The organism is Saccharothrix sp. CB00851, from assembly GCF_001905065.1.
Classification (GTDB): domain Bacteria; phylum Actinomycetota; class Actinomycetes; order Mycobacteriales; family Pseudonocardiaceae; genus Actinosynnema.
This window is the reverse complement of the sequence record NZ_LWLC01000008.1, coordinates 1-56,345: the sequence shown is the minus strand read 5'-3', so window position 1 is coordinate 56,345 and position 56,345 is coordinate 1. Positions and strand designations below refer to the sequence as shown.

The following is a 56,345-nucleotide window of genomic DNA, read 5'->3' as shown; positions in this document are numbered from 1 at the left end:
CCGGCGGATGATGCTTCTCCACTCGCGCGGGTTAATACGTGAGCTAAACCTCACTTACGGTGATTGATCTCGGCGAATCTCGGAACGGAAACAGACCGATAACGGTGCTCTGAGCTGGCTAAACGGGGTAGTCGGAGAGTCACTCTGTCGCGTTACAGTGACGTGCGTCACATGCCAGATCATTTGGCGCGCGGCTCCCGGTTACGTACCGTCGCTTCTCGGTTGGCCCCGACCGACCGCAGCTAGACCGGGACACCGCGCACCGAACCTGTCCAACGGCGTCCCGGAACACCCCCGAGCGAGAGACAACCACCGGACAGGGAGCAAGCCGAGCGGCGTACCGGGCCCGAACCCGAGCCGGTCGAGCAGGTGCGGGTGGACGAGAGGGAAATGGCTTCTTACCGAGGCAAGCACCGTCCGACCACCAGTTCCACCGCCCGGAGCATCGCGAAGGTCGCCGTCGCCGGCGTCATCGTCGGTGCGCCGATGGCCATGGCCGCCGGCACCGCCAACGCGCAGTCGGTCAACTGGGACGCGGTCGCCGCGTGTGAGAGTGGCGGCAACTGGAGCATCAACACCGGCAACGGCTACTACGGCGGTCTGCAGTTCCTGCCGTCCACGTGGACCTCGCACGGCGGTTCCGGCATGCCCCACCAGGCTTCCCGCGAGGAGCAGATCCGTGTGGCCGAGAACGTGCTGAAGACCCAGGGCATCGGTGCCTGGCCCGTGTGCGGGCCCAAGGGCCTCGGCGGCGCCCCCGCGCCGGCGAAGGCCAAGCCGGCCCCCGTGCAGCAGGCTCCCAAGCAGGCCGCTCCGGCCCCGAAGCAGTCGGCCCCGGTCCAGCAGGCGCCCGCCCCCGTCACCGTGGCGCTGCCGACCTCCAACCCGAACGGCGACTACGAGATCAAGCCGGGCGACAGCCTGTCGAAGATCGCGGAGGAGCTGAAGGTCGAGGGTGGCTGGGCGAAGCTGCACGAGCTGAACAAGCAGTTCATCCCGAACGCCGACCTCATCCTGCCGGGTCACAAGATCGCCACCAAGTGACTTGTGGCCGGCGCGAGTCGGTGCACGACGGAACCGGGACCTCGGACCGCCCCCCTCGGCGGTCCGGGGTCCCCAACCCGTTCCCGGGGTGTTTCGCCCTGGTCAGGGCATGTTGACCCACTCGTCGGTGCCGTCGGTGAAGACCTGCCGCTTCCACACGGGCAGCCGCCGCTTCACCTCGTCGACGAGTTCCGAGCACACCGCGAACGCCTCACCCCGGTGCTCGGCGGACACCGCGCACGCCAGCGCCACGTCCCCGATCGCCAGCTGACCCACCCGGTGCGACACGGCGACGGCGCGCACGCCCTCGAACCGGCCCACCACGTCCGCCACCACCTCGGCCACCACCTCGGCGGCCGTCGGGTGCCCGACGTACTCCAGTTCGCGCACCGATCGCCCGTGGTCGTGGTCGCGCACCACCCCGGCGAACGTCACCACCGCGCCCGCCGCCGCGTGCTCCACCAGCTTGGCGTGCTCGTCCACGGACAGCGGCTGATCGCTGACGGTCGCCCGCAGCACCTCGGTCATGCGTGGTCACCTCCGGACACCTGGTCGACGGCGTGCTCCAGCACGGTCGCGAGCACGTCCAGCCCGTCGCGCACCCCGCCGGTCGAGCCGGGCAGGTTCACCACGAGCGTGCGGCCCGCGACCCCCGCCACCCCGCGCGACAGCACGGCCGCGGGCACACGTGGCCAGCCTGACATGCGGATGGCGTCCGCCACGCCCGGCACCTCGAAGTCCAGCACCGACCTGGTCGCCTCCGGCGTGCGGTCGGTGGGGCTGATGCCCGTGCCGCCGGTCGTGATGACGACCGCGACACCGTCCGCCACGGCCGCCCGCAGCGCCTCGGCCACCGGCTCCCCGTCCGGCACCACCACCGGGTCGGGCACGTCGTAGCCGCGTTCGCGCAGCCAGTCCACGATGATCGGCCCGCCGCGGTCGGCGTAGACGCCCGCCGAGGCCCGGTTCGACGCCGTGACGACCCGGGCGGTCCTCACGGGCGCTCCCACAGGCCGGTCTTGCCGCCTTCCTTGCGCTCGACCCGCACCCCGTCCAGCGACGCCGCCGGGTCGACCGCCTTCACCATGTCGTGCAGCGTGAGCCCGGCCACCGACACGGCCGTCAACGCCTCCATCTCCACGCCCGTGCGGTCGGTGGTGCGGACGGTCGCGGTGATGCGCACCTCGGCGTCACCGAGCGTCAGGTCGACCTTGACGCTGGACAACGCGATCGGGTGACACAAGGGCACCAGCTCCCACGTCCGCTTGGCCGCCATGATCCCCGCGATGCGGGCCGTGGCCAGCGCGTCGCCCTTCGGCAGCCCGTCGCTGCCCAGCAACGCCACCACTTCGTGCGTCGTGCGCAGGACGCCCGACGCCACCGCCGTGCGCGTGGTCGGCTCCTTCTCGGACACGTCGACCATGCGCGCCGCACCAGCGGCGTCCAAGTGGGTGAACTGGTTGCTCATACCGGCGATGCTAGGCGGTGTTGAATTGCCGCTGCTCCGCAGACGGCGGGCGAGGTCGCGTCGTGGTCGAGTCAGGCGGTCTCGACGGCTGCCTTGCGGACCGCTTCGGCGACCGCTGGGGCGACTGTGTTGTCGAACACGCTCGGCACGATGAACGACGCGTTCAACCGCTCGCCGTCGACCACGTCCGCGATGGCGTTGGCGGCGGCGATGAGCATGGCGTCGGTGATCGTGTTGGCGTGCGCGTCCAGCAGGCCCCGGAACACGCCGGGGAACGCCAGCACGTTGTTGATCTGGTTCGGGAAGTCGCTGCGGCCGGTGGCCACGACGGCGGCGTGCTTCTGCGCCTCCATAGGGTCGATCTCCGGGTCCGGGTTGGCCAGCGCGAACACGATCGCGTCGGAGTTCATGGTGGCGACCTGCTCGGCGCCGAACAGGTTCGGCGCGGACACGCCGATGAACACGTCCGCGCCGACCAGCGCGTCGTGCAGCCGTCCGCTGACGTTGTCCTTGTTGGTCGCCGCCGCGATGGACTTCAGGTTGTCGTCCAGGCCGGGCCGGTCGCGGTGCACGATGCCGTCCACGTCGACCGCGACCACGTCACCGGGCTCCTGCTTGAGCAGCAGCCGGATGATCGCGCTGCCCGCCGCGCCCACCCCGCACACCACGACCTTGCAGTCGGAGATCTTCTTGCCGACCACGCGCAGGGCGTTGCGCAGCGCGCCGACGACGACGATCGCGGTGCCGTGCTGGTCGTCGTGGAAGACTGGGATGTCCAGCTTCTCCCGCAGCCGCGCCTCGATCTCGAAGCAGCGGGGCGCGGCGATGTCCTCCAGGTTGATGCCGCCGTAGACGGGGGCGATCAGCTCGACCGCGCGGATGATCTCCTCGGTGTCCTGGGTGTCCAGGCAGACCGGCCAGGCGTCGACGCCCGCGAACTTCTTGAACAGCGCGGCCTTGCCCTCCATGACCGGCAGCGCGGCGGCGGGGCCGATGTTGCCCAGGCCGAGCACGGCGGAGCCGTCGGTGACCACGGCGACCGTGTTGCGCTTGATGGTGAGCCGGCGGGCGTCGTCCGGGTTCTCCGCGATCGCCATGCAGACCCGGGCGACGCCGGGCGTGTAGGCGCGGGAGAGGTCGTCGCGGTTGCGCAGCGGCACCTTGGACGAGATCTCGATCTTGCCGCCGAGGTGGACCAGGAACGTCCGGTCGGACACCTTGCGCACCACGATCCCGGGCAGCAGCTCCAGGGTGTCGGTGATGTCCTTGGCGTGGTTGGCCGACAGCGCGTTGCAGGTGAGGTCGATGATCACCCGGTCGGTGTGCGACTCGACGACGTCGAACGCGGTGATCACGCCGCCCGCCCGGCCGACGGCCGAGGTCAGGTCGCCGGCGGCCGACGCCGACGGCGGCGCCTCCAGCCGGACGGTGATCGAGTAACCAGGGCCGGGGACCGGCATCGAACCTCCCAGAACAGCACAGCTCAAGAGGTTTCGAGCGTAGTCCGCGCAGATATACGGAACGCGCGCGGCTCGACGGCCGCGCGCGTCCGGGCCTAGCGGTTGATCTCGGTCACGGGGTGGTGGTAGCCGAGCTCCTCGACCGGCAGCGGGAAGGTGACCTTGCCGAACGGGGACAACGCGCCCTGCATGTCGCTGGTGAGCTCGGTGACCGGGTGCTTGTCGCCTGCCGGCGCCTCGGGCCAGTGCGGGTCGATGCGCTCGGGGCGGGCCTTGGCCACGGTTCCTCCTCGGTGGTGCCTTCGTCGGGGACAAGTGTGCCTCATCCGCGCTGGTGGCGGCCCGGGGTGGTCGGCGGGGAAATGCGAGAGCCACGTCACGGCCCGATCCGTAGCCTCGTGCGGGTGGAGCTGCTGAACGTGGTCGACGTCGAGGCGACGTGCTGGGAGGGCCAACCGCCGCCCGGTCAGGTGAACGAGATCATCGAGGTCGGCCTGACCACGGTTTCGCTGACGACCGGCGAACGGGTCGCCAAACACCGGATCCTGGTCCGGCCGCGACGTTCCGCGGTCAGCCCGTTCTGCACGGAGCTGACCGGGTTGACGCAGGCGGAGGTGGACGGCGGCGTGGACTTCGCCGAGGCGTGCCGGCTGCTGGCGGTCGAGCACGAGGCGGGCTCGCGCCCGTGGTCGAGCTGGGGCGACTACGACCGCAAGCAGTTCCGGCGGCAGTGCCAGGCGACGGGCGTGCGTTATCCGTTCGGGCGGCGGCACTGGAACGCCAAGCTGGTCTTCACGCAGGCTCATGAGCTGCGGAAACGGCCGGGGATGGCGCAGGCGCTGGAGATCGCGGGGCTGCCGCTGGAGGGCAGGCACCACTCCGGCGCGGACGACTCGTGGAACATCGCCGCTCTTGTCCTGCAGTTGGCCGAGCGCGACGCCTGGCCCGCCGACCCGACCACCGACGCCTGAACCGACCGCGCCTGAACGGCGCTGCGTCTGACCGGCGCAGACCGCAGCTGCGCGGAGGTCCCCGCCCAGGGGAACCCTGTTTCACATTCTACCGGCGACGTCCGACAATTCCGGCCGATCGGCGGGCGGCAGCGGGGTTTCGGGGGCTGGTCAGCGCCACCCGGGCAGTCGGCATATACCGTGGTGAGGATGGCCGGCACGACCCTCGCCGAGTGGCTGCGGGCGCAGGACGACTCCGCGCTCGTGGCTCTGCTGCGCGCTCGGCCGGACCTGGCCACGCCCCCGCCGGCGGACACGACCGTGCTCGCCACCCGCATCGGGTCGCGGGCGTCCGTGGCGCGGGCCTGTGAAGACCTCGACACGCTGACCCTCACGGTCCTCGAAGCGCTGCTCGTGCTGGACGCCGACCTCGCGCCGGTCGGCCGGTCGGCCGTGCAGCGGCTGTTCGGCGAGACCGACATCGGCCCGGCCCTCGACACGCTGCGCGTCCGTGCCCTGCTGTGGGGCGGCGACCACGCGCTCTCCACCCCGCCGGCCACCCGTGACGCGGTCAACCCGTTCCCCTGCGGCCTCGGCCGGTCCGTGTCGCGCCTGGCCGACGTCGACCTCACCTCGCTCGACCCGGACGAGCACCGCGTCCTGCAGACCCTCGCCGCGGGCCCGCCGGTCGGGCAGACGAAGGACGCGGCGCACGTCGTCTCCCTCGCCAACGCCAAGACCCCGATCCAGAAGCTCCTCGCCCGCGGCCTGCTGGTCCGGCGGGACGCGCAGACCGTCGAACTGCCCCGCGAGATCGGCCTGAAGGTCCGGGGCGACCGGCCGCTCGGCGCGATCCAGACCACCGAACCGCCGCTGACCACGTTCCGCCGCGACCCGTCCGACGTCGACCACACCGGCGGTGGCGAGGCGTTGGAGCTGTCCCGGCACGTCGAGACGCTGCTCAAGAGCTGGTCGGAGGACCCGCCGGCGGTGCTGCGGTCGGGTGGTGTCGGGGTGCGGGAGCTGCGCAAGCTCGCCAAGGACCTCGACGTGGACGAGCGCCGGGCCGCGCTGCTGGTCGAGCTGGTCGTCAACGCGGGCCTGGTCGCCGACACCGAGGGCCTCGAACCCGAGTGGGTGCCGACCACGCAGACCGACGCGTGGCTGGTCGCCGCGCCCGAGCACCGGTGGGCGACGCTGGCCCAGGCGTGGCTCGACCTGCCCCGCCTGCCGGGCCTGATCGGGCAGCGCGATGACCGCGACCGGCTGCTCAACCCGCTGGCGCCGGAGCTGAACCGGCCCGGCGCGCCCCGGGACCGCAGGCGCATCCTCGAAGCGCTGGTCGCGTTGGCGCCGGGCACCGCCGTCACCGACCCGGACGAACTCGCCGCCGTGCTGGCGTGGCGGGCGCCCCGGCGGGGCGGGCGGCTGCGGGACGAGCTGGTGCGCTGGACCGTCGAGGAGGGCACGCGGGTCGGTGTCCTCGCGCACAACGCGATCACCTCCCAGGGCCGCACGCTGCTCACCGAAGGACCGGGTGCGGCGGCGAAGCGGCTCGGTGACGCGTTGCCCGCGCCGGTCGACCACGTGCTGGTGCAGGCGGACCTGACGGTGGTGGCGCCCGGCAGGCTGGACCCGGAGCTGGCCGACGAGATCGCGCTGGTCGCGGACGTCGAGTCGGCGGGCAGCGCCACGGTCTACCGGGTGCGGGAGGGGTCGGTGCGGCGGGCGTTCGACGCCGGGCGCAGTGCCGCCGACCTGCACGAGCTGTTCAAGTCGCGGTCGCGCACGCCGGTGCCGCAGTCGTTGACGTACCTGATCGACGACGCGGCACGCAAGCACGGCAGGCTGCGGGGCGGTGCGGCCGGGTCGTTCCTGCGCTGCGACGACCCCGTGCTGATCACCGAGGTGATGGCGCACGCGGCGGCGGAACGGCTCGCGTTGCGCAAGATCGCGCCGACCGTGCTGGTGAGCCCGTTGCCGCTGGCGGAGGTGCTGGACGGGTTGCGGGCGGCCGGTTTCGCGCCCGCCGCCGAGGGACCGGACGGTCACGTGCTGGACCTGCGGGCGAGCGGGCGTCGGATCGCGGGCAAGGGCAGGCGCAGGCCGGCGCCGCCGGGTGCGCCGTCGGACGAGCAGCTGGGCGAACTGGTGCGGCTGGTGCGGGCGGGCGACCGGGCGGCGACGACTACCGGCGGTGCCCGGGTGTCGGTGCCGGGTCACCTGGGCGCGGGACCGTCGGCGACGCTGGCGTTGCTGCAACGTGCCGCGCGGGAGGGCCGCAGCGTGCTGGTCGACTTCGTGGACGGCCACGGCACCGCCGCCCGCCGCGTGATCACGCCGCAGGTCGTGGGCGGTGGTGTGCTGGAAGGCGTGGACGTCAGCTACGGCGAGGTGCGCAGGTTCCCGCTGCACCGCATCACGTCCGCCGCCCTGGTCGAGGGCGACGGCGCGTAACCCCCGTTCGGCCTCGAAGACCACCCGATTGGTGACGACGGCACCGCCTAGCGTCGAATCGCGGCCTCCACGCCGCAGCACACGTGCGTCGACCGGCCGGGCGAACCCCGACCTCTCGGGCACGCGGAAGGGCGGCCTCCTACGAGGAGACCGCCCTTCGGTACGTCACACCGCCGGATCAGCGCGGCGACCCGAAGGTCAGCCGGTGTACCGGACAGCAGCGCACCTTGGCGCATCGATGCCCATAAGGGTATCGTTATGGTCAGGGCGTGACCGACTGGGACGTAGTACTGCACGAAGACGTCGACACCTGGTTCGCGCGACTCTGCGTAGAAGATTCGAAGAGCGCGAACCTGGTCGAGGAGGCGATTGACCAGCTCGCCCGCGAAGGACCTCGGCTCAGCCGTCCCTTGGTCGATCGGATCAAGGGGTCACGGCACCACAACATGAAGGAACTCAGGCCCGCCTCGTCGGGCGGGAGCGAGGTACGGATCCTCTTCGCGTTCGACCCGCACCGACAGGCGATCCTGCTGGTCGCCGGTGACAAGTCAGGCGACTGGCGAGGTTGGTACGACCGGAACGTCCCACTGGCCGACCGGCGGTTCGACGAGCACTTGGCCGAGTTGGACACGCACATCGGAAAGGACTGACCCATGGCTCGTTCGTGGAAGGACGTCAAGGCCGACAAGGCTCGGCGCGACCAGGCCGCCGGGCGGGACATGGAACTGGCGCGGGAAGAGGCACGCAACCGCACCCAGGCCTACGTGCTCGGCTTCCGCTTGGCCCAATTGCGCGAGCAGCAGGGGCTGTCCCAGAGCGAGGTCGCGGCGCGCATGGGCATCAGCCAGCCTCGGGTCAGCCAGCTCGAACGCGGCGATGTCGACCAGATGGTCGTCGACACGCTCGAGCGCTACATCACCGCACTAGGCGGCCGACTGCGCGTCGTCGCCGACTTCGACGACCATGACGTGGTGGTGTCGACCAGCGAGATCGACCGAACCACCGTCACAGCCTGACCCCGACCTCTCGGGCACGCGGAAGGGCGGCCTCCTACGAGGAGACCGCCCTTCGGTACGTCACACCGCCGGATCAGCGCGGCGACCCTCAGGTCAGCCCGCGCGCACCGACATCCACTGGCGCATGGCGTGCTCGACCAACGTGATCAACGTCTGCTTGGTCGACTGCCGGTTGCGCGCGTCGCAAGTCACTATCGGCACCGACTGGTCGATCGTCAACGCATCCCGCACGTCCTCGATCCGGTGGTGCAGCAGACCGTCGAAGCAGTTCACCCCGACGACGTACGGCAGCTGCCGATCGTCGAAGAAGTCGATCGACGCGAACGCGTCCGCCAACCGCCGCGTGTCCACCAACACGATCGCACCGATCGCACCACGCACCAGGTCGTCCCACATGAACCAGAACCGGTGCTGGCCCGGTGTGCCGAACAAGTACAGGATCAGGTCCTGGTCCAGCGACACCCGACCGAAGTCCATGGCCACCGTCGTGGTGACCTTGTTCGGCGTCGCCGAGAGGTCGTCCACCCCGGCACTCGCCTCGGTCATCACCGCTTCGGTGGTCAGCGGAACGATCTCCGACACGGAACCGACGAACGTCGTCTTGCCCACGCCGAAGCCACCGGCCACCACGATCTTCGCGGAGGTCGTCGGCTTCTTGGCGCCTTCGGCCGCGTTGGGGCTAGAGCCTGCGAAGCCCACTGAGCACCCTCTCAAGGAATTCAATGGACGGCCGGTCCCCCACGACCAAGCCACCCTGGTGAATCAAAACCAAACCCATGCTCGCCATGTCGCCGATCAGCACCCGCACCACACCCAGCGGCAGCCGGAGGTGAGCGGCGACTTCGGCCACCGACCTGGTGTCGGTGCACAGCCCGCAGATCGACCGGTGCTCGGGGAGCACCGCCGCGTCGCGTTCGAGCCCGCGCTCGCTGGTCGACACCAGCGCCTCGATCGCGAGGTCGTAATCGGGCCGGGTGCGGCCACCGGTCCGGGTGTACGGGCGGACCAGGGACCCGGACTCGGCCGCGGGGTTCTCCTCGCGCCGCACGACCGGCTGCGGACCGGTCGTGTAGGGCACCTGTTCCGGCACGCTGTCGGGCAGGCCGTGGGCACCGAAGAGATCGGCGCCCGGACCTCCGAACAGGCCGCTGCCGTACCCGTCGATGTCGAACCGGTTGGGAACGTCGTCGTAGTCGTACGACGAGTCGTCAACCTCACGCTGAGACATATCGCCTTGCCCCTGCCCTGTGCCTTCGACCCGTGGCCCCGGCGCCTGTTCCGCCCGGCGGCGCGGCCACGAGTTGGGTGCGTCCTCGGCTTCCTCGTCCTGTGCGGGGTCGGCATCCGGCTCAGCGAATTGGAAGCCCCCGACCGCCCACTCCTGGTAGTTGAAGTTCCTACCGAAGCGTCGGCCGCCGGCGCCAGATCGTTCAGCCATTTACCTTCACCCCCACGATCTCATGAGGATCTACCGCCGAACCACGCCCTGGAGCTGCGCGCGCAGCTCCGGGGTGAGCTGTTGGCCCACGCGCTCGACCAGCAACGTCATCTCGTACGCGACGAGGCCGATGTCGCAGTTCGGGGCCGCGAGGACGGCGAGGCACGACCCGTCGCTGATCGACATCAGGAACAGGTAGCCCCGTTCCATCTCGACCACGGTCTGGTTGACCGTGCCCGCCTCGAAGCACCGTGCCGCGCCCGCCGTGAGGCTGACGAGCCCGGATGCCACGGCGGACAGCTGTTCGGCGCGGTCGCGGGGCAGGCCCTGCGAGCCGGCGAGCAGTAGCCCGTCCGCCGACACGACCACGGAATGTGCCACACCGGGAACCCGGCGCACGAAGTCGGTGATAAGCCAACCAAAGCTGCCTGGCTGAGCTGCGGTCGTCACTCCTGCTCCTCGTCTTGCCGGCTCGACATGTCACCAGCGTAAGCGTCGATCAAAGCGTGTCGCCCTCGACGGACGCCCTGCTGAAGACTCGACATGCGTCCACGGATCGCGTCAGCCGATCGTGGTGGCAGCGGGGGCCGCTGCGGTTGCCGCTCCGAGGCCGTCGGCTTCGGTGCGGCTGATCCCGGCACAAGCTGAGCCTTGGGCACCCGCTTGGGCAACCCCGCCTGTGTCGTGGTCTCGGGTGCCTTGTTCAGCAAGGCCTGTGCCGCCTGCCAGCCCTCGTCGGCGGGGGACTCCCACACCGACTCGGCGGCGAGCGCGGCCGGCTCGGGTTCGGCGACCGGTTCGGGCTCGGTCACGCGGGACACCTCCGCGGCGCGCTTGGGCAGGTTGTTGGGCGAACCGGGCTGCCGCTTGGGCAGCCCGCCCGCGGTCAGACTAGTGCCCTCGGCGCGGTTGGTCGTCGCTTCGCCCCGTTGGGGCAGCGAACCGGCGTCCGCTTCGCGCAAGGGCCGGGGGTTCTGGCCAGAGTCGAGCAGGCCCCGCTGCGGCAGCGGGTCGTCGGACGTGGTGGGCGCGACCGGCGGGATCGGGCGCGGCCGACGGGTCGGCAGGCCCGACTCGGCGGGCGTGGCGCGCTCCGGCTCGGGCGCCGGCGGCACGGCCTGGGCGGTCGCGGCGGACGTCTCGCTGCCCACGGCCTGGAACCACTGCGAGAGGACCGCCTCGTAGATCGGCAGCCGCTCGGTCGGGGCGTCCAAGTCGTGCTCGACCTCCCTGGCCGCGGGCGCGGCCTGCGGTGCCGTCCCGTTGCGGTGCGCGTGCTCGGGTTCCGGCTCGGGCTCGGGTTCGATCAGGAAGCCGCTGTCCACCGCCGCGAACTGGGTCGTCTCGAACCCGTGCTCGTAGTCCGTGTCGTGCTCGGCGCGGTCCTCGTAGGCGGTGAACAGAGTCGGCTCGCCGAACGAGCCCTCCGGTTCGCGGTGGTCCACGTCGCGCTCGTCGCCGCGCAGCCACGGCTGCGACACCTCGGCGGGCGTCTCCACGGGCGCCTCGCCGAACGCGGGTGCCTCGCCGAACGCGGGCACCCGGGCCGGGTCCTGCTCGCCCTGGCCCTGCACGAAGCTCACCGGGAACGCCGGCTCGTCCTCGACGCGGGGCATGCTCGGGAAGCTGGTGTCCTCGTCCAGGCGGGAGATCGTGCCGGTGCCGAACGCGCCGGCGATACCGGACGCGCGCTGCGCCGTGGACCCGAACGCGGAGTCGCCGAAGCCCGAGTCGGTCGCGCCGCCGAAGCCGCCGGAGTCGCCGAACGCCGAGACGGGCTCGCCGCCCATCGGGGAACCGGGTGCGCCGGGCGAGGCGACCAGCGTGTCGGGCACGAGCACGAGCGCGGTGGTGCCGCCCTCGATGTCCTCGTTGGACCGCAGCCGCACCTTGATGTCGTGCCGCTTGGCCAGCCGCGCGACCACGTACAGGCCCATCCGGCGGGACACCGCGACGTCCACGTCCGGCGGGTCGGCCAGGCGCTGGTTGGCGTCGGCGAGCTCCTGCTCGCCCATGCCCACGCCGCGGTCCTGGATCTCGATCGCCAGCTCGCCCTTGCGGGTGCGGGCGGTGCGCACGGTGACCTTGGTCACCGGGTCGGAGAACGCGGTCGCGTTGTCCAGCAGCTCGGCGATCAGGTGCACGAGGTCGTTGACCGCGCGGCCCTGGACGGTGAGCTCCGGGGTCTGGCCGACCTGCACGCGGGCGTACTGCTCGACCTCGGACACCGCGGCGCCGAGCACCTCGGCCGCCGGGACCGGGCGGGTCAGCCGGCGGGACAGGTCCGTGCCGGACAGGACCAGCAGGTTCTCGCTGTTGCGCCGCATGCGGGTGGCGAGGTGGTCCAGCTCGAACAGGCTGGCCAGCTGGTCGGGGTCCTGCTCGTCCTGCTCCAGCCGGTCGATCAGGTTCAGCTGGCGCTCGACCAGTGCCTGCGAGCGGCGGGACAGGTTGACGAACATCGAGTTGACGTTGTCGCGCAGCAGGGCCTGCTCGGCGGCCAGCCGCACCGCTTCGCCGTGCACCGCGTCGAACGCCCGGGCCACCTGGCCGACCTCTTCGCGGGTGGTGATCGGCACCGGCGCGATGGCCGTCTTCGCCGCTTCCTGCGGGTTCGGGTCGGCGAGGATCCGGCCGACCGCCTCGGGCAGGCCGTGGTCGGCGACCTCCAGCGCGGTGCGGCGCAGCGTGCGCAGCGGGTTGAGAATCGAGCGGGCCACGAACAGCGCCATGACCAGGGCCAGCAGCAACGCGCCCAGCACGATGCCGGAGTCGCGGAACGCCGCGTTGCGGGCCGCGCCGGTCAGCTCGTCGGTCCGGTTCTGCAGCTGCTCCAGCAGCAGGTTCTCCACGTCCCGGGTGAGGTTCACGGTCAGCGTGGACGCGATGTCCCACTTCTCCGGGCGCAGCGACGTCATGGGCGCGTCGGCGGCGGCCAGGTTCAGCGCCGTCTCCTGCATGTCGTTCGCGGTGTCGACGATCAGGCCGGTGACGGTGTCGTCGTAGATCTTGGCCTGGTCGGGGGTCGCGGACTTGCGGAAGTCGTTGCGGGCCGCGTCCAGCTCGGCGTTCGCGGCCAGCAGCAGGCGCTCCTGGCCGGGGCCGAATCCGCCGCGCTGGAAGACGTCGAGCATGATGCCGCGCTTGCGCGACTCCTGCTCCTTGATGCGGGCGATCGCGTTGGTGGCCAGGTGCAGCCGCACGAGCTCGGGCTGGTTGATGCCCGCGATGGCCTGCTCGCCGAGGTCGAGGAGGCTCTCCACCGACTCCGAGTAGGTGCGCAGCACCGCGTCGGACGGGTAGTTGGTCTCGCGGACCGCGTTGCGCAGGCTGTTGAGCCGGTCGAGCTGGCTGGACGCGCGGCGGAACCGGGTGACCACCTCGTCGTCGAGGTCGGCGCTGAGGTCGGCGATCTTGGCGTTGAGCGCCTGCACGGTGTCCTCGACGCGGCGCAGCTGGCGGTCCAGCACCACGCGGTCGAGCTCGCGGCCGGATGCGACGTGGCTCGCACTGAGGTCCCGCTCACGTTGCAGCTGCTGCACCAGGTCGGCGACCGCCGATTCGAGCTGGATCTGGTTCGCCAGCCGGTTGAGGTCGGCCGCGTCGGCGAGGTCGGAGTTGACCCGCAGGCCGCCGAGCGCCACCGCGGCGACGGTGGGGATGAGCAGGACGGCGGTCAGCTTGGTGGGCAGTCGCCAGTTGCGCAGCCGCCAGGCTGCCGGGCGGGGCGTCTGCGCCCGGCCGGCATTGGTCGGCCCGGTACCCGTTTGTTCGGTCACAGTTCCATCACTCAGCGCAGCCAGTCCGTCACCCGTTCCGGGCCTTTCGGAGCGCGGTGGAATCCCCACGCCTGACTGGCTGGGACCTCTCTCTCGACGGGCCACCCTGGGCTTCCTCTTCCGGCAGCAGTGTTCCCCGGCCTCTCCCCCGCGGACCGAAGCATGGACTCGAAATCGGGCCGAATTGCAGCACAGGAGCAGTGGTGCCGGCTAGTCACCCCGCTCCGCGCTCGGGACACGACGGTCTGCGACGACCTGTGCCACCAGGCGGGGAGCGTAGTGCTCGACCCCAGCCCCGGGGAAGACTCCGGAAGCACTCACCGTATCGGAGCAGGGCTGTCGTTTCATACCTCTGGGTGGTTACCATCCCCCGCATCGACAAGTGCGTCGAGAAATTCGTTGATCAAAAAGACCCGCCCTCTGTGGTCATCCCGGCGAGAGGTGCCATGCCTACCCCAGCGCGTGTTCTGCGACGTGCGGCAGCGTTGTTCGCGTGTGCCGCCACCTTGACGGCGTGTGGACTGATCCCCGGCACCGACGGGAACAGCCGCCCCGACGTGGAACGCAGCACACTGCGCATCGGTGTGCTGCCCGTGGTGGACGTGGCACCGCTGCGCCTGGCGTTCAACAACAAGCTGTTCGAGAAGGCCGGCCTGCAGGTGCAGCTGGTGCCGCTCAACAGCGAGGACGAGGGCATCAAGCAGCTCGACACCACGCTGGACCTGACCTGGGCGACGCACGTCACGCTGTTCCGCAGCTTCGCCGAGAACCCCCAGCTGCAGCTGCAGGGCGAGGCGTACCAGGCCGGCTCGAACACGATGGCGCTGGTCACGCTCGACCAGGACTACGCCGGCCCTGGCCAGCTGAAGAGCCCGCGCATCGCCGTGCCGTCCACCGGTGACGTCGGCGCGCTGACCACGAAGGCCGTGCTCAAGACGGCGGGCGTGGAGAAGCAGCAGATCAGGATGACCGAGATGCCGTTCGAGCAGATGGTCAGCGCGATGGAGGCCAAGCAGGTCGACGCGGCGTGGATGACCGAGCCGTACATCACGCAGGCGCAGGCAGGCGCCGGTGCGCGCATCCTCACCGACACCGCCGTCGGCCCGACCAAGGACTTCCCCATGTCCGGGTACGCGTCGAGCAAGAAGTTCGCCGACGGCAACCCGCGCACGCTGGCCCTGTTCCGGCAGGTCCTGCGGGACGCGCAGGAGGCGGCGTCGAACGACAGGCTGTCCGTGCAGAACGCGCTGACCGGCTACATGGACGTCGACCAGCGGACCGCGGCGCTGGTATCGGTGGGCACGTTCCCGCTGTCGCTCAACCCGGTCCGGTTGCAGCGGGTCGCCGACATGATGGACACCGAAGAGGTGCTGCCGGAGCGCTTGGACGTCGGCGGGTTGTTGCCGCCCGGAACCGTGAACTGACTCAGCGTCAGCGAGAAGCCGTGCGATAGGGGGCCTTCCCAATGCGGAAGGCCCCCTATTTTTTCGATTTCCGCCTCGGTTGGAACTCGATCCGGCGTCGACCGAGTCTCGACGCAGTCGCGGATCAGGCTTCGGTCAAGCAGATCGTCGTAGCGGGCTGTGAGTAAACGGCTACGGTGTTGCCACTCTCGCACTCGTTCTCGTCCGCGCGACCCGTGACGACCTTGCCGACCTTGTAGGTGGCACCGCCCGAATCGCAGGCCACCTTGGTGGTTTTGGCCGCGACAATCGAGCCTTCCTGCTTGAAGCAGTCGCCCTCGGCGGCGTTGAGCACCAGGCACAGCTTGAAGCCGTTGCTGCGCCGGCCGCCACGGTCGGAGTACTCGGCGTAGTCGCCGTCCGGGCAGGAGTCGGCGCTGCTGTCGAGGTAGGCGGCGACCTTGAAGGCGGCCTCGGGCGACGAGCAGTCGATCTTCTCCACGTCGGCGTCGGTGGCGCTGGCCGAGATGACCTCGATGCAGTCGCCTGCCTCGGCCCCGGACGGGCCGGTGAGGTTGGCGATGATGCCCGCCACGACGACGCCCACGATGCCCAGCACGACCACGGCCACCAGCGCTTTCGCGCCGCGGGACGTGCCCTTGGGCGGTGTTCCTCTCGACATCGGCGAGCGGAACGTACCCCCGGGCGCCCGGCGGGCGCAGCGATTTCAGCCCAGGTCGGACACGCGGACCAGGCAGAACGTGACGGCGGGCTCGACGTACGTCACACGCTGGCCGTTCGGGCACTCCACCGGCTCGCGGGCGATGCGCACCACCCGGACCGCCTTGGCGGCCGTGCAGTCGGTCTTGCGCACCCCCGACGCCCGGTCGTTCTCGTAGCAGGCGCCCTCGATGAAGTTGGGCATCAGGCACAACGTGTCCGTGCCGCTGAAGACCGTGTACGGCGCGCCGCCCTTGGGGCACTGCGAAGCCTCGTCCACCACCTTGGCCACGCGCACGTTGGCCCGCGGTGACCGGCAGTCCAACGCCCGGTAGGCGGCACCCTTCTCGGCCCGTTCGAGGTGCGCGCAGACGCCCGGCGCGGCGGTCCTGGGCTCGCCGCCGAGCAGCGTGACCGCGAACGCGCCCGCCACCACGACCGCGACCGCGCCGACACCCCACCCGATCTTCCGCATGGAACAGGGGATCGGCACGCCCGCGCGCCGGGTTGAGCGAATTCACCCGCGAGTGTCCCGCAGGCGGGTCGGTCACATCTCGGGGAGCCCCAGGCAGTACGTGACCGGCGGCTCCGGGTAGGCCATGCCCGCGCCGTCCGGGCAGGCTTCCAGGTCGTTGACGTCCTTGATGACCCTGATCACCTTGAACGTGTCGTTGCCCGTGCACCCGGTCTTGACGAACCCGCTGCCTTCGTCGGCCTTGTAGCAGGCGCCCTCGACCATGTTGGGCAGCAGGCACAGCCGGTACCCGTCGCCGACGCCGCCCGCCGGGACGATCTCGGTGTAGATGCCGTCCTCCGAGCAGGTGCTGTCGGTCGACTCCAGGACCTTGCCCACCTTGTACGACGCCTTGTCGGCGGAGCAGTCGAGGGTCTCGACGTCGGCGCGGTTGTCGTTCTCGGCGGTCACGCTGACGCAGTCGCCGACCTCGGCGTTCGCGGAGCCCCTGGTGAGGAAGTACACGCCGAACGCGACGATGGCGATCAGCAGCAGCACCAGCAGGGCGATCAGGACCTTCCGGCCGTTGCCGCCGGAGCCGCGGGTCTCGTTCGCGGCGGGTGCCTGGGAGGCCGGTTCGGCGGAGGCCACGGGGTCGGCGGAGGGCGCCGGGCGGGCACCGGTCACGGCGGTCGGGCCGGCGGGCGTGACGGGCTCGTTGCCCTCCACCGCGCGTTCGCGCGCGCCCTCGCCGGGCTCGGGGGTGGCGTCGTCGGGTCCGGTGGAGCCGGAGCCGAGCCCCGTCGAGGCGGGGGTCGAGAGCCGCTGCTCCCCGGCCGACTCGGCGGCGTCCCGCGAGGCCGCGATGCGGTCGGCGTCGGCGGGCGGCACGTCCGGACGGGCGGCGGGATCACCGGCGGCGGCCCCGGTCGGCACGTCGTCGTCGGGTCGACTCGGCTCGTTGCTCATGATCATCCTCGCTGGCCGGGGTGCGCGTGACGTCCCAGAAGGTAACGCCACGCGCACCCGCGAGGTGGATCAGGCTTCCTCGGCCGGCGCGAAGCAGAAGGTCGTCTTCGGCTCGGGGTAGGTCAGCGGCGTGGCGTCGCCGCAGGCGGCCTCGTCCACGCTGTCCTTGACCAGCTTGGTCAGCTTGAGCACGCCGGACTTGCCGCAGTCGACGGCCGGGTAGCCCATCTGGGTCCCACCGTCCAGGTCGTAGCACTTGCCCTCGGCCAGGTTCGGCACCAGGCAAAGCTTCGAGTCGGGGCCGCGACGGGCGGTCTCGGTGTACTCGTCGTAGTACTCACCGGGGCAGGACTCGGCGGTCGAGCCGAGTACCTTGCCGATGGTGTAGTTCGCCTCGGCCGACCCGCAGTCGACGTTCTTGAACTCCGGCTTGCTGCTGGTGCCGGTCACGCTCGCGCAGTCGCCGGCCTTGGACTGGGCCGCGTCGCTGGTGAAGTAGTTGATGCCGTAGACCACCACACCGGCCACGGCGATGCCGATGATCGCCGTGAGGATCCGGGCGACGACGCCCTTCTTCTTCGGCGCCGGCGGAATCTGCTGCGGCTGCGGGGCGTTCTGATACTGCGGGGCGCCCTGCTGCGGGCCACCCTGGTACTGCGGTGCCGACGCGGGCATGTCCGTGCTCATGAAGAACCTTCGTTCGATCGGGGAGGGCCCCGTATTCCACGCCGAGGGGGCGCGGTGGGGCGGAGGGACGCTATCGACTGCGTCACACGGGCGTACACGGCTTTACCGAACCGAGTCCGTAAGCGGTGAGTGCGCGTTCGCGTACCGTCCGCATCCGACTTGCACCCGGTATGCACACTTGAAGGACACCAAGCGACAGGAGCGCGCACTCGTGACCGACGGCCCTTTGATCGTCCAGTCGGACAAGACCCTGCTGCTGGAGGTCGAGCACCCGCTGTCGGACGACGCGCGCACCGCCATCGCGCCGTTCGCCGAGCTCGAACGCGCACCCGAGCACGTCCACACCTACCGCATCACGCCGCTGGCGCTGTGGAACGCGCGTGCCGCGGGTCACGACGCCGAGCAGGTGGTCGACGCGCTGGTCCGCTACTCCCGCTACCCCGTGCCGCAGCCGCTGCTGGTGGACGTGGTCGACACGATGGGCCGGTTCGGCAGGCTGCAGCTGGCCAACCACCCCGCGCACGGCCTCGTGCTGAACTCGCTGGACCGCGCCGTGCTGGAGGAGGTGCTCCGGCACAAGAAGGTCAAGCCGATGCTCGGCGCGCGGGTCGACGACGACACGGTGGTCGTGCACCCGAGCGAACGCGGCCGGCTCAAGCAGCTGCTGCTCAAGATCGGCTGGCCGGCCGAGGACCTGGCCGGGTACGTCGACGGCGAGGCGCACCCGATCGACCTGGTCGAGGACGGCTGGGAGCTGCGCGACTACCAGCGCCGCGCCGCGCAGGCGTTCTGGGCGGGCGGCTCGGGCGTGGTCGTGCTGCCGTGCGGCGCGGGCAAGACGCTGGTCGGCGCGGCGGCGATGGCCGAGGCGGGCGCGACCACGTTGATCCTGGTCACGAACACCGTGGCGGGCAGGCAGTGGAAGCGCGAGCTGGTCGCGCGGACGTCGTTGACCGAGGACGAGATCGGCGAGTACTCCGGCGAGCGCAAGGAGATCCGGCCGGTCACCATCGCGACCTACCAGGTGATCACCCGCAAGTCGAAGGGCGAGTACAAGCACCTGGAGCTGTTCGACTCGCGGGACTGGGGCCTGATCGTCTACGACGAGGTGCACCTGCTGCCCGCGCCGGTGTTCCGGATGACCGCCGACCTCCAGTCACGGCGTCGGCTCGGCCTGACCGCGACGCTGGTGCGCGAGGACGGCCAGGAGGGCGACGTGTTCTCGCTCATCGGTCCCAAGCGGTACGACGTGCCGTGGCGGGACATCGAGGCGCAGGGCTGGATCGCGCCCGCCGAGTGCACCGAGGTGCGGGTGACGCTGACCGACAACGAACGGCTGGAGTACGCGACGGCCGAGCCGGAGGAGCGCTACAAGCTGTGCTCCACGGCCCGGACGAAGCTGCCGGTGGTGCGGGCCATCCTGGACCAGCACCCCGGTGAGCCGACGTTGGTGATCGGGGCCTACCTGGACCAGTTGGAGTCGCTGGGCGAGGCGCTGGACGCGCCGATCATCCAGGGTTCGACGAAGAACAAGGAGCGCGAGGCCCTGTTCGACCGGTTCCGGCGCGGTGAGCTGCGGACGCTGGTGGTGTCGAAGGTGGCGAACTTCTCCATCGACCTGCCCGAGGCGTCGGTGGCCGTGCAGGTGTCCGGGACGTTCGGGTCGCGGCAGGAGGAGGCGCAGCGGCTCGGCCGGTTGTTGCGGCCCAAGGGTGACGGGCGGCAGGCGCACTTCTACTCCGTCGTGTCGCGGGACACCTTGGACACCGACTACGCCGCGCACCGGCAGCGGTTCCTGGCGGAGCAGGGGTACGCCTACCGGATCGTGGACGCCGACGACCTACTCGGCCCCAAGCTCCCCGACCTCGGCTGACCCCCGCCGGCGGGGCCGCGCGGACGACCCGGAAGACTTCTTCGGTGACTCGAGTGGTGCCGTTACCCCGGTGGTGGATGTGGCGGCCGGGTGTCGATGTGGGTGCTGTTCGCCGTGCCGCGAAGCGAAAGCGGGTCTGGGCGCGGTTGACCGAGTGGGACGTGGTCCTGGCGGCCGACGCGCGGGACGTCGTGCACTGCGATCAGTTCACCGATCCCGTCCAACGCCGTCGCGCGGGCCGCTTGTGCGCGCACTTCGACGCCGTGCGCGGCCTGGATCCGCAGCGCGTTGCGCAGGTCGAACGGCTGCTGTGGCGGGCGTTGGTGGCGTTGCGGGATAGCCAACCGCTGCGGGAGGCGTTGGCGCGCACCGAGAACCGGCCAGGACTGGCCGCCGCGATCGCCGAGCCGACGCGTGAGCTGGCCGAACTGGACCGCCGCCTGGACCAGTTCGAGGACGCGTTGCGGATCGTCGTGGAAGAGCTGGACCCGGAACTGACCGGCACCGCACTGCGCCGGGTCGCCGCGCTGGACCCGCTCTAAGCTCGTCCGGTGCTGGTCTACTCGATCCCGATGCGCAACCGGTTCCGCGGTATCACGGTGCGCGAGGGCGTGCTGCTGGAAGGGCCCGCCGGGTGGGGTGAGTTCTGCGCGTTCCTCGACTACTCCGACGACGAGTGCGCGCCCTGGTTGGCGTGCGCGCTGGAGGCGGCCGAGCAGGGTTGGCCCGCGCCGGTCCGCTCCGAGATCCCGGTCAACTGCACGGTTCCCGTCGTCTCACCGGAACGCGCGCACGAGATCGTCGCCCGTTCGGGCTGCACGACCGCGAAGGTGAAGGTGGCCGATCCGGGGATGCCGCTGGCCGACGACCTGGCGCGGGTCGAGGCGGTGCGTGACGCGCTCGGGCCGTCCGGCGCGATCCGGGTCGACGCGAACATGGCTTGGGACGTCGACGCGGCGGTCCACGCGATCCGCGAACTGGACCGTGCGGCCCGGGGCTTGGAGTACGTCGAGCAGCCGTGCCCGTCGATCGGGGAGCTGGCGGCGGTGCGGCGGCGGGTCGACGTGCGGATCGCGGCCGACGAGTCGATCCGGCGGGCCGAGGACCCGTTGAAGGTGGCGGTGGCCGGGGCGGCGGACGTGGCGGTGATCAAGGTCGCGCCGCTGGGCGGTGTGCGCCGGGCGTTGGCCGTGGCGGAGGCGTGCGGCCTGCCGTGCGTGGTGTCGTCGGCGGTGGAGACCTCGGTCGGCATGGCCGCCGGTCTGGCACTGGCGGGCGCGTTGCCTGAGCTGGACTTCGCCTGCGGCCTGGGCACCCTGCCCCTGCTGACCGGCGACGTGACCACCGACTCGCTCGTCCCGGTGAACGGCCACCTCCCCGTACCCACCCACGCCCCGACCCCCGACCGCTTCCCCGACTTCGCCGCCGACCCCGCCACCACCACCCGCTGGCTCACCCGCCTCGACCGGGTCCGGGGCGCGCTCTAAGGCCACCATCTCGTCCCGGCGAAGGCGAGCCATCCTCATCCGCGACGCGCTGGGCATCGTCGGGGAAGGGGCGATCGGCCACGAGGGTCGGGTCGGGGAAGACCGTGAGGCGGGCGATGCCGGTCGTGGTGGTGGTGAGGACGGCCATGCCCCACGGTTTGCCCTGGTGGTAGGTGTAGGTGGCCGGGTGGTTGTTGGCGGTGGTGGGGTGCATCCGCCAGTCGCCCGCGGTGCCGACGACCGTGGCCAGGAACGTCAGGCAGGTGTCACGGCCGTGGAACCAGGTCGGTGAGCCCGCGACCTCCAGGGCCGCGTCGGTGCGGAGCGCGCGTTCCAGGGCCGACAGGTCCGAGTTCTCGAAGCCCGCGATGTACTCCGACAGCAGGGCCCGCGCCCGCGGTGACGTCGGTTCGACCAGGTCGTCCGCCGTCGGCGCGACGTCGGCCAGGGTGGCGCGGGCCCGTTGGAGGGCGCTCTTCACCGCCGCCACGGTCGTGTCCAGCATCCGCGCGACCTCGGTGGCCGGGATCGCCAGCACGTCACGCAGGATCAGCACGGCCCGCTGACGCGGCGGCAGGTGTTGCAGGCCCGCGATCAACGCCAGGCGCAGGTCGTGGCGGGAGGTCACCACGGCGGCCGGGTCGTCGGACTCCGGGGTGACCAGCGCGTCCGGCATGGGCTCCAGCCACTGCACGTCGGCCGCGGTCGCGTCCACGGTCGACGGCAGGTCGCGGCGTCGGCGGCCCCGCAACGCGTTCAGGCAGGCGTTCGTGGCGATCCGGTAGAGCCAGACCCGCACCGACGACCGCCCCTCGAAGCCGTCGAACGACCGCCACGCCCGCAGGTACGTCTCCTGCACCACGTCCTCGGCCTCGTGCCGCGACCCGAGCATCCGGTAGCAGTGGGCCAGCAGCTCCCGCCGGAACGGCTCGGCGGCCTCCTCGAACGACGTCACGCCAACCCCAGCTTCGGCCGCACCCACGACGCGAACCGGGCGATCGCGTCATCGGCCTCCGGCGCGCGCCCGGCGGCCATCTGGAAGGTGTGCACCTGCTCCTCGAACACGTCCAACCGCACCTCGACCCCCGCGTTCTTCGCCCGGTCGACCAGCATCTCGCTGTCGTCCAACAGTGTCTCGTGCGACCCGACCTGCACGAACAGCGGCGCGAGGCCGGTCAGGTCGGCGCGCAGCGGGTTGGCCAGCGGGTCGCGCCGGGAGCCGTCCGGGCCGAGGTAGAGCTCCGCCAGGCCGTCGACGAAGTCGCGGTAGAAGTAGCCGTCGGTCCGCGCGTTGGTCGACCAGGTCCGCCCGGTCAGCTCCAGGTCGACCCACGGCGAGATCGCCATCACGGCCGCGGGCAGGGGCAGGCCGGCGGCCCGGGCGTTGAGCTGGGTGGTGATGGTCAGGCCACCGCCCGCCGAGTCTCCCGCGAACGCGATGTGGCGTGCCTCGAACGACCCCAGCAGCCACCGGTAGACGTCGGTGACCGCGTCGACCTGCGCCGGGTGGACGTGCTCGGGCGCGAACGGGTACCGGAACAGCAGCGCCCGCGCGCCAACGGCCTTGGCCAGGTGCCCGTACAGCTTGCGGTGCGTGTACATCGAGCCGGCCACGTAACCGCCGCCGTGCACGCACATCAGCACGCAGTCGGCCGCGGCGCCGTGCGGCAGCAGCCACATCGCGGGCGTGCCCGGCTCGTCGGTCTCGACGTAGTCCACCCCGCGCGGCTCGGCGGTCAGGTCACCCCAGCTCTCCGGGTCCATCGGCCGCCCGTTGAGCCGGTCGACCGTCCACCGCTCGTACATCGCCCGCACCGCCGCCGACTGCACGCTCGCCATCGCCCTGCCTCCTCGATCCGTGATGTCGGAGGTGCAGACCGGCGGCGGGCCGGAAAGGAATCGGTCGGGTGCTCGTCCTGAGCGGTGAACTCAGGGGTCCTGGAGGTTCGACACGCGGGGCCTGGAGGTTCGACTCGCGGGGTGGGATGCCAGGGACCAGGCGGTGTCGTAGGAGCGTTGCACGAACGAGGCGCCCACCGTCGGGCCGGCGTTGGCCAGGGCCACGAAAGCGGTCGAGGTGCCGGGGCTGAAGGCGGCGAACACCGTGCAGCCGCGGGTGCCACCGGAGTGGAACAGCAGTTCACGGCCCGCTCGGCGGCGCAGGTTCCAGATCAGGCAGACGTCGTGGGCACGGGCCGACGCGCGCGGCCGGGTGACTTCGGCGGTGGCGTCGCCCAGCGGCCCGGTGAACGGCGGCAGGTGGGCGGTCAGGTAGCGCAGCAGGTCGAGCGCCGACGACCGCAGGGCTCCGGCGGCGGGCATGCCGGGTATCTCCCACGGCGGCCGGGGCCGCCCGCGCAGGTACCCCGTGACCTGCGGGGACGTGAAGCAGTCGGTGTCCGTCAGGTTCAGCGGGCGCAGGACGCGTTCGGCCAGCAGCTCGGCGTAGGGCCTGCCGGCCGCACGAGCCAGGGCCTCCCCCAGCAGCGCCACGCCGAAGTTCGAGTAGCGGTACCGGCCGGGCGGTCCGCAACGGGCACGCCGCAGCGCGGCGTCGAAGTCGGCGGCGGCGAAGTCGCGGTAGGGGTTGGTGCGCCAGCGCGGCACCGCCCGGAGCAGCAGGCCGGGCGGGAGGCGCGGCAGGCCGGCGGTGTGGGTGGCCAGTCGCTCCAACGTGACGTCGCGGCCCAGGTGGGGCACCGCGCCCACCGGCAGGTGGCGGCGGACGGGGTCGGCCGGGTCCACCTCGCCCCGGCCGGCCATCTCCGCCAGCAGCAGACCGGTGAACGTCTTGGTCAGCGAGCCCAGCTCGAACCGGGTGTGCCCGGTCACGGGCCGCGGCTCCCGACCACCGGTCGTGCCGCCGACCAGGACCAGCTCCTCGCCGTCCCGGTGCAGACCCACCGCGACCCCGGTGGCGTCGGGCACGGCGGCGGGCAGGTGCGCGACGAGGTCCTTCACCTGCTCCCGCCGAGCAGCCGCGACGTGGTCAGCGTGCCCGCGATGGTCGCCACGACCGCGGTGTGCTGGTGGTCGTGGTACCGCTTGCGCGGGTCGTCGGCCACGGGTCCGGAGTCGCGGGGCAGGAACCCGTCGGCGTGCTGGGCCTCGGCGAACACCTCCCACTCCGCCCGATCGCACCGCGGCTCGGGCAGGCAGGCGCTGACGATCAGCAGCTCGCCGAGCAGGTCCCACTGCCCCGCCTCCGCCCACACGTCGACCCACACCGGGAGCCAGTTCTCCAGGTACTCGACCACGTCCGGCGGCAGGTCACCCGGCATCGCGGCCCAGTCCGTGAGGTGGAAGACGGTGTGCGTCATGTAGTAGGCGGTGTACCAGTCCAGCGCCCAGGGCTGCGGCGTGCGGCCGAGCCACGTCTGCCGGAGCATCGCCGGGAAGTCGTCGTCCCGGTGGATGCCGACGACGCGGTGGGCGTTGGCCACGGCCAGCCGGCGGTTGGGCAGCACCTCGGTCATCGAGTTCTCGGCGGAGCACTGCGCGAGGACCGGCTCCAGCGCCTCGTGCCGCAGTCCGCAGCGGGCGAAGTGGACGTAGGTCTCCAGCGGGTCGGTGAGCAGGGCGTGCCGCAGTTGGCGCTCGTAGAGCATGTCGCCCTCGCGCAGCTGCTTCCACGCGAAGTCCGCCAGTTCGCGCGCGGCCCGCTGCTCGGTCGTGCCGGCCACGCCCTCGCGCATCACCAGCGACGACGCCAGCGCCATCTCGCACAGCGGCTTGTAGAACTCGTCCGGGTCGTCGAGGTCGGCCGTGGCATCGTCCTCGAACCCGCCCAGCTCGCGGTTGGCGTGCAGCCAGCCGAGGGCGCCCGCCGCGACGTCGTGGGCGATGTGGACCACCGTGGTCATGACGCACCCACCAGGTACCGGGCGACGGCCAGGTCGAGCAGCCGGCGGGGTTCCGCGCCGACCCGCAGCGCGACGTGGTCGACCAGCGACACCGGGTCCACCGGCAGCCGGGCGCCCGCGGCGTGCACCAGGGCGACCCACCGGGTCAGCCGGCTCGCGGTGGCGAAGTCGCGGCGCAGCACGGTCCGCAGCACGCCCCGGCACAGGGCCAACGGCTGCGCCGCGACCGCGTCCACCACCGGACCGGTGGCGCCGGGGTGCGCCAGGGACGACAGCTGGGCCACCGCCACCGACCAGCGGGCCCACTCGCCGGCCGGGCCCAGCACGTCGGCCGGGTCGTCGGGCGCCGCCACGGCCGCGGCTCCGGTCAGGCGCGCCAGCAGGCGGGCGGTGGACCAGTCGTGCCAGGCCATCACCCGCTGCTCCGGCCCGGCCGGCTCGGTGACCGGCGGGAAGACCTGGAAGGCCGAGGCGACCACCTCGACGTCCTCGGCGGCCAGGGGCCGGTCCAGCACGACGTGCGGCAGGAAGACGTCCGCACCCACGAGCCGGACCGCCCCGAGCCCGGAGGTCGGGTCGGCGCGCGAGTCGAGGAAGTCGGCCAACCCGACTCCACCGCTTCCCCGCAGCGCGCCGAGCACCCGACCGGCCAGGTCCGCGGCGTCACCCGCGCAGGACGAGGCGTCCATGGTCCTCCCGTCACCGGTCACTTCGTCGGGATCGAGCCGAGGGGTGGCTACTTGCGCGGTTCCTTCGGCGTCGCGGGCGAGATCAACAGCCCCAGGAGCAGGCCCAGGACCACGGCGGCACCGGCGTTCGGCTCGGGCATCGGCGGGTCGGCCAGAGCGGTTTCCGGCTCCGCGACCAGGGCGCAGAGCCGCTCAACGTCCGCCGGTGCGGCGACCGGCCGGGTCAAGGTGTGGACAGACATGTGGAGCCTCCCTCCGCCGCGGGCGTCACGACGTTCGTCGCAGTGGCTGCCCGTTGGTGTTGTCCCTCGAGTGCAGCACAGCCGGGTCCGTCCGTCCGGTCCCCCGCGGCGTTCCCGACCGGTAATAACCGTGTGGGTGACAAGTGGGTTTTTCTTCTGCCCCAATGGTTTCCGAGCGTGACGACGGGGTAGGGCGGTCCGGTGGGAGGCCGCTTGACCGGGTCAGGGGTGGGTGATGGCGGCGCCGAGGCTGCGGACGATGCCGTCCGTGCGGTTGAGGGCTTCGGTGCGGCGGGGGTTGGCCGGGACGCGGGTCAGGTCGACGACGCGGATCGGTGGGCCGAACTCGACCAGGGTCGGCACGTAGGACGCCTCCGCCACGGTCCAGCCGGACGGGCCCTTCACGAACTTGAAGCGGGTGACGATGCCCTCCTCGGTGATGCCGCGCGGCTCGGAGTGGCGGGCCACCTCGTTGCCCATGCCGTAGACGACCCACTTGCCGTTGACCTGCTCGATCGGCTGCACGGCGTGCACGTGGGTGCCGATGATCAGGTCGACCGCCGGGTCGGCGAGCAGCGCCCGCGCCATCTCCTTCTGCTGCGGCGTCGCCTCGTGCTGGTACTCGTTGCCCCAGTGCAGGCTGGCGACCACGACCTCGGCGCCCGCCTCACGAGCCGCACGGGCGGCCTTCAGCACGCCCTCGGTGGACAGCTGGTTCGCCATCCACGGCTGCGGCAGGGGGATGCCGTTGAACCCGTACGTGAACGCGATGTGCCCGACCTTCACCCCGCGCACATCCAGCAGCAGCGGTGTCGCGGACTCCTCGGGCGTGCGGAACGAGCCGGTGTGCTTGAGGCCGGCCGCGTCCATCACGTCGAGCGTCGTCTTGATCGCCGGCGTGCCCCGGTCGAGGGTGTGGTTGGACGAGGTGGAGCAGCTGTCGTAGCCGATCTCCTTCAACGCCGACGCGACCTCCGGCGGCGCGCTGAACGCCGGGTAGCCGTAGGTCGGCGCGCCGGGCGCGGACAGCGGCGTCTCCAGGTGGCAGATCGACACGTCGGCGTCGATCGCCTCGCGCAGGCCTTCCAGCAGCGGCACGAAGTTGCGCGCGCCGTCGGCGTCGGCCTGCTCGGTCAGCGCCGGGTGGATCAGGATGTCGCCGCCCGCGGCCAGCGTGAACGACGGCGGCTCGGGGGCGACCGACGAGGTGGTCGACGCCGGCGTCCGCGGGGTCGTGATCACCACCGGCGACCCGGTGCACCCCACCAGCACGCAGAGGCAGGCGACCAGCCCGAGGACCGGTCGCCTGCCGCGCGCGTTCAGCGGTGCCGCCCGCGGAGCCTGCGCACCAGCAGCGCCACCACCAGCAGCCCGGCCACCAGCGGCAGCACCCGCTTGAGCACGGGTGCGCCCGCCGTGTCGAGCAGGTCGAGCGGCTCGTCGGGCACGGCGCGCAGGTGCGGCCTGGCGGTGGTCTCCGTGGAAGTCACCTCCTCAGCTTCCGCCGGCGCGAGCCGCGTCGCCAGGCATTCCGCGAACTCGTCGATGATCCGGCCGCTGACCTCGCCGATCAGACCCCGGCCGAGCTGGGCGGGACGGCCGGTGATGTTCAGGTCGGTGACCACCGACACCTCGGTGCCGTCGGCGGCCGCGGTCAGCGCCACCGACACGGTCGCGGACGCGGTGCCGTTGCCGCGGGTGTCCTTGCCGGACGCCTTCAGCACGGCGGCGTGCACCCGTTCGTCGACGGACGTGAACTCGCCGGTCCCCTTGTAGAGCAGGGTCACCGGCCCGAGCTTGACCTTGACCGTGCCGGTGAACTTCCGGCCCTCGACCCCGGTGAGGGTGGCGCCCGGCATGCACGGCGCCACCTTCTCCGGGTCGAGCAGCGCGGCCCACACGTCCGGCACGGGCGCGGGGACGGCGAACCGGTGTTCGAGCTTCATGCGCTCACCGCGGCCGTCACCGCCCGTTCGGTGAGCACGCGGGCCAGGTGCGACCGGTACTCGGCGTCGGCGTTGCCGTCGTTGGGCGGGTCGGCCCCCTCGGCGGCACGGGTGGCCGCCGACGTGATCGCCTCGGCCGTCGCGGGCTGCCCGACCAGCGCTTCCTCCACGCCACGGGCCCGCACGGGGGTCGGGCCCATGTTGGTCAGGCCGACCCGGGCGTCGGTGATCTTCCCGTCGAACACGCGCACCGCGGCGGCCACCGCGACGATCGACCACGCCTGCGCGACCCGGTTGAACTTCTCGTAGTGCGCGCCCCAGCCGGTCAACTTGGGCACCTTGACGTGGGTGAGCAGCTCGTCGGGCGCCAACGCGGTGGTGAAGTAGTCGACGAAGAACTCCCCCGCCGGCACTTCCCGCGTGCCGCCCGGCCCGGCGCACACCATCACCGCGTCCAGCGCCAACGCCGGTGCGAGCAGGTCCCCCGCCGGGTCGGCGTGGGCGAGGGAGCCGCCGAACGTGCCGCGGTGGCGCACCTGCGGGTCGGCGACGGTGTCCGTGGCCAGGCACAGCAGCCGGGCGTGCTCGCGCACCAACGGGTCGCGCTGCACCTCGTAGTGCGTGGTCATGGCCCCGATGCGGAGCGAGTCGCCGTCGTCGTGCACGCCGGTCAACTCGGTCAGCCCGGACAGGTCGACCACCAGGGTCGGCACGGCCAGCCGCATCCGCAGCACCGGGATGAGGCTCTGCCCGCCGGCCATCACCTTGGCGTCCTCGCCGCCCGCGGCCAGGGCGCGCACCGCCTCGTCCACGGTGGTGGGCGCGACGTAGTCGAACGCGGCCGGGATCATTCCGCACCCCCTCGGGCGTCGATGCTGCCCAGGCCACCGCCCGCTCCCGGTGTGGTCGGCACGCCGTCACCGCGGCCGTGGATCGCCTTCCACACCCTCATCGGCGTGCACGGCATCTCGATCTCGGAGACGCCCATGTGCCGGACGGCGTCGATGATCGAGTTGACCACGGCGGGCGTGGACGCGATCGTGCCCGCCTCGCCGACGCCCTTCACGCCCAGCGGGTTGCTGGTCGCGGGCGTCTCGGTGCGGTCGGTGGTGAAGTGCGGCAGGTCGACCGCGGACGGCAGCAGGTAGTCGGCGAAGGTGGCCGTGGTGAGCGTGCCGTACTCGTCGTGCACCGCCTCCTCGTACAGGGCCTGCGCGATGCCCTGCGCCAGGCCGCCGTGCACCTGGCCCTCCACGATCAGCGGGTTGACCACCTTGCCGACGTCGTCCACGCACACGTAGGAGCGGATCTTCACCGCGCCGGTCCGCGTGTCGACCTCGGTGGCGCACAGGTGCGTGCCGTGCGGGTAGGAGAAGTTCTCCGGGTCGAACGTGGCCGCGGCGTCCAGGCCCGGTTCCACGCCGTCGGGCAGGTTGTGCGCGACGTGCGCGGCCACCACCACGTCGCCCAGCGCCATGGTCGTGGACGTGCCGCGCACGGAGAACGTGCCGGCGGTGAACTCGACGTCGTCCTCGGCGACCTCCATCAGGTGCGCGGCGACCGTGCGGGCCTTGGCCAGCACCTTGTCCGCGGCCAGCACCACCGCCACGCCGCCGACGGCGAGCGACCGGGAGCCGTAGCTGTCCATGCCGCGGTGCGAGACGCGGGTGTCGCCGTGCAGCACCTCGACGTCCTCGAACGCCACGCCGAGCCGGTCGGCCACGATCTGGCTCCACGCCGTCACGTGACCCTGGCCGTGCGGTGACGTGCCGGTGATCAGCTCGACCTTGCCGGTGGGCAGCATCCGGATCGCCGCGTGCTCCCAGCCGCCCGCCGCGTACCGGAGGGCGCCGAGCACGCGGGACGGTGCGAGCCCGCACATCTCGGTGTAGGTGGAGATCCCGATGCCGAGCTGCACCGGGTCACCGTTGGCCCGGCGTTCGGCCTGCTCGGCGCGCAGCGCGTCGTAGCCGAACAGCTCCTTGGCGCGGGCGGTGGCGGCCTCGTAGTTGCCGGAGTCGTAGGTGAGGCCGGCGACCGTGGTGAACGGGAACTCCTCGTGCTTGATCCAGTTCTGCTCGCGCAGCTCCAGCGGGTCGACGCCCAGCTCGGCGGCCAGCTCGTCCATGATCCGCTCGACCGCGAACGTGGCCTCCGGCCGTCCCGCGCCGCGGTACGCGTCCGTCGGCACCTTGTTGGTGAACACGTTCGTGCAGGTGAAGCGGTAGGCCGGGAACTTGTAGATGGCGTTGAACATGAACGCGCCCAGGATCGGCACGCCCGGTGACACCAGCCGCAGGTAGGCGCCCATGTCGGCGAGCAGGTCCACCTTCAGGCCGGTGACCGTGCCGTCGCGGCGGGCCGAGATCGTGATGCGCTGCAGCTGGTCACGGCCGTGGTGGGCGGACAGCATCGACTCGGTGCGCGACTCGGTCCACTTGACCGGCTTGCCGAGCCGGCGCGCCACCAGCAGGGTCAGCACCTCTTCGGGCGTGACCTGGAGCTTGCCGCCGAACCCGCCGCCGACGTCCGGCGCGATCACCCGGATCTGCTGCTCCGGGATGCCGAGCACGGCCGACAGCATCCACCGCAGGATGTGCGGCACCTGCGTGGACGACCACATCGTCACCGAGCCGGGTGACGGGTCGACCACGACCGAACGGGGTTCCATGAACGCCGGGATCAGCCGCTGCTGGCGGAACGTGCGCTCGACGACCACCTCGGCGTCGGTGATCGCCTGGTCGACGTCGGACCCGGTGCCCGCCTCGGCGGAGTCGAACACCCAGGTGGCGCTCTTGTTCGTGCCCAGGTCCGGGTGGACCAGGTCGGCGTCGTCCTCGACCGCGCGGTCGAGGTCGAGCACGACCGGCAGGTCCTCGTAGTCCACGTCGATCGCGGACAGCGCGTCGTGCGCCTCGGCCGCGCTGCGGGCCACCACCAGGGCGACGACCTCGCCGGCGAAGTTCACCTGGTCGACGGCCAGCGACGGCGCGGGCGGTGCGAGCATGTCCTCGGTGATCGGCCACGCGCACGGCAGGCTGCCCTGCTCGGCGGCCAGGTCCTGGCCGGTGAGCGCGACCAGCACGCCGGGCATCTTCACGGCCTCGGTGACGTCGATCGAGGCGATCCGGGCGTGTGCCACCGGGCTGCGCAGCAACGCCATGTGCAGCATGCCGGTGAGCTGCAGGTTGTCGGTCCACCGGGTGGCGCCGGTGATCAGCCGGGCGTCCTCCTTGCGGCGGCGGGCCTTTCCTACCTCGGGTTCGGCGGTGGCGGTCATTCGCCACCCCCGGCGTGCATCGGGGAGCGGTCGACCACGGTCGTCTCGTCCACGCGCTCCGCTTCGGGGCCGGAGCCGGGGCTCATCCGCTGTGCCGCGTCACGGACCGCGCGCACGATGTTCTGGTAGCCGGTGCAGCGGCAGAGGTTGCCCTCCAGGCCGTGCCGCACCTCGTCCTCGTCGGGGTCGGGGTTGTCCGCGAGCAGGTCGATGGCCTGCATGATCATGCCGGGGGTGCAGAAACCGCACTGCAACGCGTGGTTGGCGTGGAACGCCTCCTGGACGGGGTGCAGCTGCCCGTCGCGGGAGAGTCCCTCGATCGTGGTGACCTCGCGGTCGTTCGCCTGCACCGCGAGCACGGCGCACGACTTCACGCTGTGGCCGTCGAGGTGGACCGTGCACGCGCCGCAGTTGCTGGTGTCACAGCCCACGACCGTGCCGGTCTTGCCGAGTCGTTCGCGCAGGTAGTGGACCAGCAGCGTGCGTGGTTCGACGTCGTCGCGGTACTCCACCCCGTCGACGGTGACCGATATCCGCATGAACCCTCCAAGTGTGGTGGTGATGGGGGTCACACCCGAGACTGCTCTTTGTTGCCTCGTCAAACAACCCCCCTCACTTGTGGATGGAGCCGTCCGTACGGGCCAGGCGCTCACCTCCCCCGCCCCAGCGCAGGGCGATGATCTCCGCGGCGATCGACACCGCCGTCTCCTCGGGCGTGCGGGCACCCAGGTCCAGGCCGATCGGGGACGCGAGCCCGGCCAGCTCGCCCTCGGTGAGGCCCGCTTCGCGCAGCCGGCGCAGCCGGTCGTCGTGCGTGCGACGGGAACCCATCGCGCCGACGTAGCCGAGCTTGAGGCGCAGCGCGACCTCCAGCAGCGGCACGTCGAACTTCGGGTCGTGGGTGAGCACGGCGACCACCGTGCGCTCGTCCAGCTTCCCGGCGTCGGCCTGCGCGGCGAGGTAGCGGTGCGGCCAGTCGACCACCACCTCGTCGGCTTCCGGGAACCGGCTCTTCGTGGCGAACACCGGGCGCGCGTCGCACACCGTGACGCGGTAGCCGAGGAACGCGCCGAGCCTGGCCACGGCGGCGGCGAAGTCGATCGCGCCGAACACCAGCATCCGGGGCGGCGGCTCGAACGAGTTGACGAACACGGCCATGCCCTCACCGCGCCGCTGGCCGTCCGGCCCGTAGTGCAGGGTGCCGCTGCGGCCGGTGGCGAGCAGGCCGCGCGCGTCGTCGGTGATCGCGTCGCGCGCCCGGGCGGACGGGATGTCGCCGTTGACGCGGTCCGGCCAGACGATCAGACGCCGGCCGACCCACTCCGGGTGTTCCACGATCGTGGCGATGGCCACGGGCTCCTGGGCTTGGACGGTGTGCAGGACCTCGGGCAGTTCGGGGAAGGTGTCGCGGTGGACCGGCTCGACGTAGACGTCGATGATCCCGCCGCAGGTCAGGCCCACCGCGAACGCGTCGTCGTCGGTGACGCCGTAGCGCTGGAGGACCGGTTGGCCCTGCTGGACCACCTCTTGGGCCAGCTCGTAGACCGCGCCCTCGACGCAGCCGCCGGAGACGCTGCCGACGACGGCGCCGTCCGCGCCGACCAGCATCGCCGCACCGGGTGGTCGGGGCGCGGAGCTGAACGTGGCGACGACCGTGCCGACGCCGACGGTCTCCCCCCGGTCGACGCGGTCGGCCAGTTCGGCGAGGACATCACGCAAGTCGAACCTCCTCCAGCAGGGCGCGCAGGGTGTCGACGCTGTGGCCGGCGAGCAGCCGGTCCACGTGCGGCAGGGCGGCGGCGATACCGGACTGCACCGGCCGGTACCCGGCGTGGCCGGCGTGCGGGTTGACCCAGACGACCTTGTGCGCGAGCCGTTTGAGCCGCTGGGTCTGGTCGGCGAGCAGGGCCGTGTCGCCGCGTTCCCAGCCGTCGGAGCAGATGACGACGACGGCACGCCGGGCGGCGCCGCGTTGTCCCCAGCGGTCGAGGAAGGCCTTGATCGTCTCGCCGAGCCGGGTGCCGCCCTCGAAGTCCGGCACGGCGCGGGCGGCGGCTTGGAGTGCCTGTTCGGGGTCGCGGTGGCGGAGTTGGCGGGTGACGCGGGTCAGGCGGGTGCCGAGCGTGCAGACCTCGACGGGCATGCGGCGGGCGACGACGTGCGCGAAGCGGAGGAGGGCGTCGGCGTAGGGCTTCATCGAGCCGGACACGTCGATCAGCAGCACGACCTTGCGCGGACGGGTGGCGCGGCGGCGGCGCCTCGGCCGGGTCGTCTCGCCGGTGGCGAGCATGTCGCGGAGGGTGCGGCGGGCGTCGATCGCGCCTCGGCGGGCGGGGGTGCGGCGCAGGGCGCGGCGGGTCGGCGGGACCGGGTCGAGGACGGCCAGCAGTTCGTCCAGGTGCCGTTTCTCGGCGGGGCTGAGGGTGGCGATGTCCTTGCGCCGCAGCACTTCCACGTCGCTGGCGGCGACTTTGAGGGTGGGTGACGGCCGGGTGTGCTTCGCCGTGCCGTTGCCGAGGGCGGCCAGGTGGCTGGTCTGGCGGGCGCGGGTGGCGGGTGGCGCGGGTGGTACCCCGCCGAACCAGGCCGCGAACGCCGCGTCGTAGCGGGGCAGGTCGTCGTGCTCGCCGCACAGCGTCACCCGGCCGGCCCAGTAGACGTCCTCGCGCCGGGCGACGTCGAGGTGGTCGACGGCGGCGACGAACGCCTGCACCCGGTCGGGCCCGCACGCGACGCCACCGTGCCGGAGCGCGCGGGCGAACCCCACGAGCCCGGTCGACGCGCCGGCTCCGGTCATCCCACGATTGTGCTCCCGGTCACGCCGCTCAGCACACCGGCTGAAAGGGCGCGCTGAGCGTCCTCCCGGTACTTCAGGACGGCACCGAGCGTGATCGCCGCTGTTTCCGCGTCCAGTTCGGTGCGGCCCAGGGCGAGCAGGGCTTCGGCCCAGTCCAGCGACTCGGCCACGCCCGGCGGCTTGAGCAGGTCGAGGTCGCGCAACCGCCGCACGGCTGACGCGACCTGGTGCGCGAGGCGTTCGGTGACACCGGGCAGCCGGCGGCGCAGGATGGCGACCTCGCGGGACAGGTCGGGGTGCTCCAGCCAGTGGTAGAGGCAGCGGCGCTTGAGGGCGTCGTGCACCTCGCGGGTGCGGTTGGAGGTCAGCACGACCAGGGGTGGGGTGGCGGCGGTGACGCGGCCGAGTTCGGGGATGGTCACCGAGTTCTCGCCGAGCACTTCGAGCAGGAACGCCTCGAACTCGTCGTCGGCGCGGTCGACCTCGTCCACGAGGAGGACGCACGGTGCCTCTTCGAGGGCTCGCAGGAGTGGGCGGGCGAGGAGGAAGCGGCGGGTGTAGAGGGAGGCTTCGGCCTGCTCGGCGTCGACGGGACCGGCGGCTTCCAGGGCGCGCAGGTGCAGGAGTTGGCGGGGGAAGTCCCAGTCGTAGAGGGCTTGGGTGGCGTCGATGCCCTCGTGGCACTGCAGGCGGATGAGGGGCAGGTCGAGGGCTTGGGCGAGGGCGACGGCGAGGGAGGTCTTGCCGGTGCCCGGCTCGCCTTCGCAGAACAGGGGGCGGTGCATGCGCAGCGCCAGGAAGGCGGCGGTCGCGATGCCCTGGTCGGGCAGGTAGCCGACGCGGTCCAGTTCGGCGGCGAGCTCATCGGGCGTCACGCTCCCGAGCCTAAGCTCCCGCGTGTCCTACGTTCAGAACCCGCGTGTCCTACGTTCAGAACCCGCGTGTCCTACGTTCAGAACGCGTGAGTCGAACGCTCAGGACCCGTGAGTTCAACGCTCAGGCGGCGAGAGTCGTACGTTCAGGGCGCGAGAGTTCAACGTTCGGAGCGTGTGAGTTCGACGTTCGGGCCGGCTGTTGGCGGCGGGCACTCCAGGCAGGCCAAAGCCGGCAGGCCCGGCGGGGAAAAGCGTCCCGCCAGGCCTGCCGGCTTCGACCAGCCTAAAGCACCCGAACCCATGTCAAATCGAGCCTTGCGGTGGCGCTGCGGGTCCGTTGTGGGTGCGGGGGTTCGGGGGGCGGGCGGCGGGTCCGTGTGGGCATGTCGGATTGCGGGCTGGTGGCCTCGGGGGGGGAGGTCCTGGTGACACCCTGAGCGGCCGGTCCGGGGGATGTCAGGGTGCGTCCCCGATGTTTCCGCGCTCGCGGTGGCGCAGTCTTGAGCCATGACGAACGACGTGCTGAACGAAGCCACTGCCAAGATCAAGAAGTTCCGCCGCAGCCGGAACGACAGGATGGTCGCGGGTGTGTGCGGCGGCGCGGCCGAGATGCTCGGCGTGGACGCGGCACTGCTGCGCATCCTGCTCGTCGCCGCCACGCTCTTCGGGGTCGGTGCCGGCGCGATCCTCTACCTGGCCTGCTGGATCCTCGTGCCCGAGCAGGACTGATCAGCGCGGGTAGCCGGGCACACCGGGGAGCGCCTGCCACGGTCGGGGACCGTCGAGGGGTCGGTACTCGACGCCCAGTGCGTCGAGTCGCGGCAGGTGGTGTTCGGCCAGCCGGGTCAGGAACTCCGCCTCGTCACGGTCCGCGGGGCTCCACACGACCTCGGCGAACGCGCACAGCCGGGGGAAGGCGGCGTAGTCCAGCCGGCGCGGCGAGTCGAGGTGTTCGGTCCACAGGTTCGCCTGCGCCCCGAGCACCCGGTCCGGGGGTTCGTAGCGGTAGACGTCCTCCAGGGTGGTGATCGTGCCGACGGGGATCGGCTCGTCGGGGTGGTCGGACTGCCGGTAGTCCAGGTACAGGTGCTCTTCCGGGCACATGACGACGTCGTGGCCGCGGTCCAGGGCGGTTCGGCCCGGTTCCTCGCCGCGCCACGACGCGATGATCGTGCGTATCGGCAGGGGGCCGACGCCGAGGGCTTCGTCCCAGGCGAACGGCCGCCGCCCGCGCTGGTGCAGGTGTTGGGCGATGCGGCGGACGAACCGGCCGTCGCTGTTCGCGGCCTCGTCGCCGCCCAGGCCGATGACCTCGGACGGGAAGACGTCGAGCAGTTCGTCGAACACCTGGCGGTAGAAGTCCACTGTGGACTCGTCGGCCCGCAGCACGTTCGGGTTGATCCCCCAGTCGGTCCAGACGCCGCCGCCGGAGACGCCCAGTTCCGGGTACGCCGCGATGGCCGCCTGGCTGTGCCCCGGCACGTCGACCTCCGGAACGACGGTGATGTGGCGCGCCGCCGCGTACGCGACGACTTCCCGCAGGTCGTCCTGGGTGTAGTAGCCGCCGTGGGGCCGTCCGGCCATCCCGCCGGAACGCCGGTCGCCGAACCGCGAGTCGGGCCGCCAGCCGCCGACCTCGTGCAGTCGGGGGAAGCGGTGCGACTCGAAGCGCCAGCCCTGGTCGTCCGTCAGGTGCAGGTGCAGCACGTTCAGCTTGTGCACGGCCAGCAGGTCGACGTACCGCAGCAGGTCGTGCTTGGGCAGGAAGTGCCGCGCCACGTCCAGCATCACGCCGCGCCACGCGAACCGCGGGTGGTCCTCGACCGCGCACACCGGCAGCGTGACCGGGCCGGGAGGCACCGCGCGGAACGCCGCCGGGCCGCTGAGCTGCCGCAACGTCTGCCGCGCGTAGAACTCCCCCGCGTCGTCGGACGCCTGGACGCGCACACCGTCGGCCGACACCGACAGCCGGTAGCCCTCGGCGGGCCCGGCAACGCGTTCGACCTGGAACGTGCCGTCGAACGGCACCTCGCCGTCACCCCGGGTGAACGACGCGGGACGCGGCAGGATCACGACTTCACCGCCCCGGCCAGGCCCGCGACCAGCCGCCGCTGCACGAGGATGAAGAAGATCAGCACCGGGATCGTCATCAACGTCGATCCTGCCATGATCGCGCCCCAGTCGTTCTGGTCCGGTTTCACGAACACCTGCAGCGCCAGCGGCAGCGTCTGGTTCTCCGCCGCCGAGATGATGAACGTCTTGGCGAACAGGAAGTCGTTCCACGCGTGGATGAACGACAGCACGCTCGTCGCCACCAGACCGGGCGCCACCAGCGGGAACAGCACCTGCCACAGGAACCGGAACCGGGACGCGCCGTCCAGCGTCGCCGCCTCCTCCAGCTCCACCGGCACCGCCGCGACGAACCCGCGCAGCATCCAGATCGCGAACGGCAGGCTGAACGCCAGGTGCACCAGCACCAGCGAACCCAGGTGGTTGAGCCCGAACACGGGCGCCACGTCCCGCACCGACTGCATGACGAAGAACAGCGGGATCGTCAACGCCTCCACCGGCACCATCTGCACGACCAGCAGCATGACCAGCAACGTGGTGCGGCTGCGGAACCGGAACCTGGTCAGCGCGGTGGCCGCCAGGAACGAGATCAGCAGGCTCAGAAGCACCACCGCGACGGCCACCACCACGCTGTTGAGCAGGTAGCGGCCGAAGCTCTGCACGGTCAACGCGCGCACGAAGCTGTCCAGCGTCGGCGCGAGCGTCCACGGCCGCGGGTCGGCCGAGATCACCTCCGCCTCCGGCTTCAGCGCCGTCAGCACCATCCAGTACAGCGGGAACGCCACCACAGCGGCGATGACGACCGTGACGGCCTCCGCGATCCACCGCCGGTTCACAGCGCCTCCCCGCTCCGCCGCAGCGCCCGCAGGTAGCCGAGGGTGACGAGCAGCAGCAACGCCGTCATCACCACGCCGATGCTCGCGCCGAGCCCGTACTCGGAGGCGGCGAACGCCTGCTGGTAGGCGTAGACGTTGAGCACCAGGTTGCGGCCCGCGATGCCACCGCCGTTGGTCATGATGTAGATCTGGGTGAACACCTTGAAGTCCCAGATGATCGACTGGATGGTGACCACGATCAGCAGTGGCCGCAGCAGCGGCAGGATCACGCTGGTCGCCGTCCTGGTCGTGGACGCGCCGTCCAGCGCGGCGGCCTCCAGCACCTCGCCCGGGATCGCCTTGATCCCCGCGTACAGGGTGACCATGACGAACGGGAACGAGCACCAGATCACCTGGGCCGCGACCAGCCCGAACGCCAGCCACTTGTCGTAGGTCCAGGACATCCCGGTGGTGCCGAGCACCTCGTTGACGAACCCGAAGTTGGCGTCGAACAGGAACAGCCAGATGGTGGACCCGGCCACCGCGGGCGTCGCCCACGCGCCCAGCGCGGCCAGGAACAACGTCATCCGCGCCCACGTGCGGACCCTGGTGGCCAGCACCGCCAGCGCGGTGCCGACCAGCAGGGTCCCGAGCACGCAGACCGCGGCGAACCCGACCGTCTGCCCGAGCACGGCCCAGAACCTGTCCTGCGACAGCAGGTTCGCGTAGTTGCCCAGGCCCAGGAAGGTCAGCGGCGCGCCACCGCTGACCTGCTCCTGGCCGTAGTCGAACAGGGAGATCAGCACGAGCTGGTAGATCGGGTAGCCCATCAGCCCGACCAGCACCAGCAGCGCGGGGGCGAGGTAGGCGAACGCGATCCGCCCGTCGCCCTTGGCGGTCCGCATCACGAGCCGAAGGCTGCGTTCATCTCGTCGGCCGCGGTCTTGGCCGCCTTGTCGAGGTCTTCGCCACCGGCGGCGACCTGCTGCAACAGCGTCGGCAGCACGGCCTGGGCGTCGATCTTGGCCCAGTTCGGTGTGACCGGCACGAACCGCGTGCCCGCGTTCAGGGTCTTGGTGAACGGCTCCAGCACGGGGTTGGCCGCGGCCACCTCGGCCTGCACGTCGCCGAACGCCGGCAGGTTGCCCATCGCGTCGAACATCTTGCGCTGGTACTCCTTGCCGCCGAGCAGCCGCAGGAACTCGTTGGCCAGCGTCTTGCGCTCGCTGCCCTTCAGCACGCCGAGGAGGTTGCCGCCCGCGAACGCCGGCGCGATCTCACCGGCCTTCTTGCCGGGCAGCGGCACGACCGCGTACTTGCCCGCGGCGGCGGAGGCGTCGACCGACTTGCGGTTGAAGTCGCCGCCGACGACCATCGCCGCCTTGCCCGCCCGGAACGCCTCGACGCTGGCGTCACCGCCGTTGCCCGCGCACTGGGCCGGCGGGCAGATGTCGTCCGCGATCAGCTCGGTGTACTGGCGCAGGCCCGCCTTCGACTCGGCGCTGTCGATCGCGGCCACGTACTTGTCGCCGTCCTTGCGGGCGATGTCACCGCCGTTGGCCCACACGAACGGCATCGCGCCGTAGGTGTACTTGCCGCCGGCGGAGATGCCGAGCAGGTCCGGCTTGGCGGCGCGGATCCGGCGGGCCAGCGGTGCGATCTCGTCCAGCGTGGCCGGTGGCTGGAGGTTGAGCTCCTGGAAGATGTCGGTGCGGTAGTAGAGCGCGCGCACGCCGACGTACCAGGGCACGCCGTAGACCTTGCCGTCCACCTTGCCGGTGTCGAGCACGGCGGGCAGCAGGTCCTTCGCCTCCGGCCAGCCGTTCAGGTCGAGTTCGGCGAACCCGCCGCCCGCGACGTAGCCCGCCAGGTCGGTGTTGCCGAACTCGGCGACGTCGGGCGCGCTCCGCGGGTCGCTGAACGCGGCCTTGAACCGCTCGGCGCGGGTCTGCACCTGGATGTACTGGACGTCGACCGTGACGCCTTGGTGCGCCTGCTCGAACTCGGTGACCGCCTCCTTGACGACCGCCTCCTTCGGACCCCGGTTGACCTCGTCGAACAGCCAGACCCGCAGCTGCCCCGTCTGCTCGTCACCACCGGTGGGCGCCGAGCCGGACTGGACCGGGGCGCACCCGGCCAGCACGACGGCGCCCACGACGGCTGCTACTGCGAACCGCATCTCGCCCACCTTTCCGGTGTGTCGCACCCAAATATTGCGTAATCTGCAACGGTCATTTCATGGGAAGCAACGGCGATGCTAATGTCGCGACGGCAAGCGGTCTAGACCAGATTCGCCCAGGTCCGGACGGCGTCGGCGGAGAGCGGGGCGTCCCACCCGCCTGGCCGGACCGCGCCACCGACGTGAAACCCAGTAACACCAACGGCTTTCAGCGGCGCGACGTGCTCGGCCTTGAGCCCGCCCCCGACCAGCAACCGCACCTCGTCCTGCCGTGCGGCCAGCCGTTCCAGCACGCCGAGCCCGTCCGCGACCCCGCGCGCGCTGCCCGCCGCGAGCACCGTGTCGCAGCCCAGTGCCGCGACGACGGCCCACGCCGCCTCCGGGTCCGCCGAGTTGTCCAGCGCGCGGTGGAACGTCCACGCGCAGCCGTCCACCTCGGCGACCAGGGCCGCGCACGCCGCCTCGTCCACCCGTCCGCCGGCGTCGAGGAAGCCGAGCACGAACTCCGACGCGCCCGCCTCGCGCAGCGCCGCCGCGTCACGCCGCAGCCCGTCGAGGTCGCCGGGCGCGAATCCGGGCGCGTCGCGCAGCATGACCCGGACCGGCAGGTCGGTCGCGGAGAGCACGTCGCGCAGCACGGTGACCGGCGGCGTCAGCCCGTCCGCGGCCATGTCGACGGTGAGTTCCAGCCGGTCCGCGCCACCGGCCTGCGCGGCCTCGGCGTCGGTGGCGTCCAGTGCGATGACCTCAAGCATGGTCTGGACCATAGCCGGGACGGGCGCGCGGACGTCACGAGTGAACTGTTAATGCGCGGTGGTGTATCCAGCGTAGAACTACTCACTCCTTACCTGATGACCGGACTTCACCCCACTTCAGGAGGCCGCCGTGAGCGCCGATCCGCCACGCGAACCGCGGTTCACCGGTGGGGACGAGCCGGTCGAGGAGTTTCGCTTGACGGATGACGCGCCACCGGTGCCGCCGACCGGCCGCCACCGGGGACGACGCGTCCCGGTGCGCGCCGGCGGCACGCCCGTGGCCGTCAGCTGAGCCGCTGGGGGAGGAACGGTGGTGGTCGGTCGGCTTCGAGGGGTGCCGATCGGCGGCCGCTGCGATGGGGGGAGGCGGTCCGCGGTGCGAGGGGGGCACCGCGGACCGCCGCCGCGCCGGTGACGGCGCAGGTGTGTGACGATCAGCTTCGGCTGGGGGACGCCGAGAAGGAGGTGACGACGTGGGAGAACTGCGCACGGCCGGTGAGCGCCCACCGTGGGAAGGGCTCGACGGCACGGACCGGCACGCCGCTTGCGTCGTTGCCGCGCGCGACGGCGACCGCAGGGCGTTGGACGTGCTGGTCGCCGACCTGACGCCGCTGGTGTGGCACGTCGCCCGAGGACACGGGCTGGACCGCAGCACCGCGGAGGACGTGGTGCAGACGGTCTGGCTCGCGCTGCTGCGGCACCTCGACCGGCTGGTCGAGCCGCGCGCGCTGGCCGGGTGGCTGGTCGTCGCGACCCGCCGCGAGGCACAACGGACCTGGACACCGGCTCGCCGTGAAGCGGCGCTGAGCGACGAGCTGGCGGAACAACTGGAGAGCGAGTACGGCCTGCCCGAGGACGCCGCCCTGGTCGACGACCGGGACCACCGGCTGTGGCGGGCTTTCGGCCGTTTGTCGCAGAAGTGCCAGGAACTTCTGCGGCTCACCGTGCTGGCCGGCCGGGCGGAGTACCGCGCGGTCGCCGAAGCACTGTCCATGCCACGAGGCAGCATCGGCCCCACCCGGGGTCGGTGCCTGACCATGCTGCGCACACATCTCGACGCGGAAGGAGGATCGCGGTGAACGACATCGACCCGCGCGATGACCGCAGAGGCCAAGAGGACACCGCTGTCCTCACAGAACTGAACCGCCTGGTGTACGAGTTGGACGCGCCCCCGGCGGGGCTCGTCGAACGCATCCAGTTCGCGGTGGCATTGGAGAACCTGGACGTCGAGGTGGCCCGGTGGGAACGCGCGGGCTCGTTCGCGGGGGTGCGCGGTGGCAGCCCCGGCACCATCACGTTCACGGTGGACAACCTGACGTTGATGGTGAACTTCACCTCCATCGGCGCGCGGCACCGCATCGACGGCTGGCTCGTGCCCGCCGGCGAGCACACCGTCGAGGTGAGGGTGGCCGAGCACGAGTCGAGCACCACCAAAGCCGACGACGGCGGCCGGTTCGTGCTGTCCGACGTGCCCGCGGGCACCACGCAGATCGTGGTGCACCTGGTGAACTCCCGTGGTGAGCCGGGGCGGACCGTCGTGACGCCGACGATCATGTTGTGAGGTCGCGCCGTTTGCCCGTTCGCCCGTTCGCCCGTTCAGGTGGTTCAGGGCGAGAACTTTCCGCGATCGCACCGGCTCACCACAGGGTGAACCGGTCGGTCAGAAGGCTCCGATCAACGCCCCGGCGGCACTCACCGCAACCGTGTGCGTGGCGAACCCCGACTCGGTCGCCACGTGCAGCAGGAACCCGGTCGGCTCGGCCAGGTACCCGGTCTGCTGGTCCGCGCGGAGGGTCAACGACGTCTGGCGGTAGGTGCTCGGCGCCACGGACACCGCCGTGCCCGCGAACGGCACGCTGATCGGCCGGTGCACGTGCCCGGCCAGGACGCGGGCGACGTTGCCGTGACGCCGGAGCACCTCGCCCAGCGCCGGGCCGTCCGCCAACCGCATGCCGTCGAGGTACGGGATGCCGACCGCCACCGGCGGGTGGTGCAGGCACACGAAGGCCGGCACCTCGGGCCGCCGGCCGAGCACGTCGTCCAGCCACGACAACTGCTCGTCGCCGAGCCGCCCAGCCGGCCCATCCGGCCGCCACGAGTCCAGCGCCACCACCGTGAACCCCGGGTGGGCAACCTCGTAGTGCGCCGAAGCCCCGCCGCCGAGGAACGCCGTCCCCCCGAACACCTCGACCAGCGCCTTCGGGTCGTCGTGGTTGCCCGTGGTCAAGTACAACGGCAACGGAAACCGCCCGATCACCTCCCGCAACTGGTCGTAGGCCCCGACGTGCCCGTGTTCCGTCAGGTCACCGGTGATCACCACACAATCCGGCCGCGGGTCCAACGCCAACACCCGCCCCAACGCGAGCCTCAACGACGCCGCCGGCTCGGCCGCCAACGCATCGGTCCGCAAGTGCGGATCGCTCAAGTGCGCGATGAGCACGTGATCACTCCAATCCTCAGCCCTGTCGAAACCCCGGCATGCATCCTGACCGAACTCGCCCACCCACCCACCACCGCGGCCCCGCCTCGCGACGCGGTGGCGCCGTGGCTCCTTCGCGATTCCGCCGCCGCAGCGGCGCCGTGGCAGTCACAGCGGCGCGGGGGTACGACGACGGGCAGCGGTACGGGTGTCGAGGCGAGGCCGGCCGCCGCCCGCAGCCCACCCGAGCCGGGCGTGGGCGGGCGCATCGGCTCGCGACACGGTCCGCGGGGTCCTGACGGCGCTGTTCCGGCCGACTCCGATGCGGCTGGGCCAAGGGGTCTGGGGGTCAGGCCGTCCGTGGACAGGCAGCGGGCCTGGAGTGCCGCAAGCCCCATCGGCGCGGCGCAGTGGGCTCGACCGCAGTGGCTCTGGAGGCAAGCTCGGGGCTCGGGGCTCCGGGGTCAGCGGTGGCGCGGTCGGCAGCTGCTCAAGTCGGCGGCGGCGCGATCGGCGGCAGCACGATCGGCAGCGGCGCGGTCAGCGGCAGCGGCGGTCAGCGGCAGCGGCGTGGTCAGCGGCAGCACGGTCGGGAGCGGCGCGGTGGGGAGCGGCGGAGTTCCGGGTCTGGGGGCGGGTCGGAGCGGGCCGAGGTCGGGCAGGGCGGGGTCAGGTCGAAGCGGCAGCCGAAGCGCGGGAGTGGAGTGCCGAGTTGGGGTCCGGGCGGGCCGGCCAGGTCGGGCCGGTCAGGTCGGTAGGGCTGGCGGAATGGTGGGAGGCGAGTGCCGGCGGGTGGCGAGTGCCGGTGGGTGGCAGGTGGGCAGGTGAGTGGTCGGTGGGCAGGTGGGTGGTTCGGGGTTCCGTCTCGTTTTAACCGAGGGACGGTAACGGTGTTTCCGTACATTTCCGGGTCGATCTCACCCGATCGTGTTTGTCCGCTCCCCTCTCACCGCAGGTGGGACGGCGAAGGGCCCGGGTCCGCCAGAGGCGGAACCGGGCCCTTCGTGACTTCAGCCGATCAGACCTGGGTCAGGTGACCCGGTCGATCAGAAGTCCATGCCGCCGGCGTCCGGGACGGCCGGGGCAGCGCCCGCCTTCTCCGGCTTGTCCGCCACCACGGCCTCCGTGGTGAGGAACAGAGCGGCGATCGACGCGGCGTTCTGCAGCGCCGAACGGGTGACCTTGGTCGGGTCCGGCACGCCGGCCGCCAGCAGGTCCTCGTACACGCCGGTCGCGGCGTTGAGGCCGTGGCCCACGGGGAGGCCCTTGACCTTCTCCACCACGACGCCGCCCTCGAGGCCGGCGTTGACGGCGATCTGCTTCAACGGCGCCTCGACGGCGACCTTGACGATGTTCGCGCCGGTCGCCTCGTCACCGTCGAGGTTCAGGCCCGCGAACGCGATCTCGGCGGCCTGCAGCAGGGCCACGCCACCACCGGCGACGATGCCCTCCTCGACGGCGGCCTTCGCGTTGCGCACCGCGTCCTCGATGCGGTGCTTGCGCTCCTTCAGCTCCACCTCGGTGGCGGCGCCGGCCTTGATCACCGCGACACCGCCGGCGAGCTTCGCCAGGCGCTCCTGCAGCTTCTCGCGGTCGTAGTCGGAGTCCGACTTCTCGATCTCCGCACGGATCTGGTTGACGCGACCCTGGATCTGCTCCGGGTCACCGGCACCCTCGACGACCGTGGTCTCGTCCTTGGTGACGACGACCTTGCGCGCCTTGCCCAGCAGCGACAGGTCGGCGTTCTCCAGCTTGAGGCCGACGTCCTCGGTGATGACCTGGCCACCGGTGAGGATGGCGATGTCCTGCAGGATCGCCTTGCGGCGGTCGCCGAAGCCGGGCGCCTTGACGGCGACGGACTTGAACGTGCCGCGGATCTTGTTGACGACCAGCGTGGCCAGGGCCTCGCCCTCGACGTCCTCGGAGATGATCAGCAGCGGCTTGCCGCCCTGCATGACCTTCTCCAGCAGCGGAAGCAGGTCCTTCACCGACGAGATCTTCGAGCCGTAGAGCAGGATGTACGGGTCCTCGAGGACCGCTTCCTGGCGCTCGGGGTCGGTCACGAAGTAACCGGAGATGTAACCCTTGTCGAAGCGCATGCCCTCGGTGAGCTCGAGCTCGAGCCCGAGAGCGTTGCTCTCCTCGACGGTGATGACACCTTCCTTGCCGACCTTGTCCATGGCCTCGGCGATGAGCTCGCCGATGGTCGAGTCGCCCGCGGAGATGGACGCCGTGGCGGCGATCTGCTCCTTGGTCTCGACCTCCTTGGCGGTCTTCAGCAGCTGCTCGGTCACGGCCTCGACGGCCTTCTCGATGCCGCGCTTGAGGCCGAGCGGGTTGGCGCCCGCGGCCACGTTGCGCAGACCCTCGCGGACCAGAGCCTGGGCGAGCACGGTGGCGGTCGTGGTGCCGTCACCCGCGACGTCGTCGGTCTTCTTCGCCACTTCCTTGACGAGCTCGGCCCCGATCTTCTCCCACGGGTCCTCGAGCTCGATCTCCTTGGCGATGGAGACGCCGTCGTTGGTGATGGTCGGCGCGCCCCACTTCTTCTCGAGCACGACGTTGCGGCCCTTGGGGCCGAGCGTCACCTTGACGGCGTCGGCGAGAATGTTCATGCCACGCTCGAGACCGCGGCGGGCATCCTCGTCGAACGCGATCATCTTGGCCATTGCGGTGTGTTCCTCCGCCTGATTACGAATGGGGCCACTGCGGACGCGCGCCCGCAGCGGAACACGGTGCTTCGGCCAGGCTCGGTGCCCGCGACGGACGACCAGCCCCCTGGTGGGGACGGGCCTCACCGTCCCAGCCTGCGTGTTGGCACTCAGGTGGTCCGAGTGCCAACACCGTGTTTAGCACTCGACGGAGGAGAGTGCAAGAAGAGGTGGTCAGCGGGACGTGCGAACGGGCACGCTGGTGGGCAGCGGTTTCTTGCCCGAAGTGCCCCCGACCTCGATGGACTGGCTCGAACCACCGTTGCCGGCCGGGCGCGGAGGTTCATCCTTCGGCGTGAGGATCACCACGAGGATGACGATGAGCACGATCGCGACCGCGCCCGCCACCACGGGCGCGAACCACGCCGGTCGCGACTTGCCCGTCGTGGTGAACGCGCTGGCGCCGACCTGGGCGGGCGGCCGCAGCCGCACGGGCTCCTGCAGGAACCCGGGCTGCTGTTGCTGCTGGTAAGGCGGCCGGTACTGGCCCTGCTGCTGCGGCGGCACGGGCCCGCCACCGGTCTGCGGCCCCATCGGCATCGGACCGGAGTCGGTGCGGCGGGGCGGCGGGGCGCCCTGGACAGCACCCGACAGCGCGGCCCGGGCGGCGTTGATCAACTCGGCGCACGAGCCGTACCGCTGGTTCGGGTCCTTGGCGGTGCCCTTGCGCAGCACGTCGTCGATGGCGGGCGGCAGCGACACCACCGACGTCAACGACGGGATCTCGGCGCCGAGGTGGCCCTGGATGACGTCCTGCACGCTGCCCTGGAACGGCGGGCGCCCGGACAGGCACGCGTAGACCATGCACGCGAGCGCGTACTGGTCGGTGCGGCCGTCGAGCGGTTCGCCGCGCAGGTGCTCGGGCGCGGCGTAGGTGGGTGAGCCGAGGAAGTCGCCGGTGCGGGTGCGGTGCCCGGTGGCGCCGCGCCGGGTGAGGCCGAAGTCGGCGAGGTAGACGTGCTCGCCGGCGGCTTCCTTGGTGGTGACCAGCACGTTGGCCGGTTTCACGTCGAGGTGGACCAGGCCCTTGCCGTGCAGCATGTCGAGCGCTTCGGCGACCTGGCCGAGCAGCGCGAGCGTGCGCGCGGGGGTGAGCGGGCCGTCCTTGATGTGGGAGGCGAGGTCCTGGCCGTCGACCAGCCGCATGGCGATGTAGAGCAGCCCGTCGACCTCGTCGAAGTCGTAGAGCGGCACGATGTTGGCGTGGTCGATCGCCGAGGTGTTGCGCGCCTCGTCGACGAACCGCTCGCGGAACTCGGCGTCCGCGGTGAGGTGTTCGCCGATGACCTTCAGGGCGACCTTGCGACCGAGCCTGACGTCCGTGGCCTTGTAGGTCACGCTCATGCCACCGCGGCCGAGCACCCCGTCGATCCGGTAGTGGCCCAGCCGTCGCCCGCTCAGGTCCTCCGACACGCGACGGAGCCTAACGTCCGCGTACAGGGGCTTACACGGGGTTCCCGCCAAACGGACCAGACCGACCGGACGAACCCGGGCGCGGACCGGTCGGATCAGGGCAGGGTGCCCGACCCGCCGCGGCGTCGGCGGGTCGGGCGGAGGTCACGATGCCTTGCGCACGTCCGATGCCTGGCTGCGGCCGTCGCGCCCCGCCTGGATCTCGAACTCCACGCGGTCGCCCTCGGCCAGCGTCCGGAATCCTTCCATCTGGATCGCCGAGTAGTGCACGAACACATCCGGCCCGCCGTCGGCGGCGATGAATCCGTAGCCCTTCTCCGAGTTGAACCACTTGACCGTGCCGACAGCCAAGACGTCCTCCTTCGAGAAATACCTTGAGCAAACCGCCACGCTAGAGGCACGAGGGGGTTCGCCGATACCTCCTTATGGAGTCATGAGCGGACGCTGAATCCGTTGTCGCGCAACCAACTGACGAGTCCGCGCGGGCTGCGGGTCCGGGTGAGCACCAGACCGGGTCCGGCGAAGTCGAGGACCAGCCCTTCGCCATTCCGCACGGATTGGGGCGCGTCCGGGGAAACGGCGCGCAGCCGGGACTGCACGGTGTCGGCGAACGCGACCACGTGGCCGCTCGCGACGGTGACCAGCTCGCCGGGTTCGAGGGTGACCACGTCGAGCGTGCCGTAGCAGCTGAGCACGACGGACCCGGTGCCGAACGCGTAGGTGAGGAAGCCGTGGTCACCACCGTGCAGGGCGCGCACGGGCGGCGCGGACGGGTCGAGGCGGGCGGTGGCGGCGCAGGCCAGCCAGCTGTCGCGGGCGACGCACCAGCCGGTGGTGGCGTCGAGTTCGAGCACGTGCAGGTCGCCGGGCAGGGGCGGTGCGACGTCGACCCAGCCACCCTCGGGCCCCGCGGTGCACAGCGCGGCGCTGACGCCGGGCGACTTGGCGCGGCTGTCGACGGCGACGCCGTAGCTGGTGGCGAGCAGCGAAGATCGCTCGACCACCACCGGCTCACCGGGTGCCAGGACGAGTCGGGCGACCCCGAAGGTAGGGGTGTGGCGGGTCCGGACCTGCAACGTTCCCCCTGTCGTGATCAGCCGGTTGGAGCAGTCTGCCACGGGCGCGGCAGGATGTGTCACGTGTCGAACACGCTGACCCGAGTCGCTGATCACAAGGCCCGCGTCGCCGGGCTGGTCGGGCGGATGCCGGTGGTGGACCTGCCGGTGGCCAGCCAGCACGGTGACCAGCACTGCCTCGGTCTGGTGCTGGCGGAGGACGTGGTCGCGCCGGTGCCGCTGCCGCCGTTCGACAACTCGGCGATGGACGGTTACGCGGTGCGTGCCGCCGACGTCGCGTCGGTCCCGGTGGAGTTGCCGGTGGTGGAGGACGTCCCGGCGGGGCGGACGTCGTCGGTGCCGTTGGCGCCCGGCACGGCGCACCGGATCATGACGGGCGCGCCGGTGCCCGCCGGTGCGGACGCCGTGGTGCAGGTGGAGTGGACCGACGGCGGCACGTCCGTGGTGCGGGTCGACCGGCCGGTGGTGGTCGGCCAGAACGTGCGGCGGATGGCGGACGACGTGGCCGTGGGCACGACGGTGCTGCGCGCGGGCGCGGTGCTGGGTCCGGCTCAGCTGGGGTTGGTGGCGGCGCTGGGGTTCGGGTCGCTGCCGGTGCGGCGCAGGCCGCGGGTGCTGGTGCTGTCGACGGGGTCGGAGCTGGTGGGGCCCGGTGCGGCGTTGGAGCCGGGGCAGATCTACGAGTCGAACGGCGTGATGCTGGCGGCGGCGGTGCGCGAGGCGGGCGGTGAGGCGGAGCTGCTGCGGTTCGTGCCGGACGACGTCGAGAGGTTCCACGCGGCGATCGCGCCGCGGTTGGCGGACGTGGACCTGCTGCTCACGTCCGGTGGTGTGAGCGCGGGGGCGTACGAGGTGGTGAAGGACGCGTTCACCGGGCGCGGGGTGGAGTTCACGAAGGTCGCGATGCAGCCGGGCGGGCCGCAGGGCGCGGGGCGCTACCAGGGGGTGGCGGTGGCGACGCTGCCCGGGAACCCGGTGAGCGCGCAGGTGTCGTTCGAGGTGTTCATCCGGCCGGCGCTGCGGGCCGCGATGGGGTTCGAGCGGGTGGAGCGGCCGAGCGCGGTGGCCCGGTTGAGCGCGCCGGTCACCTCGCCGGCGGGACGCACGCAGTTCCGGCGTGGCGCGTACGACCCGGAGTCGGGGCAGGTGGTGACGCCCGTCGGCGGGCCGGGGTCGCACCTGCTGTCGGCGTTGGCGGTCAGCAACTGCCTGATCGAGGTGCCGGAGGACGTGACGGAGCTGGCGGCGGGCGACGAGGTGGCGGTCCGCCTCCTGCACGGAGAGTGACTCGGACTTGACCGTCCGGCGTTGATCACGGGTGTGACGCGGCTTACACTTGGGATGATCGGAGAACCGGCCGGTCCGTGCGTTCGTCGGGGGACGCACGGGCGGGCCGGACGAGGGCCGGCGCGAACGCGTAGCGTGTGGCGGGCCGGAAGCACTGCCCTGACACGGAAGAGCCATGACCGTCGATCGCGACAAGCACAGTGGTGCCGTCTCCCACTTCCTCGAGCTCGCCCGGGGGATCGTCCCCCCGATGCACCCCGCGGGCCGTCCCTTCGTGGCGGGCGCTGCCGTCGCGACACTGCTGCTGCGCAGGTTCTCCAAGCGCGCGGGTGTCGCCGGCGCCCTGCTGACCGCGTGGGTCGCGTGGTTCTTCCGCGAGCCCAAGCGCACCACGCCCACCCGGCCCGACATCGCGGTCGCGCCGGCCGACGGCACCGTGTCGCACGTGGTCGAGGCCGTGCCGCCGGTCGAGCTGGGCCTCGGCGCCGCGCCGATGACCCGGATCAGCGTGTTCCTGTCGGTGTTCGACGTGCACGTGCAGCGCGTGCCCGTGCCCGGCCTGGTGCGGCAGGTGTCCTACCGGCCCGGCAAGTTCCTGTCCGCCGACCTGGACAAGGCCAGCGAGGACAACGAGCGCAACACGGTGTGGCTGAGCACGCCGTCCGGGCACGACGTGGTGGTCGTGCAGATCGCCGGGCTGGTGGCGCGGCGGATCGTGTGCGAGGTCGTCGAGGGCGACAAGGTCGAGGTCGGGCAGACCTACGGCCTGATCCGGTTCGGTTCGCGGGTCGACCTGTACGTGCCCACCGGCAGCCGCGTGCTGGTCGAGGCCGGGCAGCGCACGATCGGCGGCGAGACCGTGCTCGCCGAATTGCCCGCCGCTTCTTCGGAGGGCTGAGCCGATGGCTCCGAGCGGGCCGGGGATCAGGCTGCTGCCGAACGCCATCACGGTGCTCGCGATGTGCGCGGGGCTGTCGGCCGTGCACTTCGCCATGGTCGGCATGTGGGGTGCGGCGATCGGCTCGATCGCCGCGGCGGCCGTGTTCGACGGGTTGGACGGGCGGATCGCCCGGCTGCTCGACGCGACCAGCAAGATGGGCGCCGAGCTGGACTCGCTGGCCGACGCGATCTCGTTCGGCGTCGCGCCCGCGCTGGTGATCTACGTCTGGAAGTTCGGCGGCGACCGGCAGGGATGGGTCGTCGCGTTGATCTTCGCGGTGTGCATGGTGCTGCGGCTGGCGCGGTTCAACACCTTGCTGGACGTCGAGCAGCCGCCGTTCGCGAAGGAGTTCTTCGTCGGCGTTCCGGCACCGGCGGGCGGGTTGTTGCTGCTGCTGCCGTTGATCCTGGACGAGCAACTGGGCCGGCCCGGGTGGTGGTCGAGTTCGACGGTCGTGGCCGTGTGGACGGTCGGGGTCGCGTTGCTGCTGGTGAGCCGGATCCCGACGCTGTCGGTGAAGACCATCAAGGTGCCGCCGCGGTTGGTCGCGCCGCTGCTGGTGCTGGTCGGGCTGCTGGCGGCGGCGGTGATCACGTTCCCGTTGGTGGCGCTGAGCACGGCGCTGCTGGTGTACCTGGCGCACCTGCCGTACTCGGTGCGCCGGTACCGGTGGCTGGCGAAGCACCCGGAGGCTTGGTCGGTGCCGGCGGCGGACCGGCGCGCGATCAAGCGGGCGCATGGTGTGGCGGCGCGGCGGTTGGGGCTGCGGCAGCCGTTGGGCGGTCGGGTCGCGGGTGCCGCGATGCGTGCCGTGCGGCGGCCCCGGCGGGCGGTCGACCCGACGCAGATGGCGGCGGAGACCAACGGACAGGCGAGGCCCGGCAAGCGCCGGGGCTGGCGGCAGATCGGCTTGCGCCGGCATGATCGCCCGTAACTCGCTACACTGGCCCTGACCTGCTGTTTCCGACGGTTACACCGTTCACGATCGGGTGATCTTCCCACCGACCATGAACGGTAACACCGTTATCCGGCCGCTCGAACGTCGGTTGAAACAACGAGGCCGGCAACCAACCCCCGGCCTCCACACCTTCACCGCACCGTCCGCTGCGACCTTCTGCGGCGGACGGTCCACGGTGCCAGGCACCGACCACGGCTGCCGCGAGCGCCACCCGGTCAGCTGTCACCTTGACCGGAGACAGCCATCAGCAGCACCGGGGCAGCCGTCGGCGACGGCATCCACGGGGGCTCCCCGCCGCCCACGCCCCATCGCCCCCGTCTGCCTGCACCCGCGACGGCTCCCCCGTGCTCCCACGTCGCCGCGCCCGTCGCCCACGGCTCCGTGCGCCCATGGCCCGCCTCGCCAGCCGTCGCACACAGCCCGCCTCGCATACAGCCGCCTCGCTCATGGCGGCCCACCCGCACCGCGCGCCGTCGCGGCTGCCGCATCCGTGATCGTCTGCAGCAGCCAAGCCGGGTAGCCGTATTCCTCCCGGGAGCCCTGGGCCTAGGTCGTCGTCGCCCGGGCCCGGCCGTCGCGCCTAGTCCTCGTCGTCGGCGAACGGGTCTTCCGAGGTCGCCGGGTCCCACGACAGGCCCGGCACGCCCCAGCCGTTGGCCTTGAGCATCTTCTTCGCCGCCCGCTTGTGCCGACCCACCAACCGGTCGAGGTAGATGACGCCGTTCAGGTGATCCGTCTCGTGCTGCAGGCACCGCGCGAAGAACCCGGTGCCCTCGACCTCGACGGGCTTGCCGTCGCCGTCGAACCCGGTCACCTTCGCCCACGTCGCCCGGCCCGTCGGGTAGGCCTCGCCCGGCGCGGACAGGCAGCCCTCGAAGTCGTCGTCCGGGTCCGGCATGCCCAGCGGGACCTCCGACGTCTCCAACGTCGGGTTCACCACCACGCCCCGGTACCGCACACCCTCGTCGTCCGGGCAGTCGTACACGAACAACCGCAGGTCGACCCCGATCTGGTTGGCCGCCAGGCCGACACCGCGCGCCGCCGCCATCGTCTCGTACATGTCGTCGATCAACGTGCGCAGCGCCTCGTCGAACACCTCGACCGGGCGGGTCGGGTGGTGGAGCACGGGATCTCCGGCGATCCGGATCGGGTGAACTGCCATGGCGTGCAGCCTAACGGCGCGTCACACAGGACGCGCCGACCGATGAGCGGACCCACGCGAAGATCACGTGATGTAATGGCACCCACGCACGGGACACGGCTGAGGAGCCAGATGGACGCCGCAGAGGCACTGGCGCCGGCGGAGGGGCCGGACGACGGTTTGAACGACCGGGAGCGCGAGATCCTGGCCTTCGAACGCCAGTGGTGGAAGTACGCGGGTGCGAAGGAACAGGCCGTCCGGGAGCTGTTCGACATGTCCGCGACGCGCTACTACCAGCTGCTCAACGCGTTGATCGAGAAGGAAGAGGCGTTGGCCGCCGATCCGATGTTGATCAAGAGACTGCGCAGGTCCCGCTCCGGCAGGCAACGCGCCCGCGCGGCGAAGCGGCTGGGCGTCGAGCGCCGATGACGAACCCGGAACAGCCCGCGGGCCCCGCGCACCCGGCACGTGCGGCGGGCTACGCGCTGCTCGGCGTGGCCGTCATCGCCCTGGTCATCGGTCTGGTCAGCCTGTTCACCGGCGGCACCGACGACGATCCGCCCGCCGCGCAGTCGACCCCGCCGTCGACCACCACCTCGGGCACCTCGGAAACGTCGGACGGCTCGCAGACCCCGTCCGGTGAGCCGACCGCCCCGTCGTCGGAGATGTCACCGCCCGCCGGCACCACGACCGCGCCCACGACGTCCGCCGACCCGGGCGGCACGACGACGACGGAAACGCCGCCGCCACCGGTGAGCACGACGCCCAAGCTCCCGGTGCGCATCTACAACAACAGCACCACCCAGGGCCTGGCCGCCCGCGCGTCGGGCGACGTCGAGCAGGCCGGGTGGCAGGTCGCCGAGAGGGGCAACTACTCCCAGGGCACGATCTGGACCACCACGGTCTACTTCCGCCCCGGCACCGACGAGGAAGCCTCGGCACGCGAACTGGCCCGCGTCCTCAACGCCCGCGTCGAGCCCCGGTTCGACGGCATCCAGAGCGCCCAACCGGGGATCATCGTGATCGTCACCAACGACTACAAGGGCCCGTCCGGCAAGGTCTCGTAGCCCTCCCCTACCGTTCCCGCGACTTGGCGTAAGCGGCGAGGGCGGCCAGTTGCGCCGGGTCCAACGACGGTCGGACCGCCGCACGTGCCGTCGCCAGGTGGGCGCCGGTCACCTCGGGCGCGGACAGCGACTCACGCATCGCGGTCAACGCGGCCTCGCGGATCAGCGCCGCGCAGTCCGCCGCCGAGTACCCGTCCAGTTCTTCGGCCAACGCGTCCAGATCCACGTCCGATGCCAACGGCGTGTTCCGCGACGAAGCCCGCAGGATCTCGGCCCGCGCGTCGGCGTCCGGCGGCGGCACGTACACCAGGCGCTCCAGCCTGCCGGGCCGCAGCAAGGCGGGGTCGACCAGCTCGGGCCGGTTCGTCGCGCCGAGCACGATGACGTCCCGCAGCGGCTCGACGCCGTCCAGCTCGGTGAGCAGCGCCGCGACCACCCGGTCCGACACGCCGGAGTCGGACGACTGGCCGCGTCGGGGTGCCAGCGCGTCGACCTCGTCCAGGAACACCATCGCGGGTGCGGCTTCGGCCGCCCGCCGGAACAGCTCGCGCACCGCCCGTTCGGACTCGCCGACGAACTTGTCCATCAGCTCGGCGCCCTTGACCGACAGCACGTTCAGCCTGCCGGTGCCCGCCAACGCGCGCACCAGGAACGTCTTCCCGCACCCGGGCGGCCCGTAGAGCAGGAGGCCACGCGGTGGTGCGACGCCCAGTCGGGCGAAGGAGTCCGGGTACTGCAACGGCCACAGCGCGGCTTCGGTGAGCGCCTGCTTGACCTCGGTCATGTCGCCGACGTCGTCCAACGTCAGCCCGCCGGTGCGCAGGGTGTCCGAAGTGGACATCGAGATCGGGCGGACGGTTTCCAGCGCTCCCGCCAGATCCGCTTGTCCGACGCGGGGTTCGTCGGCGTCCCGTTGCCGCAACGCGGCCCGGAGTGCGGCTTCCCGGCGCAACGCCACCAGGTCCGCCGCGACGAAGCCGGGCGTGCGGTCCGCGATGACGCCGAGGTCCACATCGGACTCGACGGGCACGTCGCGCAGCAGGACGCGCAGCAACTCGGTCCGCGCCTTGCTGTCGGGCAGCGGGAGGACGAGTTCGCGGTCGACCAGTTCAGGGACCCTCAGTCGGGGGTCGATCGCCTCGGGGTGTGCGCTGGTGACGACCAACGCCACCCCGTCGGGCCGTCCGCGCAAGGCGTCCAGCACGACGGTCGCCACCGGGGGCGCCGAGGCGGCGGGCAACAACGCCTCGACGTCGGTCAACAGCAGCACCGCCGGCGCCTGTCGTTGGGCTTGAGCGAGTGCGTCGGCGACCCGCTGCGCCGCCGCGTTCGCCTCCAGCACGGCGATGCTCGGCGCGGCAACCTCGACGACCGTGGCCTTCGCGCCTTGGGCGACGGCGCGCACGAACGTCGCCTTGCCGACCCCTTCCGGCCCGCTGACCAGGGCGGCCAAGCGCGGCACGGCACCCAGCCGGGCCAGCAGTTCGGGGTGGCTGAACGTCAGGTCGAACCACTCGGCCAACCGCTTCGCGGCCTCCTGCTGCCCGACCAGGTCCGCGACCGGCACGGCAGGCGTCACGACTTCGACCGCGCTGATCGTGGTCACCGGTCCCGCGGTCGCCGTCACCGCTGCTTGGACCGTGCCGCCGCCTCCGGACACGACCGCGGGCACGTCACCCGTTCGTGCGCCGTCACGCCAGCCGACCACGGTCGAGGGCTGCACGGCCACCGGCCCGTCGGCGGGGTCGGCGGAGGTGATGGTGAGCAGTTCGTTGGTCCACGTCATGCCGATGGCGTTGGACAGCTTGCTGCGCGTGGCGCTGACGTCCGCGCCGGGTGGCGGGGCCAGGTCCTGCGGCAGCAGGGAGACCGCGTCGCCGACGGTCAGCACTTTGCCGGTGAGGGCCATGCGGAGCGTTTCGGGGGTGAGCGACGTGCTGGCCAACCGCGAGCCCGCCACGATCACCGTGCGTGCGGCGGCGACGTCCACGGGCGCCACCACCACCTCCGCGCCTTCCACGACGCCGAGGTTCGACAGCGTCACGTCGTCCACCAGCACCACGCCGGGCGGGCCGTCGCCGGCGGTCGCGGCGGCCAGGGCGGCGCTCACCCGGGCACCGGTCAGGCGCACCGCGTCCCACGCGCGCAGGCCGAGCGCGTCCAGCACTTCGGGGTGGAGCCGCACCACGCCGCGACGGGTGTCCAGGGCGGAAGGGGACAGGCGGGCGGTCAACGTGATCACGGGGGTGAGCGTAGTTGGGGTGGGCGGTCGATGGCGCGTGGTCGGGCAGGGTCGGCGGCCTGCGCCAGGAGACGAGCCAGCCGCAGGCGACGGCGACAGGTGGTCGCGGGCAGCGGCAGGCGGCGACGGGCGGCGACGGGCGCACGATGGAGCGGCGGGCGACGCGCGGCAACGGGCCGGCGACGGGCTGTCGCGGCCGGCGGGCCGGCGGACGACGGGCGGCGGCACGCGATGGCAAGCGGCGACAACCCAGCGGCGGTGGGGCGACCAGCGGGTGGCCATCGGCGGACTGTGGGCAGCGGCGGGGCAAGCGCGATGGGGCGAGCGGGTCCGGCGGCGGGCGGTGCGTCCTGGCGGCGCGCGGTGGGTCCGGCG

The 56,345-nt window shown here is 71.8% G+C and carries 56 protein-coding genes and 1 pseudogene (1 of these 57 running past the window's edge); 19 read left to right on the top strand and 38 right to left on the bottom strand.

Going from position 1 to position 56,345, the window contains the following annotated elements; genetic code table 11:
- Both A6A25_RS09760 and A6A25_RS09755 read left to right on the top strand, forming a co-directional pair.
- On the top strand, positions 1-11 hold the 3' end of the coding sequence (locus A6A25_RS09760; RefSeq protein WP_073887853.1) for a MoaD/ThiS family protein. The gene continues 244 nt to the left of window position 1, outside the view; 11 of the gene's 255 nt are visible here — the last part of the coding sequence; its start codon lies off the left edge, out of view; its stop codon occupies positions 9-11.
- Positions 12-390: 379 nt separating this feature from the next.
- Positions 391-1,044 (top strand): LysM peptidoglycan-binding domain-containing protein, encoded by a 654-nt coding sequence (locus tag A6A25_RS09755; RefSeq protein ID WP_073887851.1) that lies wholly within the window; start codon positions 391-393, stop codon positions 1,042-1,044.
- Positions 1,045-1,146: 102 nt separating this feature from the next.
- On the opposite strand, the pseudogene A6A25_RS46780 reads toward A6A25_RS09755, so the two are convergent.
- The 4 genes and pseudogenes from A6A25_RS46780 to A6A25_RS09730 all read right to left on the bottom strand — a co-directional run bounded on the left by A6A25_RS46780 (position 1,147) and on the right by A6A25_RS09730 (position 4,253).
- A pseudogene (locus tag A6A25_RS46780) lies at positions 1,147-2,042 on the bottom strand (molybdenum cofactor biosynthesis protein MoaE).
- Positions 2,039-2,512, bottom strand: a complete 474-nt coding sequence (gene moaC, locus A6A25_RS09740; RefSeq protein ID WP_073887845.1) for a cyclic pyranopterin monophosphate synthase MoaC — start codon at positions 2,510-2,512, stop codon at positions 2,039-2,041. Before moaC ends, A6A25_RS46780 begins: the two are co-directional and overlap by 4 nt.
- Positions 2,513-2,583: 71 nt before the next feature.
- A complete protein-coding gene (locus tag A6A25_RS09735) occupies positions 2,584-3,972 on the bottom strand; it encodes an NAD-dependent malic enzyme (protein ID WP_073887843.1) in 1,389 nt (462 codons plus the stop codon).
- A gap of 95 nt (positions 3,973-4,067) precedes the next feature.
- Complete coding sequence (locus A6A25_RS09730; protein ID WP_073887841.1) at positions 4,068-4,253, bottom strand: hypothetical protein; 186 nt, start codon at positions 4,251-4,253, stop codon at positions 4,068-4,070.
- Positions 4,254-4,376: 123 nt separating this feature from the next.
- Between A6A25_RS09730 and A6A25_RS09725 the strand changes: the two genes are divergently transcribed.
- From A6A25_RS09725 to A6A25_RS09710, 4 genes are all read left to right on the top strand, one after another.
- The gene (locus A6A25_RS09725; RefSeq protein WP_241828572.1) at positions 4,377-4,943 is read left to right on the top strand and encodes a 3'-5' exonuclease; all 567 of its coding nucleotides are present in this window, start codon (positions 4,377-4,379) and stop codon (positions 4,941-4,943) included.
- A gap of 189 nt (positions 4,944-5,132) precedes the next feature.
- A complete protein-coding gene (locus A6A25_RS09720) occupies positions 5,133-7,379 on the top strand; it encodes a helicase-associated domain-containing protein (RefSeq protein ID WP_073887837.1) in 2,247 nt (748 codons plus the stop codon).
- Between the two features lie 269 nt (positions 7,380-7,648).
- Positions 7,649-8,029: a type II toxin-antitoxin system RelE/ParE family toxin gene (locus A6A25_RS09715; protein ID WP_073887835.1), complete on the top strand. Its 381-nt coding sequence runs from the start codon at positions 7,649-7,651 to the stop codon at positions 8,027-8,029.
- Between the two features lie 3 nt (positions 8,030-8,032).
- Entirely contained in the window at positions 8,033-8,395 is a 363-nt protein-coding gene (locus A6A25_RS09710) for an XRE family transcriptional regulator (RefSeq protein ID WP_073887833.1), read from the top strand.
- Between the two features lie 93 nt (positions 8,396-8,488).
- Here the strand turns inward: A6A25_RS09710 and A6A25_RS09705 are convergent, their stop codons facing one another.
- From A6A25_RS09705 to A6A25_RS09690, 4 genes are read right to left on the bottom strand one after another with little or no spacing between them, the layout of a single operon-like run.
- On the bottom strand, positions 8,489-9,094 hold the full coding sequence (locus A6A25_RS09705; RefSeq protein ID WP_073887831.1) for a GTP-binding protein: 606 nt from the start codon (positions 9,092-9,094) through the stop codon (positions 8,489-8,491).
- Positions 9,075-9,833, bottom strand: a complete 759-nt coding sequence (locus tag A6A25_RS09700; protein ID WP_073887829.1) for a DUF742 domain-containing protein — start codon at positions 9,831-9,833, stop codon at positions 9,075-9,077. The genes A6A25_RS09705 and A6A25_RS09700 overlap by 20 nt, the downstream gene beginning before the upstream one ends.
- A 30-nt stretch (positions 9,834-9,863) precedes the next feature.
- Positions 9,864-10,283, bottom strand: coding sequence for a roadblock/LC7 domain-containing protein (locus A6A25_RS09695; RefSeq protein ID WP_033442969.1), 420 nt, complete (start codon positions 10,281-10,283; stop codon positions 9,864-9,866).
- Positions 10,280-13,612, bottom strand: a complete 3,333-nt coding sequence (locus tag A6A25_RS09690; RefSeq protein ID WP_241828571.1) for a nitrate- and nitrite sensing domain-containing protein — start codon at positions 13,610-13,612, stop codon at positions 10,280-10,282. Before A6A25_RS09690 ends, A6A25_RS09695 begins: the two co-directional genes overlap by 4 nt.
- Positions 13,613-14,169: 557 nt before the next feature.
- On the opposite strand from A6A25_RS09690, the gene A6A25_RS09685 reads away from it, so the two are divergent.
- A complete protein-coding gene (locus tag A6A25_RS09685; protein ID WP_241828570.1) occupies positions 14,170-15,036 on the top strand; it encodes an ABC transporter substrate-binding protein in 867 nt (288 codons plus the stop codon).
- A 124-nt stretch (positions 15,037-15,160) separates the two neighbouring features.
- On the opposite strand, the gene A6A25_RS09680 is transcribed toward A6A25_RS09685, so the two are convergent.
- The 4 genes from A6A25_RS09680 to A6A25_RS09665 form a co-directional block, all read right to left on the bottom strand.
- The gene (locus A6A25_RS09680; protein ID WP_143193052.1) at positions 15,161-15,697 is read right to left on the bottom strand and encodes an LppU/SCO3897 family protein; all 537 of its coding nucleotides are present in this window, start codon (positions 15,695-15,697) and stop codon (positions 15,161-15,163) included.
- A gap of 45 nt (positions 15,698-15,742) precedes the next feature.
- Positions 15,743-16,210, bottom strand: coding sequence for an LppU/SCO3897 family protein (locus tag A6A25_RS09675; RefSeq protein WP_073887825.1), 468 nt, complete (start codon positions 16,208-16,210; stop codon positions 15,743-15,745).
- Between the two features lie 72 nt (positions 16,211-16,282).
- Positions 16,283-17,158: an LppU/SCO3897 family protein gene (locus tag A6A25_RS09670; protein WP_073887824.1), complete on the bottom strand. Its 876-nt coding sequence runs from the start codon at positions 17,156-17,158 to the stop codon at positions 16,283-16,285.
- 69 nt (positions 17,159-17,227) lie between these two features.
- Positions 17,228-17,845 (bottom strand): LppU/SCO3897 family protein, encoded by a 618-nt coding sequence (locus tag A6A25_RS09665; protein WP_073887823.1) that lies wholly within the window; start codon positions 17,843-17,845, stop codon positions 17,228-17,230.
- Positions 17,846-18,056: 211 nt separating this feature from the next.
- On the opposite strand from A6A25_RS09665, the gene A6A25_RS09660 reads away from it, so the two are divergent.
- From A6A25_RS09660 to A6A25_RS09650, 3 genes are all read left to right on the top strand, one after another.
- Complete coding sequence (locus A6A25_RS09660) at positions 18,057-19,718, top strand: DNA repair helicase XPB (protein WP_073887822.1); 1,662 nt, start codon at positions 18,057-18,059, stop codon at positions 19,716-19,718.
- Positions 19,719-19,816: 98 nt separating this feature from the next.
- On the top strand, positions 19,817-20,260 hold the full coding sequence (locus tag A6A25_RS09655; protein WP_143193051.1) for a hypothetical protein: 444 nt from the start codon (positions 19,817-19,819) through the stop codon (positions 20,258-20,260).
- A 9-nt stretch (positions 20,261-20,269) separates the two neighbouring features.
- A complete protein-coding gene (locus A6A25_RS09650; RefSeq protein ID WP_073887820.1) occupies positions 20,270-21,205 on the top strand; it encodes an o-succinylbenzoate synthase in 936 nt (311 codons plus the stop codon).
- On the opposite strand, the gene A6A25_RS09645 is transcribed toward A6A25_RS09650, so the two are convergent.
- The 14 genes from A6A25_RS09645 to A6A25_RS09580 all read right to left on the bottom strand — a co-directional run bounded on the left by A6A25_RS09645 (position 21,171) and on the right by A6A25_RS09580 (position 34,897).
- On the bottom strand, positions 21,171-22,160 hold the full coding sequence (locus tag A6A25_RS09645; RefSeq protein WP_198932631.1) for an RNA polymerase subunit sigma-70: 990 nt from the start codon (positions 22,158-22,160) through the stop codon (positions 21,171-21,173). The two genes, A6A25_RS09650 and A6A25_RS09645, sit on opposite strands and share 35 nt — an antisense overlap.
- On the bottom strand, positions 22,157-23,044 hold the full coding sequence (locus A6A25_RS09640; protein WP_073887818.1) for an alpha/beta hydrolase: 888 nt from the start codon (positions 23,042-23,044) through the stop codon (positions 22,157-22,159). Before A6A25_RS09640 ends, A6A25_RS09645 begins: the two co-directional genes overlap by 4 nt.
- Positions 23,045-23,134: 90 nt before the next feature.
- Positions 23,135-24,166 (bottom strand): serine hydrolase domain-containing protein, encoded by a 1,032-nt coding sequence (locus A6A25_RS09635; RefSeq protein ID WP_073887817.1) that lies wholly within the window; start codon positions 24,164-24,166, stop codon positions 23,135-23,137.
- Positions 24,163-25,068, bottom strand: coding sequence for a DUF6895 family protein (locus A6A25_RS43925; RefSeq protein WP_073887816.1), 906 nt, complete (start codon positions 25,066-25,068; stop codon positions 24,163-24,165). Before A6A25_RS43925 ends, A6A25_RS09635 begins: the two co-directional genes overlap by 4 nt.
- A complete protein-coding gene (locus A6A25_RS09625) occupies positions 25,065-25,757 on the bottom strand; it encodes a hypothetical protein (RefSeq protein ID WP_073888022.1) in 693 nt (230 codons plus the stop codon). Before A6A25_RS09625 ends, A6A25_RS43925 begins: the two co-directional genes overlap by 4 nt.
- A 47-nt stretch (positions 25,758-25,804) precedes the next feature.
- Positions 25,805-25,999: a hypothetical protein gene (locus A6A25_RS09620; protein WP_073887815.1), complete on the bottom strand. Its 195-nt coding sequence runs from the start codon at positions 25,997-25,999 to the stop codon at positions 25,805-25,807.
- A 222-nt stretch (positions 26,000-26,221) separates the two neighbouring features.
- Positions 26,222-27,244, bottom strand: coding sequence for a CapA family protein (locus A6A25_RS09615; protein ID WP_241828569.1), 1,023 nt, complete (start codon positions 27,242-27,244; stop codon positions 26,222-26,224).
- Positions 27,245-27,318: 74 nt separating this feature from the next.
- Positions 27,319-27,945 carry an SRPBCC family protein gene (locus A6A25_RS09610; RefSeq protein ID WP_073887813.1) on the bottom strand — a complete coding sequence of 209 codons (627 nt, stop codon included), beginning with the start codon at positions 27,943-27,945 and terminating at the stop codon, positions 27,319-27,321.
- Positions 27,942-28,796: an FAD binding domain-containing protein gene (locus tag A6A25_RS09605; RefSeq protein WP_073887812.1), complete on the bottom strand. Its 855-nt coding sequence runs from the start codon at positions 28,794-28,796 to the stop codon at positions 27,942-27,944. The genes A6A25_RS09610 and A6A25_RS09605 overlap by 4 nt, the downstream gene beginning before the upstream one ends.
- The gene (locus tag A6A25_RS09600; RefSeq protein WP_073887811.1) at positions 28,793-31,225 is read right to left on the bottom strand and encodes a xanthine dehydrogenase family protein molybdopterin-binding subunit; all 2,433 of its coding nucleotides are present in this window, start codon (positions 31,223-31,225) and stop codon (positions 28,793-28,795) included. The genes A6A25_RS09605 and A6A25_RS09600 overlap by 4 nt, the downstream gene beginning before the upstream one ends.
- On the bottom strand, positions 31,222-31,764 hold the full coding sequence (locus A6A25_RS09595; protein ID WP_073887810.1) for a (2Fe-2S)-binding protein: 543 nt from the start codon (positions 31,762-31,764) through the stop codon (positions 31,222-31,224). The genes A6A25_RS09600 and A6A25_RS09595 overlap by 4 nt, the downstream gene beginning before the upstream one ends.
- A gap of 73 nt (positions 31,765-31,837) precedes the next feature.
- Positions 31,838-32,944: an XdhC family protein gene (locus A6A25_RS09590; RefSeq protein ID WP_073887809.1), complete on the bottom strand. Its 1,107-nt coding sequence runs from the start codon at positions 32,942-32,944 to the stop codon at positions 31,838-31,840.
- Entirely contained in the window at positions 32,937-34,022 is a 1,086-nt protein-coding gene (locus A6A25_RS09585; RefSeq protein WP_073887808.1) for a vWA domain-containing protein, read from the bottom strand. The genes A6A25_RS09590 and A6A25_RS09585 overlap by 8 nt, the downstream gene beginning before the upstream one ends.
- Complete coding sequence (locus A6A25_RS09580) at positions 34,019-34,897, bottom strand: AAA family ATPase (RefSeq protein WP_073887807.1); 879 nt, start codon at positions 34,895-34,897, stop codon at positions 34,019-34,021. The genes A6A25_RS09585 and A6A25_RS09580 overlap by 4 nt, the downstream gene beginning before the upstream one ends.
- A gap of 507 nt (positions 34,898-35,404) precedes the next feature.
- On the opposite strand from A6A25_RS09580, the gene A6A25_RS09575 reads away from it, so the two are divergent.
- Positions 35,405-35,626, top strand: coding sequence for a PspC domain-containing protein (locus tag A6A25_RS09575; protein ID WP_073887806.1), 222 nt, complete (start codon positions 35,405-35,407; stop codon positions 35,624-35,626).
- Here A6A25_RS09575 and A6A25_RS09570 read toward each other — a convergent pair whose 3' ends face one another.
- The 5 genes from A6A25_RS09570 to A6A25_RS09550 form a co-directional block, all read right to left on the bottom strand.
- A complete protein-coding gene (locus A6A25_RS09570) occupies positions 35,627-36,970 on the bottom strand; it encodes a beta-N-acetylhexosaminidase (protein WP_073887805.1) in 1,344 nt (447 codons plus the stop codon).
- Positions 36,967-37,803, bottom strand: a complete 837-nt coding sequence (locus tag A6A25_RS09565) for a carbohydrate ABC transporter permease (protein ID WP_073887804.1) — start codon at positions 37,801-37,803, stop codon at positions 36,967-36,969. Before A6A25_RS09565 ends, A6A25_RS09570 begins: the two co-directional genes overlap by 4 nt.
- On the bottom strand, positions 37,800-38,687 hold the full coding sequence (locus A6A25_RS09560) for a carbohydrate ABC transporter permease (RefSeq protein ID WP_073888020.1): 888 nt from the start codon (positions 38,685-38,687) through the stop codon (positions 37,800-37,802). The genes A6A25_RS09565 and A6A25_RS09560 overlap by 4 nt, the downstream gene beginning before the upstream one ends.
- Positions 38,687-39,961 (bottom strand): extracellular solute-binding protein, encoded by a 1,275-nt coding sequence (locus A6A25_RS09555; RefSeq protein ID WP_073887803.1) that lies wholly within the window; start codon positions 39,959-39,961, stop codon positions 38,687-38,689. Before A6A25_RS09555 ends, A6A25_RS09560 begins: the two co-directional genes overlap by 1 nt.
- Positions 39,962-40,062: 101 nt before the next feature.
- The gene (locus A6A25_RS09550) at positions 40,063-40,716 is read right to left on the bottom strand and encodes a copper homeostasis protein CutC (RefSeq protein ID WP_241828568.1); all 654 of its coding nucleotides are present in this window, start codon (positions 40,714-40,716) and stop codon (positions 40,063-40,065) included.
- Between the two features lie 130 nt (positions 40,717-40,846).
- Here A6A25_RS09550 and A6A25_RS43920 point away from each other — a divergent pair, with 130 nt between their 5' ends.
- The 3 genes from A6A25_RS43920 (at position 40,847) to A6A25_RS09540 (ending at position 42,277) form a co-directional block, all read left to right on the top strand.
- Positions 40,847-41,008, top strand: a complete 162-nt coding sequence (locus A6A25_RS43920; protein WP_158073706.1) for a hypothetical protein — start codon at positions 40,847-40,849, stop codon at positions 41,006-41,008.
- Between the two features lie 181 nt (positions 41,009-41,189).
- Entirely contained in the window at positions 41,190-41,795 is a 606-nt protein-coding gene (locus A6A25_RS09545; RefSeq protein ID WP_053718676.1) for an RNA polymerase sigma factor, read from the top strand.
- 59 nt (positions 41,796-41,854) lie between these two features.
- Positions 41,855-42,277, top strand: a complete 423-nt coding sequence (locus A6A25_RS09540; protein ID WP_380736080.1) for a carboxypeptidase regulatory-like domain-containing protein — start codon at positions 41,855-41,857, stop codon at positions 42,275-42,277.
- Positions 42,278-42,376: 99 nt separating this feature from the next.
- Here A6A25_RS09540 and A6A25_RS09535 read toward each other — a convergent pair whose 3' ends face one another.
- The 5 genes from A6A25_RS09535 to A6A25_RS09515 form a co-directional block, all read right to left on the bottom strand.
- Positions 42,377-43,156, bottom strand: coding sequence for a phosphodiesterase (locus tag A6A25_RS09535; RefSeq protein ID WP_073887798.1), 780 nt, complete (start codon positions 43,154-43,156; stop codon positions 42,377-42,379).
- Between the two features lie 1,025 nt (positions 43,157-44,181).
- On the bottom strand, positions 44,182-45,804 hold the full coding sequence (gene groL / locus A6A25_RS09530; RefSeq protein WP_073887795.1) for a chaperonin GroEL: 1,623 nt from the start codon (positions 45,802-45,804) through the stop codon (positions 44,182-44,184).
- A gap of 216 nt (positions 45,805-46,020) precedes the next feature.
- Entirely contained in the window at positions 46,021-47,259 is a 1,239-nt protein-coding gene (locus A6A25_RS09525; RefSeq protein WP_073887792.1) for a serine/threonine-protein kinase, read from the bottom strand.
- A 144-nt stretch (positions 47,260-47,403) separates the two neighbouring features.
- The gene (locus A6A25_RS09520) at positions 47,404-47,610 is read right to left on the bottom strand and encodes a cold-shock protein (protein ID WP_033432301.1); all 207 of its coding nucleotides are present in this window, start codon (positions 47,608-47,610) and stop codon (positions 47,404-47,406) included.
- 80 nt (positions 47,611-47,690) lie between these two features.
- Positions 47,691-48,335 (bottom strand): AIM24 family protein, encoded by a 645-nt coding sequence (locus A6A25_RS09515; RefSeq protein WP_073887789.1) that lies wholly within the window; start codon positions 48,333-48,335, stop codon positions 47,691-47,693.
- A 54-nt stretch (positions 48,336-48,389) separates the two neighbouring features.
- Between A6A25_RS09515 and moeA the strand changes: the two genes are divergently transcribed.
- From moeA to pssA, 3 genes are all read left to right on the top strand, one after another.
- Entirely contained in the window at positions 48,390-49,622 is a 1,233-nt protein-coding gene (gene moeA / locus A6A25_RS09510) for a molybdopterin molybdotransferase MoeA (RefSeq protein WP_073887786.1), read from the top strand.
- A gap of 175 nt (positions 49,623-49,797) precedes the next feature.
- Positions 49,798-50,520 (top strand): phosphatidylserine decarboxylase, encoded by a 723-nt coding sequence (locus A6A25_RS09505; protein ID WP_073887783.1) that lies wholly within the window; start codon positions 49,798-49,800, stop codon positions 50,518-50,520.
- Between the two features lie 4 nt (positions 50,521-50,524).
- Entirely contained in the window at positions 50,525-51,496 is a 972-nt protein-coding gene (pssA, locus tag A6A25_RS09500) for a CDP-diacylglycerol--serine O-phosphatidyltransferase (protein WP_073887781.1), read from the top strand.
- A gap of 604 nt (positions 51,497-52,100) precedes the next feature.
- On the opposite strand, the gene A6A25_RS09495 is transcribed toward pssA, so the two are convergent.
- Positions 52,101-52,682, bottom strand: a complete 582-nt coding sequence (locus tag A6A25_RS09495; protein WP_073887778.1) for a peptide deformylase — start codon at positions 52,680-52,682, stop codon at positions 52,101-52,103.
- Between the two features lie 111 nt (positions 52,683-52,793).
- Here A6A25_RS09495 and A6A25_RS09490 point away from each other — a divergent pair, with 111 nt between their 5' ends.
- Both A6A25_RS09490 and A6A25_RS09485 read left to right on the top strand, forming a co-directional pair.
- Positions 52,794-53,090 (top strand): DUF3263 domain-containing protein, encoded by a 297-nt coding sequence (locus A6A25_RS09490; protein WP_073887775.1) that lies wholly within the window; start codon positions 52,794-52,796, stop codon positions 53,088-53,090.
- Positions 53,087-53,728 carry a LytR C-terminal domain-containing protein gene (locus A6A25_RS09485; protein WP_073887772.1) on the top strand — a complete coding sequence of 214 codons (642 nt, stop codon included), beginning with the start codon at positions 53,087-53,089 and terminating at the stop codon, positions 53,726-53,728. The genes A6A25_RS09490 and A6A25_RS09485 overlap by 4 nt, the downstream gene beginning before the upstream one ends.
- 7 nt (positions 53,729-53,735) lie before the next feature.
- On the opposite strand, the gene A6A25_RS09480 is transcribed toward A6A25_RS09485, so the two are convergent.
- Positions 53,736-55,970 carry an AAA family ATPase gene (locus A6A25_RS09480; RefSeq protein WP_073887769.1) on the bottom strand — a complete coding sequence of 745 codons (2,235 nt, stop codon included), beginning with the start codon at positions 55,968-55,970 and terminating at the stop codon, positions 53,736-53,738.
- Between the last annotated feature and the right edge of the window lie 375 nt (positions 55,971-56,345).

Excerpts from the sequence above, each read along its gene's own strand:
- A6A25_RS09755 (WP_073887851.1), top strand. The coding sequence starts at position 391 with ATGGCTTCTTACCGAGGCAAGCACCGTCCGACCACCAGTTCCACCGCC.
- moaC (WP_073887845.1), bottom strand. The coding sequence starts at position 2,512 with ATGAGCAACCAGTTCACCCACTTGGACGCCGCTGGTGCGGCGCGCATG.
- A6A25_RS09735 (WP_073887843.1), bottom strand. The coding sequence starts at position 3,972 with ATGCCGGTCCCCGGCCCTGGTTACTCGATCACCGTCCGGCTGGAGGCG.
- A6A25_RS09720 (WP_073887837.1), top strand. The coding sequence starts at position 5,133 with ATGGCCGGCACGACCCTCGCCGAGTGGCTGCGGGCGCAGGACGACTCC.
- A6A25_RS09710 (WP_073887833.1), top strand. The coding sequence starts at position 8,033 with ATGGCTCGTTCGTGGAAGGACGTCAAGGCCGACAAGGCTCGGCGCGAC.
- A6A25_RS09700 (WP_073887829.1), bottom strand. The coding sequence starts at position 9,833 with ATGGCTGAACGATCTGGCGCCGGCGGCCGACGCTTCGGTAGGAACTTC.
- A6A25_RS09680 (WP_143193052.1), bottom strand. The coding sequence starts at position 15,697 with ATGTCGAGAGGAACACCGCCCAAGGGCACGTCCCGCGGCGCGAAAGCG.
- A6A25_RS09675 (WP_073887825.1), bottom strand. The coding sequence starts at position 16,210 with ATGCGGAAGATCGGGTGGGGTGTCGGCGCGGTCGCGGTCGTGGTGGCG.
- A6A25_RS09670 (WP_073887824.1), bottom strand. The coding sequence starts at position 17,158 with ATGAGCAACGAGCCGAGTCGACCCGACGACGACGTGCCGACCGGGGCC.
- A6A25_RS09665 (WP_073887823.1), bottom strand. The coding sequence starts at position 17,845 with ATGAGCACGGACATGCCCGCGTCGGCACCGCAGTACCAGGGTGGCCCG.
- A6A25_RS09640 (WP_073887818.1), bottom strand. The coding sequence starts at position 23,044 with ATGGCGAGCGTGCAGTCGGCGGCGGTGCGGGCGATGTACGAGCGGTGG.
- A6A25_RS43925 (WP_073887816.1), bottom strand. The coding sequence starts at position 25,068 with ATGACCACGGTGGTCCACATCGCCCACGACGTCGCGGCGGGCGCCCTC.
- A6A25_RS09625 (WP_073888022.1), bottom strand. The coding sequence starts at position 25,757 with ATGGACGCCTCGTCCTGCGCGGGTGACGCCGCGGACCTGGCCGGTCGG.
- A6A25_RS09620 (WP_073887815.1), bottom strand. The coding sequence starts at position 25,999 with ATGTCTGTCCACACCTTGACCCGGCCGGTCGCCGCACCGGCGGACGTT.
- A6A25_RS09610 (WP_073887813.1), bottom strand. The coding sequence starts at position 27,945 with ATGAAGCTCGAACACCGGTTCGCCGTCCCCGCGCCCGTGCCGGACGTG.
- A6A25_RS09605 (WP_073887812.1), bottom strand. The coding sequence starts at position 28,796 with ATGATCCCGGCCGCGTTCGACTACGTCGCGCCCACCACCGTGGACGAG.
- A6A25_RS09600 (WP_073887811.1), bottom strand. The coding sequence starts at position 31,225 with ATGACCGCCACCGCCGAACCCGAGGTAGGAAAGGCCCGCCGCCGCAAG.
- A6A25_RS09595 (WP_073887810.1), bottom strand. The coding sequence starts at position 31,764 with ATGCGGATATCGGTCACCGTCGACGGGGTGGAGTACCGCGACGACGTC.
- A6A25_RS09585 (WP_073887808.1), bottom strand. The coding sequence starts at position 34,022 with ATGACCGGAGCCGGCGCGTCGACCGGGCTCGTGGGGTTCGCCCGCGCG.
- A6A25_RS09575 (WP_073887806.1), top strand. The coding sequence starts at position 35,405 with ATGACGAACGACGTGCTGAACGAAGCCACTGCCAAGATCAAGAAGTTC.
- A6A25_RS09560 (WP_073888020.1), bottom strand. The coding sequence starts at position 38,687 with ATGCGGACCGCCAAGGGCGACGGGCGGATCGCGTTCGCCTACCTCGCC.
- A6A25_RS09555 (WP_073887803.1), bottom strand. The coding sequence starts at position 39,961 with ATGCGGTTCGCAGTAGCAGCCGTCGTGGGCGCCGTCGTGCTGGCCGGG.
- A6A25_RS09550 (WP_241828568.1), bottom strand. The coding sequence starts at position 40,716 with ATGCTTGAGGTCATCGCACTGGACGCCACCGACGCCGAGGCCGCGCAG.
- groL (WP_073887795.1), bottom strand. The coding sequence starts at position 45,804 with ATGGCCAAGATGATCGCGTTCGACGAGGATGCCCGCCGCGGTCTCGAG.
- moeA (WP_073887786.1), top strand. The coding sequence starts at position 48,390 with ATGTGTCACGTGTCGAACACGCTGACCCGAGTCGCTGATCACAAGGCC.
- A6A25_RS09505 (WP_073887783.1), top strand. The coding sequence starts at position 49,798 with ATGACCGTCGATCGCGACAAGCACAGTGGTGCCGTCTCCCACTTCCTC.
- pssA (WP_073887781.1), top strand. The coding sequence starts at position 50,525 with ATGGCTCCGAGCGGGCCGGGGATCAGGCTGCTGCCGAACGCCATCACG.
- A6A25_RS09495 (WP_073887778.1), bottom strand. The coding sequence starts at position 52,682 with ATGGCAGTTCACCCGATCCGGATCGCCGGAGATCCCGTGCTCCACCAC.
- A6A25_RS09490 (WP_073887775.1), top strand. The coding sequence starts at position 52,794 with ATGGACGCCGCAGAGGCACTGGCGCCGGCGGAGGGGCCGGACGACGGT.
- A6A25_RS09485 (WP_073887772.1), top strand. The coding sequence starts at position 53,087 with ATGACGAACCCGGAACAGCCCGCGGGCCCCGCGCACCCGGCACGTGCG.